The sequence below is a fragment of the Anaerocolumna sp. genome (genome assembly GCF_032079385.1).
Classification (GTDB): domain Bacteria; phylum Bacillota; class Clostridia; order Lachnospirales; family Lachnospiraceae; genus Anaerocolumna.
Window position 1 is genome coordinate 6,941 of record NZ_DAMAUC010000004.1, and the last position, 57,671, is coordinate 64,611.

Below are 57,671 nucleotides of genomic sequence, written 5' to 3' on the forward strand. Positions count from 1 at the left end.
CCTATTCTTATTAAGTAAGTAAGATAGAGAAAAGCTTAGTTATTCTTATTCAATAAATAGGTAAAGAAAAACTTACCTATTCTTATTAAGTAAGTAAGATAGAGAAAAGCTTAGTTATTCTTATTCAATATATAAGGTTAAGAAACCTACCTATTTTCATTCAATAAGTAAGATTAAGAAAAGCTCAATTATTCTTATTCAATATATAAATGACATAATAATAAATTATAAATATTAGAAAATCAAATATTTTTATATATTGCTAATGATAGAAAAATGTGATATAAGTAATAAGTATATTATAAATTGACAGGGAAATATTAATTAAGTATTTTAAATAAATATTAGTACTTTATATTGTCAGATGATACAGATTATAAGAACAGGTATGATATAAATTTATAGATTAAGTTAGGTGGTGAATGATTATGCACAGTTATTTAAGAGCAGTAGGATTTAGCGAATATACAGATAGAAGTGAGTTGGAACGATTATTTAGCATGATCATAGATCAGCCGACAGAAAAGAAATCTTTTCATATTCAGAATGGTAAGTATTTTACTGAAATATCAAAAGACTTTTGTAAAAATATGGGTATTACTTTAAGGGGTGAAGTTGACGCAGAGGGCAAGTTTTATATGGAACATTACTACCCATATTCAAAAAGTCATTATATAAGTACGAGAGAAGAAACATCCATTATTAAAAGAGTTGATACGGAAGCGTATACAGGAATGTGTGATGATGTAAGACTGGGTGTTTCTTTAATCTTTTATCTTCAAAATGTGATAGATTATTTAGGGGAAGGTAAAGGAAAAGAGAAAAAAGGTATGACATGGCCGATTAATTTGTCTGCATTATCTATATCCGGAAAGATATTGCTTCCTTTAGAGCATAATGAAAAGTTGACAAAAAGTAATACTGCAGACATCCAATATAGAAGACAACTGATAGCAGAGGCAAAAAAGGGTAATCAGGAAGCTATTGATAGTTTAACTATTGATGATATTGATATGTATGCCATGATTTCCCGAAGGGCAAAGTATGAAGATATTTATTCTATTGTGGAAAGTTCTTTTACGCCATTTGGCTCTGAATCTGACAATTATACTGTAATTGGTACTATTATGGATATGGATAAAAGTATAAACGAAGTAACGGGTGAAGAAATTATAGGTTTGCTGATTAATTGTAATGATGCGATTCTCCAGGTTACGATTAATCAAAAGGATTTATACGGGGAGCCTGCAATTGGAAGACGTTTTAAAGGTAACATATGGCTTCAGGGAAATATAGATTTTTCGACAAGCAGCCTGTGATTTTATCTGACTAGATCTAAGATATAAGAATATGAAAACAGATAAAAGTATATTATAATATAATATTTAAAAATTAGACAAAACATAGTATATGTCAGCCTTGACTTTAAAAAGGTTTCAACATATAATAAAAAAGGTGTTCATAATTGACATCTTGCATCTATAGCTCAGTAGGATAGAGCGACCGCCTCCTAAGCGGTAGGCCGCTGGTTCGAATCCAGTTAGGTGCATTATAAGATCAGGTTAAAATAGATGCACCCTGCTTTTAATAAGAAGCAGGGTGCATCTTCAATTTTATTTACGAAAATCATTGTTATGCCAACGTGATTATAAATGAAATCAGTAATACGATACCGGAATATCCCTTATTTCATAGATTTTTTGTAGTCTATCTACCGATTCCTGTTTCACCTCAGGTAAATCTGAAAACATATATTCCTGCATTACTCTGTAACCAAACTTGAGTACAATCATCTCCCAAATGTAGTTGTTTTCAGATGAAAAAAGGTCTAAATACTGTGAAATTCCTCTGTAATAGGCCGGAATTAGTCTGCGATAATATTCATGCAGGCAATCTGTTTCAGTGTCGTCGGCAATTAGTCTTGCAATGTCTTCTCCTAAATAGCCAAATCCCGCCTCGTCCCAGTCAATCAAGATAATTGCTCCGTCAGAAAAAAAGACATTCTCAATCCAAAAATCTCTATGACAGAAAACAATCGGTAGTTGCTTGATCTTTTAGAAAACCGCTTTTCTGTTATCATCCATGTGAATCAACATCTGCTTCAAATTTCCATTTGTTTTTAGTCTACTCAAACTTTGATTCCATTATTTTACATACTATAAAATTTTAACTTATTATTTTATATATAATTATCATATATTTCAAACATAACTAACTTTTAAATAAAATCATCTTAGAATTTTTAATTATTTCATTAAAAATCAATATAAGATGTATCAGAGGAATGCTTTCTTCGATTCCTCTTCTGATGATAAGCCTGCCTGCGTTTCCGGTAAGGAATCTCAACAAATATAATATATAATCCGGCACCCAGGACAACCATACCTACGAATACCCCTATAACGACGGATTTCATGCTTATATTTGATTTTCCTATTATATGTTTACCATTCTCCCCTGTATTGGGTTCTACTGTCTGTAAGGGCAAAATAGAAGATTTTAATAAGGTATCCGTAGCAACATTATTAAATATAATATTCGAAGTACCTGCAAACATTCCATTGTAAGTATAGGAAACAGTACCAATAATATGTTGCCCTTCTACTAATTTTGTTATGGGCTTAAATTCTATTTCTTTCTTTACATCTTTTAAAGAAGCATCATTGGGCAAAATAATATTGCTTTCCGGACTTATTTTTAATGCAGTTTTGGTTGTACTAAATACAGGGCTGTTATTGTTAAATAAGGAAATAGACTCCGTATCCACTGGATTTTCCATTTCCGCAATATTATATACGGAAAAATTATTAAAACCATAGTTTAATATATTGGAAGTATCCGAATATTCATCTTTAATACTATCACAGCTCATAATAACACTGATTAAAGTCATTCCGTTACGTTCTGCAAAGGTTACCAATGTATATTTAGCTTTAGAAGTATAACCTGTTTTGCCCCCAATAGCACCTTCGAATGGAATTGCTCCGTTAATAAATTTATGATGGTTTGCCAATGGTCTGGCTTTCTCCTGAATATTTGTAGGAGGTATGGTAAAGGTCCTTGTACTTGTAATCTTGCGAAAGGTAGGATTATTAATTGCAGCTCTTGCTATTAATGCCATATCATATGCACAAGTGTAGTGCTCCGGGTCGGGAAGACCATGGGGATTAATAAAATGTGAATTTGTTGCACCCAATTCTTTCGCTTTCTTATTCATAAGATCAGCAAAAGAATCCACATCTCCGGATATATGTTCTGCTACAGCGTAGGATACTTCATTTGCTGATTCTAACATAATACCATATAAACTTTCTTCCATAGTGAGCTTCTCACCAACATCAATACCGATGCGGCTGCTGTCTAAATCTACATCAAAGACAGATTCTTTTGAGAAAGTCACGGTTTCCCTTAAAGATGAATTTTCTAAAGCCAGTAAGGTTGTTAAAATCTTTGTGATGCTGGCAGGATAGTAAGCTTCCTGAACATTCTTTGAATATAAAATAGCTCCCGTAGAAGCCTCCATTACGATTGCAGCACTGGCATTTACTTCTGGTTGTTCTGCAGTTACGATTGCTTTTTTATCTATAGAATTACTGTAATTGATGGCAGTAGGATCTACCTCTGCCTTTGCAGTTATAACATTGCTAAATGTAAGGCATATCAAACTCATTAAGATTAAACACTTTTTCATGAAAACTCCTATCTGCGTGTCTTAGCACGTATCAAATCAAGATAACTCCTTTATATCTATCTCTATTCTATATGAACCTAAATTGTATAGTTAGTATGTCAAAATAATAATTATATTATAGATTATTTTAGGGTCTGTATCAAGAAAAATAAGAAAACATTTACTGAAATAATGAAAAAGTGTATGACAATATATTGCATATTACAGCATATTGCCATATTATAGCATAAAAATAGAAAAAAGCTCTATTGTATATAGAGTAAAATTCTAATATAGAATAAAATTTTGAACTCGATATATACAATAGAGCAAATCCATATAATTTAACCTGCAAGGCAGAGTATGATAAATCAAAAAACTTTTTATTTATAAATATGATTTTGAGCAAAATTCAACGAATAAAAATAGTAATTAATTCAGTGTTTCTGAAATTTAACCCTGTCTGCGCTTTATTACCTTTAACCTTGTAAATTCTTCACGTTCTTTTTCTTCTAAAGCATTTTGTATATTAACCGTAAGAGTACTATAATAAGGAATCGTAATATTTTTTAAAGCATTAGCACGTTTTTGGGTCTTTTTAATATTAGCAGCCAATCGGTAAGCTGAGTTTTCAATCATGGAAAGGCGAAGAGTCAATTCTTTTACCTTTTTAAATTGATTGGTTGCTTCATCAAGAGAAACTCTGGTATTAAAGAAAGAATAAGTTGGTTTACTGCCGGTACGATCGAATTCCACAAGAGGAATTTCCGTACCCATAATACTTCTTTGTTTAATCTGTATAGAGTCTTCTTCCGGTATCGTACTGCTTAAATCTTCTACGTTACGAATTCCCATTTCGATATTAGCTGTCTGCAAAGCTCTGTAGGCAGCGGTAAAGGTAGTATCAATTTCAGATTGAATATCTTTTGCCTGCTCAATTAATTCCATAAGTTCCCGGATTAATATATTACGCTTTTTATCCATCAAGTCATAACCTTGTTTTGCCAAGGCCAATGAATTCTTTGCTAAAATTAAGTTACCTTTGGTTGGAAACGTATTGGGATTCATAAATACCTCTTTTCTATAAGCTTCAAAGCATATGAATTCTTATTTAATTAAAAACATTTGCTATTCGTTAGTAACAGATGCTTTGTAATATTGATTCAATATCTTTGTATCTACACGATCCAGTTCTTCTCTTGGAAGAATGCCTAACAGCTCCCATCCTTTATCCAATGTTTCTATAATAGAGCGGTCTTCAGCCTGGCCTTGGGAAATGAATTCCTTTTCCATAGCAACACCAAAAGTTAAATATTTCTTATCAATGTCGGATAATTCATCTTCACCGATAACACTTGCTAATGCTCTGGCCTCACCCACTCTTGCATAAGAGGAAAATAGCTGATTGGCAAGGTCCTGATGGTCTTCACGAGTATATCCTTTACCGATACCATCCTTCATTAAACGGGAAAGGGACGGTAGAATGTTAATAGGGGGATATACACCTTTTTGGTATAAAGAACGCTCCAAAACAATTTGCCCTTCTGTAATATATCCGGTCAAGTCAGGAATTGGGTGTGTAATATCATCATTTGGCATTGTAAGAATTGGAATCTGAGTTACAGAACCATTTACGCCCTTTACAATACCGGCTCTTTCATACAAAGAAGCCAATTCACTATAAAGGTATCCAGGATAACCTTTTCTACTTGGAATTTCACCTTTGGAGGAGGAAACCTCACGCATGGCTTCTGCATAAGAAGTCATATCAGTTAAAATTACAAGGATATGCATGTTCTTTTCAAATGCCAGATATTCCGCAGCAGTTAATGCAACCTTTGGCGTTATCAGTCTTTCTACTACAGGATCGTTAGCTAAGTTCAGATACATAACAACATGGGAACTGACGCCGCTTTCTTCAAAGGTACGACGGAAGAAATCAGCAACATCATGTTTAATACCCATTGCAGCAAATACAATTGCAAATTCTTCTGTGCTGTTTTCTCCAAGGGAAGCCTGCTTTACAATCTGTGCAGCAAGCTGATCATGAGGAAGACCATTTCCGGAGAAGATGGGCAGCTTCTGACCTCGGATTAATGTAGTCAGGCAATCAATGGATGAAATACCTGTTTTAATATAATTACGGGGATATTCTCTGGAACAGGGGTTTAAAGGCTGACCGTTAACATCTCTTTTTTCCTCACCTATAATATTGCCCAAACCGTCAATTGGCTGGCCGATTCCGTTAAATACACGGCCTAAAATTTCTTCGGAAAGAGCTACTTCCATAGGGTGTCCCATTAACTTAGTATGGGTATTTAATAAAGACATATCATCCGTTCCCTGGAACACCTGAATTACTGCTTTATCTTCATATATTTCAATGATTCTTCCAATCTTTTTCTTATTACCTTCTACGGTTATTTCTACGATTTCATCGAAGGAGGCATCTCTAACACCCTCTAAAACGATTAGAGGGCCATTTATTTCACTAAGTCCTAAATATTCTATTGACATTGTATGGTCCCTCCTTATCCATTCTTCTCCATAACATTATGATAGAATGTATCAATCATTTTTTTATACTCATCAAATTTATAAAGTTCATCATTTGCCACATCGTATTTAATGGAAATAACCTTTTCATATATGTCTTCCGCTCTTAATACAGACATTGGCATATTCATATTAATTAATTGCTTTGATTTATCGTATAGATAAAGTATAGTTTCCATCATTTTTAATTGCTTTTCCAGCGGTACATAAGTATCGGATGGATGGTATGCATTCTGTTGGACAAAACCAAGACGAATAACTCTGGCTATTTCTAATACCAGTTTTTGATCATCAGGTAATACGTCACTGCCAATTAATTTAACGATTTCATTTAACTGGCTTTCCTGTGTTAATATATTCAGAATCTTGCTGCGGCACTCTATAAAATTATCACCTACATTAGTAAGGTACCAGGGAGCCAAGTCTTGTAAATAATCACTGTAACTGGTAAGCCATTGAATCGCTGGGAAATGTCTTGCATAAGCCAGGGACTTATCCAGTGCCCAGAAGCATCTTACAAATCGCTTTGTATTCTGTGTTACCGGTTCGGAGAAATCACCGCCCTGTGGTGATACAGCGCCAATGATAGAAACACTGCCATCTGTTCCATTCAGGTTTTGCATAAATCCGGCACGCTCATAAAAAGCGGATAATCTGGAGGCTAAGTATGCAGGGAAACCTTCCTCTGCAGGCATTTCTTCCAGACGTCCGGATAACTCACGAAGTGCTTCTGCCCAACGGGAGGTGGAGTCAGCCATAATGGCAACGTGATATCCCATATCACGATAGTATTCAGCCAAAGTAATACCTGTATATATACTTGCTTCACGAGCAGCAACAGGCATATTTGAGGTATTGGCAATTAAAGTGGTTCTATCCAGAAGAGGATTTCCGGACTTAGGATCCACTAATTTAGAGAAGTCTTCCAGAACCTCAGTCATTTCATTTCCACGTTCTCCGCAGCCTATATACACAATAATGTCTGCATCAGACCATTTTGCCAGCTGATGCTGTGTCATGGTTTTACCCGTACCAAAACCGCCGGGAATAGCAGCAGTACCGCCCTTAGCAATTGGGAAAAGGGTATCCAGGATACGTTGTCCTGTAATCAAAGGCCTGTCTGCTGAAAATCTTTTATTTACCGGTCTTGGTATACGAATTGGCCATTTTTGTGTTAAAGTTAAATCTTTTTCAACACCGTTGTTATCCTTTATCGTAACAATAGTATCTGTAATGGTGTATTTGCCATCAGGAGCGATCATTGTAACAATTCCGGATACATCAGGGGGAACCATGGATTTATGAGTAATTGCCGTAGTTTCTGGTACTTCTGCAATTATGGCTCCTCCATAGATTCTATCTCCTTCTTTTACAGTAATGTGAACGTCCCACATTTTAGAGGTATCCAAAGATTCCACACTAACACCTCTGGATATAAAAGCTCCTGACTGTTTGGAGATTTCTTTTAATGGTCTTTCAATACCATCGAATATATTACCAATAATACCGGGTGCCAAAGTAACGGATATGGCAGCTCCGGTTGATATTACTTCCTGTCCCGGTTTTAGACCCGTTGTTTCTTCGTAAACTTGAATAGTTGTTTTGGATTTGGTTAAGGCAATTACTTCACCAACTAAACGGTCTTTACCTACCAAAACCATTTCACCCATCTTAAATCCAAGGTTACCGGATAAATAAATAACTGGTCCATTTATACCGGATATTTTTCCTGTTATATTCATAATGGAGAAAACTCCCCTTTCTTAGCTTGAAATTCTAGCTATTAATAATTCTTAGAAGGAAAAAGAACTTTTCGCTTCTGAAAGTTTTGTTAAGAAGGAATTATCAATCAATATGTTTTTAGAATGAATAACCGCTCTTGTTCCGCCTATAAAGTCTCTGGTACTTACGGTAAGATTTACGCCGGTATTCCCTTCTAAAAGCTGTTTCTTTCCTTCATCGGAAGGATTTATATAAATAATAATTTCATCCTCCCTTGCAAATTCCTTTGCTTTAGAAATCTGAGCAATTAATAAATTAGAATACTCAGGTGTTTTCATGTATTCGCCTAATTTTAGGGCTACATCCTGAAAAAGCTTATCAGTTAATTCAGAAGATTTTTCATTTATTTTTCTTTTAATTTCTATTGCTTCACTTGATAGTGTACGATTTTTTTCACGCATTAAATTTTCAGATTCTGCCAGATAGGCAGCATCTGCTTTTTTCAAGGAATTTTGTTTATGTTCGTCATATATTTTCTGAAGAGATTCTTGATATTGGTGAACAATTTCAATGTTTTGGTTCGTTGCACTATCAATAACTGCTTTGGAGAATAATTCTAATTTTTCATCTAATGTCACGTTTAAATCTCCTCTCTTTTATAATTTAACTCCAATGGCTTCATTTACATAAGAGGTAATGAAATCCGGCTTGCGGCCTGTTCCATGTCTGTCGGGTATTTCCACAATCAAAGGAAGCTTACGATTCAATTTAACATCATTGATAATTTCGGGAAACTCAAGACTTAATTTTTCAGTAATGAGCAGTACACCAATTGTTTTATCGCTGATTGCTTTATCCAATTGCTCTTTTAAATGCTTCTTTGAATGTATAATAACCCCCTCTACACCTGCCAGGCGCATTCCGGTGTAGGTATCAACGTTATCGCTGATTAAATACATGCGCATAATAACCTCGATTCTGGCGCTTTTGCGCCTTTGGATAACTATTAACCTAAGATAGTAAAGGAAACGATTAATCCATAAAGTGCAATACCTTCTGCAAGAGCTACGAAGATAAGTGCTTTACCCATGATGCTGGAATCTTCGCTGATTGCACCTAGAGCAGCGGAAGCAGCAGAAGCAACGGCAATACCACCGCCGATACAGGATAAGCCGGTAGATAAAGCAGCAGCAATGTATTTCCAGCCGGAAGTAGCTGCTTCAGCAGTTGCTGTAACTTCAGCAGCTGAAATTTTACCGCTGAATAATAAGATATCAGCTAAGATTAATGTTCCAAAGAAGAAAAATGAGTTGCATGCTAAAGAAGCTTTAAAGCCGCCTTTTCTTTTTTTACTTAAAAGAAATGCTCCAAAAGGTATAATAATACTTAATATTAAAGTGATAACTAAAATGATTCTTGCTGTCATAATTTGAATCCTCCTTAAAATGAATAATTATTTATTTTTAAATGGTTTAAATTCTTTACCGGTTCCTTTGTAGAAACGGCTGAACATTTCGTAATATTCCAATCTTAGAACCTGAATTCCAACGATTAATCCTTCCATACCGGCTACGAATATGTTACCAAGAATAATGATAAAAATATTAGGGTGGGCAGTTTCTGCCTGTCCAAGCAACATTACAACTCCCATCATTGCCACATGGCTCATGGCAAATGCGCCAACACGAAGGAAGGAAATAGTATTGGTTACATAGCTTAGTAATATTTCTACCAGCTCAAATAATGATTCTACAAAGAACATGATTTTACTATCCGGTAAAATTTCGGATTTTTTTTGAATCAAGTGAGTTAAAGGCTCTTTGAAGAATATAAGCAATAATGGTATTACAAAGAAAATGACCAATATGATAGTTGCAGGTAAAGCTTTTCCGGTTGCGGTTAAAGCGATACAAGTAATGGCTGCAGCATAAAAAACAAGTCCGGCAACACCATTGGTGTCAAATAAAACTCTTTCTGTATCTTTTGCCTTTATACCATTTATGATATTTAAAATCATTGCAATTAGTATCAGAGCAACACCAAAGCCAACGGCTGTCAGCAATACTGTCATTACATTTTCCATTGGATTTAACCATAGATGGGGAATGACATCTTCAAAACCAAAGATACTTCCGTATAAAAATCCAAATACTGTGGAAAAAATACCTGCAGAAGCAATAATAGCAGCTAAATTGGACTTTTTAAATTTATAAATTAATGACCCGCCAAGGATTAAACAGATACCTTGCCCAACATCACCAAACATCATGCCAAATAATAAGGAATAGGTGATTGCCACAAAGAAAGTTGGGTCAATTTCGTTGTAAGCAGGAGTTCCATACATTTTTATAAACATTTCAAAAGGTTTGAATATCTTCAGGTTTTTAAGTTTTGTAGGAGGCTTAGTTGTTAAACTGGCATGATCGTCTTCTACAATACAATAGATATCCGTTTCTTTCTCCATATCAGCTAATAACTTCTTGGAGTTTGCTTCCGTTACCCAGCCGCATAAGATAAAATACAGGTTGCTTTCTTCTTTTTTCTTAGTACAGGCAGCCATTTTTCTTACATCAAAGTTATTAGAAAAAGTTATCAAGGTATCATAAGCAGATAAGAAGTCATCTCTGACAGTTTGTACTTGATCCTTTATCTGCATGCGCAGGGCATCAATTTGATCCGATACCTGCTTTTGCTTTTCTATAATGGTGTTATAAGCATCTTCCGGAGTTCCCTCATATTCATTTGGCAAGAACATCTTTTCAAAATGCAGGGAAGAAAAAATAGCATCCACCTTCGCCGAATCCCTTTCCGGAACAAAATATACGCCCCAGACATATTCTGCATCTCTGTCACATTCAATAAATAACGTAGTTAAATTATCATAAACGTGTTTGGAGAATTTATTGTAATATTCATAAGATATTCGCCCAAAACGGAATTTAATAAATTTAAACTGTAAAATTTTATTGATATCATAATTTAAGTGACGAAAAGGTTCAATGTGCTTAATTAACTCATATAGATGGCTTCTTTGAGCTTTTAATTCTTTCTTCTTGGTATTCAGCTCTTCCAATTGAGAAAGAACAGAATTAATATAAGACGAAGCCTCTTCTACAGACATGTCCTTTTTCTTATAAGGACCGGTGTTATCTAATTTTTTAACTATTTCCTCGGACCTATTTAATACTTCTTTATAGGGATTGATTTCTACAAATGGTTTTAAGTTCTTTACGGAACTTAGTTCGGTTAAAGCATTTTCAAGGTGTATTTCATATTTATTCAGATATACATTTACCACACGGTCGAATTCGTTTTTTGGACCGGTAATGCTTATAAACTTCATTTTTTCAATCACTGTTTACACCTCCAATTCATTTATTGTAATACATATCTTAGTGTGTCTTCCGGTTCCAGTTTGTATCTTATGCATTCAAGGGCTGTTGTAAGCCGTTTGATTTCTATTTGTTTTTTTAATAGATAGGCATAAATAGGAGCCATGGATGAAGAATAACGGTCGGCATTACTCTCAGCGATAGATAACATTATCTTTTGATAATAAATTTCCATAGTGCCATCCAGTAAGGTGGAACTGATTTTTTTATAATAAGTGGTATTTAACCGGGCTATAAATTCCTCTATGGAGGAAGCTTCTATTAATTTCATCAACTGTTCATTTTTCAACTTATAATGAATCGGTATTACATAAGAATATGAATCCGTTGAATGAATATTGAAAAATCGTTTAGAACGATAAAGCCACATAATATTAAGAATATCTATTTCTGAACCAAGCCTATGGGTTAAAACTTTTAAATTATCGTCTTTTAATTTCTTATCCTTTAGCTTCCACATTTTCTTAAAATAATAAATATCAAGCTGCATTTCATAATCAAAAGACGTAATATTATCTTTACCCTGTAAATGGTTAAACAAAGAATGATATTCCGTTCCCTTTAGATTGTTTACAAATTCCTCCATATTCTGAGAAGCAGCAAGTGTATTTAAATTAATTTTTGAATGATTTTCAAAAAATGAATGAAAAGTGGATAAGTCATAGGTATCATTATCCTTGTTGTAAACAAGCTGTATACATGTCTTTAGTACATTTATCTCATATCGAAAGAAAATTAAATCCAAAGCATTTCTCTGTTCCATATTTGCAAAACTATAAATACTGGAAAAATCCCGGTATAAAGCATTAATAAAGACGCCTTCTACCTGACCGCGGTGCAAAAGGTGTTCGTCCATATCATGAAATATGTCGCGATATCCCTCATGATTCTTTAAGTAAGTAATGAAATCAGAAATGGATTCCAGATTTGCTATTCTTTCGAAATCTGTTTTGGTTATAAGATTAGACTTCATAGCCTTAACCTTTGTAATTATTCCGCTATAGTTTAATAAACGATTCATAAGAACTCCTATCTACGTGCTTTGGCACGCTTACACAAAAATTCAAGTTGAAAAAACATTATTTTTTCAACTTAACTCTTTTATGACTGTATTAAACTTAAGAATATTTTATCAACAAGAGCATCATGATTATTCTGGTATTGAGATTCCATTTGTTCCAGCTGTTTATTACAATCATTTATTAGAGCTTGTTGTTCCTCTGCCAATTCTTTGTTGATTTGCGCTTGCAAAGCAGATATCTTTTCTGATTTATCTGCAGCTATTGAATTATCTAACTGTTTTGAGTCTTCTTCTAATTTCTTATGAAGATCAAGTTTTTCTTCATTGGCGCGCTTCATAATTTCATCGGCTTTTTCTTCTATTTCGGAAAGAAGATTAATCACTTTTTCCATTCCTTAACCTCCTACATTTTTTTACTCAGATTTCATCAAGTAATAAAATAATAATACTATGATTTTTCATTTTTGCTACTGTCAATATGGACAAAATTACTGGTTTTTTTTATGAAAATTGTGCAATATTCACATGGCTAAAAGAAAAATGAATAAAAATAACTAAAAAAAGTATTTGCATAAATGCAGCTAATTATTAAAAATTTAAAATTGACATAGAAAGTCATTCCATTATTTCATATGAATGGAATTTCACATTAATTTAAAAACAACTTGTCAATAAACTGGTCTGTGTTATAATGAAAAAGACTATACAATTTTTTCTTAACAGGAAGAGTACAGGAGAAAAGTTTTATGAGACTGCGTAATGTAAGAGGCTCCAGAGAAACCATTTCTTCCAATGAATATGTAATCCATGAACCGGAGAAATTAAAAGGCAGATGGAAAGAGTTCTTTGGAAATGATAATCCCATTCATATAGAAATAGGAATGGGAAAAGGTAAATTTATAACCCAATTGGCAATTGAGAATCCGAATATAAATTATATTGGTATTGAGAAATACTCCAGCGTATTAATTCGTGCCATTGAAAAAAGAAAAGAATCAGAAATTGATAATTTGTTTTTTATTCGATTTGAAGCGGAATATATTAATGATATATTTGAAGAAAACGAAATTGAAAGAGTGTATTTAAACTTTTCAGATCCCTGGCCAAAAGACAGGCATGCGAAGAGAAGACTTACTTCCAAGGAGTTTTTATCCAGATATAATAAATTATTAGTTCCCAATGGATATGTTATATTTAAAACAGATAACAAAGATTTATTTGATTTCTCCCTGGAACAGGTAGAACTTGCAGGTTGGAAGCTTCTGAATATGACCTACGATTTACACCATAGTGAATATGCAGAAGGCAATGTTATGACCGAATATGAAGAGAAGTTTTCTTCTATGGGAAATCCGATATGCAGATTGATTTCTTACCGGGAAAAGTAAAAACAGATAATCTAAAGTAATGGTACTATTCATATATGTAACTTAATAAATTATGATAAGAAATAGTATGAAATTAGGTGAATATCCCGCTGTATCTAATAAGGTATCAAATGGGAACCTCATATGAAAAGATCATTTAAATTAAAGATATCCAAAGCTTTAAGCTGTAATACTAACTTAAACAGGCAGGCAATTCGAATTAAGCGTTCATGGGATGAAGTAGAAGCAATTATATGCAGGAAAAAATGCCCCAAAAAATGTGATTCTCATAAACACAAATGGTAAAAAACGAAAATGCATAATCTAGAACAGATGTGGAAATATAAGTGTAAGCATCTGTATGTACAGAAGGAGGAAATAATATGAAATTTAAATTTACAGACGAAAATTTTGAAGCAGAAGTACTGAAATCAAATCAACTGGTGTTGGTAGATTTTTATGCTGATTGGTGCGGACCATGTAAAATGCTTGCACCTACTATTGAAGTAGTAGCAGAAGAGTATAAAGATGTAGTTAAAGTAGGTAAACTTAATGTTGATGAATCACCTAAGACCGCTGAAAAATATAGAGTTATGACTATACCTACCTTATTGTTTATAAAAAACGGTCAGGTACTTGATACGGTAGTTGGCGTTATACCTAAAGCACAAATCACGGAAAAACTAGAGAAATTAAAATAAATATAATTTAAGTACTCTTTACACTGTGAAGTTTAAGGATGTATCATCCTGAATTTAAAAGGTGAAGAATCTCAGAAGTGCTTAAATTTTCTGGGTTCTTCGCCTTTTATGTTTAATCGAATATATTGTAATATATTACTTGTACAAAAAAAGTTGAAAAAAGGACTTGCATTTTCTTTCAACATCGTATATAATAACTTTTGCGTTCAAAAAATATGCGCTTCTAGCTCAGTTGGTAGAGCACCTGACTCTTAATCAGGGTGTCCAGGGTTCGAGCCCCTGGAGGCGCATTGTAAAGTCCTTGTTTGGCAGACGTAGGAGCTGCTGGGTAAGGGCTTTTTTATTGCATTTATTCCAATGTTGAATAGAATATAATATATTTAAAAGGGAAAGGAGGATTTTATGCAAATAGAAGATATTGTATATAACAGAGCAAAAGAAAGACTGAAAAAATATAGCAGGACAGTAAAAAAGAGTATCAATGAAAAAATCATTTATGAATGTGCAGTCATTCAATATTTGATTAGACAAGACTACAGAGATGATACCAGACTTTATTCCATAAATCAAAGCTTATATGAGCAGGAAAGAGAAAAAATAAAGAAGCTTTATAAGAAGATAAATAAAAAGGAAGATAATTATGGAAAAACTGTAGAGGCTTGTAATGATGCCCTGGCTTATATTGAGATAGTTATGAAGCCGAGAGTAATTATGGAATATTAATAGAAGGCTAAGGCCTTTTTTTAATGCTCATTTTGAGACATAAAACAGTATATTTACAGTTATTGGTGCATGTGTTATATTATAAACAGGATTTCTAACTACAGATTCCAAATGATTTAAAAAGAGCAGGGAGGGGTTCTAAGTGAATATTGATATTTTTATTGGGAGTTATGCTGAAAAGGGAACGGATGGAATATATTGTTACACATTAGATACTGCAAGTCATCAATTAAAATTAATAGCGAAAACTAATTTGGTAGAGAATCCTTCTTACCTGACGAAGTCAGGGGATAATGGTTTTATATATTGTGTAAGTGAAACCAATGAATTTGAAGGATCAGAAGGCGGTGGAGTTGCTGTATTAAACTATGAAAAAGAACAATTTACCCTCGTAGATATAGCTGCAACAAAAGGCTCTGCACCTTGCCATGTTCTTTTAGATGATAATAAGAATAATTTATATGTTTCGAATTATTCCGGTGGAAGTATAGCAATGTACCATATAGAAGATCAGGGAAAGCTGCAAATGTGTGATTATGTGTTACATTATGGCTGTGGCCCAAATAAAGATAGACAAGAAGCTCCTCATGTTCATTTTTGTGGATTTATTGATGGAAAGGTATGCGCTGCCGATTTAGGAATAGATGCTATTAAGTGTTATGATGTTAATGCGAATGATAATAAATTAGTTCATGTACAAGACATTGAAATTTACAAAGGTACTGGTGTAAGACATTTTATCGTTAGTAATAAAAATAGAGATTTGATTTTTGCTGTTTGTGAGCTTACTTCTGAAATAATAGTAATCAAACAAAATGGTGAAAACTTTGAAGTTATTCAAAGGACATCTACATTACCAGAGCAATCTACAGAAAGCTACGCTGCAGCCATTAAACAATCACGGAATGGTAAGTATATACTTGCATCAAATAGAGGTCATGATAGTATCGCTCTTTATGAGTTAATGGGCGAAAAACTGAAGTTAATAAAAATTATTGATAGCAAAGGAAAATACCCCAGAGACTTTTTGATTTTAAAAGATCATGTAATCGTTGCAAATCAGGATTCTGATAATATAGCGGTATTTACATTTGATGAAAATACTGGTGCATTAGATTTTACCGGACAAATTGAAGAGTGTAAAAAACCAGTTTGTGTAATTAGCTAATCGCTAATAAATTATAGAAGATTTTTTATTTTGCAAGTATGAGAGCAGGCTTAGTAACGGCTTTTGTCCGCATTATCTATTTTGCAGATAGGAGAATTACTTGCACATTTGCAAGAGGCATTGCTTTTACTAATTTTAAGGTGCAGAAATTATAAAATTAACATATATTTAACATAAACATAATTAAAGTTTAATTTTAAAAGAGTATGCTAACTAAGTATGTAGAATATAATAAAATAATCTACGCAACTCTCTAGCAGTTATGTTGTGTAATACAATAGCAGTAAAAAATATATTTAATAAGGAAGGGAGGAGAATTTTATGCAGCTAGAAGATATTATATATAATAGAGCAAAAGAAAGACTGAAAAACTATAGCAGAACAATAAAAAAGAATATCAATGAAAAAGTTATTTATGAATGTGCCATCATTCAATATCTTATTAGACAGGACTACAGAGATGATACCAGACTTTATTCCATAAATCAAAATTTATATGAAGAAGAAAGGGAGAAAGTAATAAAGCTTCATAATAAAATCAACAAAAATGAAGATCATTATGAGAAAGCCGTAGAAGCCTGCAAAGATGCTCTGGCTTACATGGAAATTGTTATGAAGCCAAGGGTAAATATAGAATATTAATGGAAGGCGAAGGCCTTTTTTTTATACGCATTTTAAGGTATAATATTAGTAATTAAATGGCTACAATAAGGATATTGATGGAGAAAAAGGAGATAGATTATGAAGCTGAAAGATAAACGAATCGTTATTACAGGAGCTTCTGCTGGAATAGGTTTAGCGCTATCTAAACGTCTGATCAAATCCGGAGCCAGAGTTGCCTGCGTAGCCAGGAACAAAAAAGCCATGGAAAAACAATTTGGTAACAGGGCGGTTATTATTTCCTGTGATATATCTGATCCGGTTCAATTAGATGCTATGTTTAAAAAGGCGGAGAATCTTCTTGGGGGCATTGATATATTTATAGCCAATGCCGGCTTTGCTTATTATGGTACAATTGGAAAGCCAGACTGGGAGAAGGATAAGAAGATATTTCTAACTAATGTAGTATCTCCTATATACAGCCTTCAAAGACTTTCGGAAGGGAGAAAAACTCCTCTTATTTTTATGGTCACTATCTCCGGGTTGGGGAAAATGGTCCTCCCTGGATTTGCATTATATAATTCCACTAAATTTGCTTTAGATGGATTTGTTCGTACTTATCGAATGGAAAAACCTAAGAATATTAAGATCATACCGGTGTATCCTGTTTCAACGGTTACAAAGTTTTTTAATAAAGCGGGGGGTAAGGATACTCCCGTACCATATCCAAGGCAAAGCACAGAGTTTGTGGCATGGTGTATGGAGTCAGGGCTTAAAACCGGTGTCAGAAGTGTTTATACTTCTGTAATCTTTTTATTAAGATGCATGATATCCAGGGTATTTCCCATTGATTTATTTGCACAGGGATTTGAAAGGATTAGGTTAAAGCGTTGGAGATGTAAACAGGACCTGGTAATGAAAGGGCACTAAAGAGCCGGAATTGAGGGTAAAATGATAGATTTAACTAAACTGATAGAGGGTAAAAACTTAACGGAAGCAGAAGAAAAAGTCCTTCGCTATATTATCGATCATATTGATGATGTAACTAAAATGGGTGTCCGGACAATTGCTAAGAATAATTATACATCCACTTCTACTATTATGCGGTTAACAAAGAAGTTAGGTTATGCCGGTTTTATTGATATGTATTACCGGCTGCTGCCTCTTGTAAAAAGTGCAGATTCCGGTGAAAATGAGAACTCGGATTTTATTAATAACTTTTTTAGCAATTCTTTGTTGCAGAATTCTAATTACCCACAATTAAAAGAGTTTGCAAAAATTCTTTATCAGGAGAGCGATAAATTTATCTTTATTTATGCTACAGGATTTTCTGCCATTGTGGCTGAATATATTTATAAAAAATTATTAGTATTGGGTAAGAAATGTATTTTAGCCAGTGGTATGGATTCCGTAGGTGTATTTGAGAACAACTTGGATTATATAGGATGTTTATTGGTTGTATCAAGGTCGGGAGAGACAAAACAGGTACTGGATAAAGTAAAAACGGCAAAAGAAAACAATATATTTACCATATCATTTACCAATGACAGAGAGAGCAGCATTAATAAATTAGCAGATATCAAACTTAAAATCGAAGACAGTAATAAATTAGATGACCGGAATATGATGCCCAATACTTTTTTCCCAAGTCTTCTTATGATAGTTGAAGTCCTTGTTTATGAATATCATAAAATATTATTGGAAGAAACAAAGAACAATATACAATGAAACGTGTATCCATTTAGGATAACACGTTTTTTTTAAGCCTCAATCCGTATACAGGTAATTACTCACTTGTTATAATGCAGATAACCACTTTAGGAGATACCTTAAATTAAAAGGAGGAAGAAATTTCATGAAAGAAAAAGTAATGGGTGGGTTACAAAAATTTTCAAAGGGTATGTTTATACCGGTATTAATTTTACCGATAGCAGGTATTTTAATTGCCCTGGGTAATGTGTTAACCAATGCAAAGTTGTTAGAAGCAGTACCCTTCTTAAATAATCCGGTTACAACCGGTTTTGGAAAGATATTATCCGGTTCTTTAGTAGCTATTTTAACTAACTTAGGTATTATCTTCTGCGTTGGACTGGCCGTTGGATTAGCGGATAAGAAAAAATCAGAAGCAGGTTTTACAGCTTTATTGGCATTCTTAGTATTTATTAATGCTATGAATAAATTTATGGATTTAAGAGGTATGTTAGTGGCTGCAGATGCCCTTAGGGGATCCGGTCAGGCCATGGTGTTAGGTGTGCAAATACTTGATATGGGTGTATTCCTTGGAATCATACTGGGAATTGTAACAGCCAAGGTCCATAACAAATTCTGTGAAACAGAGTTTAACAATGCATTTCAGATTTATGGCGGATCAAGATTTGTATTTATTATCTTAATTCCTGTAGTTATTATTTTATCTATTGTACTTACCTTTGTATGGCCCTTTGTTCAAAGCGGTATATCTGGTTTGGGAGGCTATATACAGCATTCCGGTAACTTTGGAATATTCCTATACGGCGCATTAGAACGATTATTAATCCCAACCGGTCTGCATCACTTGGTTTATACACCATTCCTTTACAGCCCTCTTGGCGGTGTTGCAGAAGTAGGAGGACAGATTTTAGAAGGTTCCAGAAATATATACTTTGCTGAAATGGCAGATGCCACAGTAAAGGTGCTATCTCCATCTGTAGTTTGGGATGCAAGAGGTTTATCTAAGATGTTCGGTTTAGTTGGTGCATGTTTGGCAATGTATCATACTGCAAGACCGGAAAATAAAACAAAAGTAAAAGCAATCTTAATTCCTGCAGCATTTACTGCTTTTATAGCAGGTGTTACAGAACCAATCGAATTCTCCTTCATGTTTGTAGCTCCGGTATTATTTGTAATGCATGCAGTACTTACCGGTGTTGGTATGGTAGCATTTAATGTATTAGGAAGCAGAGCGATCGGACCAAATGGATTTATCGATTTCGTGCTATATAATTTACCTTTAGGTATTGAAAAAACACGTTGGCCAATCTATATTGCAATCGGTATTGCAGAATTTTTCATTTATTATTTTGTATTTAAATTTGCAATTAAGAAATTCAACTTCAAAACTATCGGCAGAGAAGATGAAGGTAAGGAAATGAAACTTTACTCCAAGAAAGAATATAAGGAAAAAGTCGCCGGAAATAATGCAGTTGATTCTGCAAAAACTCCAGTTTCTAATATAGGTGCAGTAGTTGTTGAAGCACTGGGTGGTGCAGAAAACATTGTGAAAGTAGATAACTGTTATACAAGATTAAGACTTATATTAAAGAATACAGATTTGGTGAAAGAAGATGTTTTAAAAAATGAAACAGAGGCCAATGCGGTTGTAATAAAAGGCGAAAATGTACAAGTAGTTTATGGTTTGAAAGTAAATGGAGTTAGAAAAGCAGTAGACAGTGAACTTGGCATAACCGGTGAAAAAGAATAACAAGACCGGAGTAACAAAGTTTATAGTGACAGCTGCCGGTTTTAGGCAGTCCCCATTGATAGAAAGGTAGATGATTTTATGCATAAATTTATATTAACAATTGCAGGCGGTGGAAGTACTTATACTCCGGGAATTGTAAAAAGCTTATTAGCGAAAAAAGAGGAATTTCCTTTAGCAGAACTTAGATTATATGATAATGACGGTGACAGACAAGATAAAGTTGCAATTATTGTAAAGGAAGTCGTTAAAGAATTTGCACCGGAAGTAAAAGTTCTTACAACTACAGATCCGGAAACAGCATTTACAGATGCAGAGTTTATCTTTGCCCAAATGAGGGTTGGTAAGAATATAATGAGGGAACTGGATGAAAAGATACCTCTAAAATATGGTGTGGTAGGCCAGGAGACATGCGGACCAGGTGGTTTAGCTTATGGACTTAGAACCATATATCCAATGGCTGAATTAATTGACCTTGTTGAAAAATATGCAAGTCCGAAACATTGGATCGTTAATTACTCAAATCCTGCAGCAGTGGTTGCAGAAGCAATGAAAAAGTTAAGACCAAATGCACGTATTATTAATATATGTGATATGCCGGTGGCCACCATAAGAAATATGGCAGCAGTAATCGGGGAAGACAGAAACAAGCTGGTAGTTGATTATTTTGGATTAAATCATTTTGGATGGTTTACAAAAATCACGGTAGATGGTGTTGACCGTACCGATGAGATCAGACAGCATGCAATCAAACATGGTTTACTTGTTGAGGATATGACTAAGGTAGATGCACAGCATTCCGATCCTTCCTGGATTAAGAACTGGAAGAATATTCAGTATATGATGGAAATGTTCCCGGATTATATTCCAAATCCTTATTTACAGTACTATTTGCTGGGAGATTCTGTTGTAGAGCATACAAATGTAGAGCATACAAGAGCAAATGAAGTAATGGAAGGAAGAGAAAAGAGAATTTTTGATGCGGTAGAAGAGTATAATAAGACTGGCGAAGTGGACTTATCTTCTTTCTATACCGGAGTTCACGGTCAATTTATTGTTGACGTTGCCATGTCACTTGCTTATAATTTAAGGAAACGATTTTTAGTTATGGTTGAGAATAAAGGAGCAGTTATGAACCTGCCTGAGGATGCTATGGTAGAAATACCGGCATATATAACATCTGACGGACCTGAGCCAGTTAGAGTAGGTAAAATACCAGCCTTCCATAAAGCGTTAATTGAACAGCAGTATGCTGTTGAAAAGCTTATTGTAGAAGCAGCAGTGGAACATTCCTATGAAAAGGCACTTATGGCTCTCACACTTAGTAAGACGGTACCTTCTGCTTTTAAGGCAAAAGAGATTTTAGATGAACTGATTAAAGCAAATAAAGATTATTGGCCGGAACTTAATTAATTGTAATATAAACTGTATCTTTTATACATGCTTCTATAATGAAAATCTAATATGAATATGGAAAGGGCATTTATAATGGGATTTATGAAATTATTTCAGAATAAACCAAAGGAGAAAGTTGTTTTTTCTCCATTAAATGGACAAGTTATTCCTTTGTCTAATGTAAAAGATCCGGTATTTGCAGATGGAATATTAGGTAAAGGAGCAGCAATAGTTCCTTCGGAAGGAAGATTGGTATCACCTGTTAGCGGAACTATCCTTAATATCTTCCCAACATTGCATGCTATTGGTATACAAAGTGATGATGGGCTTGAAATCTTAATCCATCTGGGTTTTGATACGGTAGAATTAGAAGGAAAATATTTTAAGTCAAATATATCCGAAGGTGATAAAGTTTCCGTTGGAGACCTGCTAATTGAATTTCAAATAGAAGAAATCAAAAATGCAGGATATGATATAACGACTCCTATTGTTGTAACTAATTCTGACCAATATGAAACAATTGAAGCTATACCCGAACAAAATATAAAAGCAGGAGAAAAACTAATTATAATAAAATAATTTCAGATTATTTTATAGGTATATTTCCATAAGCTTAAATATTTGAAGAAATTAATAATTGGGGTTGTTGTAATTAAAGCAAAATCAGGGTTCTTGGACAATGAGTGTTTTAGTTTACAACAGCCCTTTTGTAAATATGAATAGGTAATTTTATATCCCAATGTATGAGCCGTTTCTGTAAATTATAATTATGTATAGTAAGAGACCTGAAAAGGGAAAGGAATAGATATGATAAAAACAGAAGAATTAACAAGTCAGAAATTAAGAAAGATAGCACCAGAACTAGACCCCTTAAGAAGGGGCATGGGCTGGTCAGTGGAAGATTTAAGCAAACCTCAGATTATGATAGAGAGTACCTTTGGTGACAGCCATCCGGGCAGTGCCCATTTATTAAAGTTAGTAGAAGAGGCAGCCCAGGGAGTGCGTGAGATGAATGCAAAGCCTGCCAGATACTTTACTACGGATATTTGTGATGGAATGGCTCAGGGCCATGATGGTATTAATTACTCCTTAGCCTCCAGAGATATGATTGCAAATATGATTGAAATTCACGGAAATGCAACTCCTTTTGACGGTGGCATATTTGTTGCAAGCTGTGATAAAGGAGTTCCGTCCCATCTAATGGCAGTTGGCAGATTAAATATACCTTCCATTATGATTACGGGAGGTGTTATGGATGCGGGACCTGATTTACTTACTTTAGAGCAAATCGGAGCTTACAGTGCTATGTATCAGCGAGGCGAGATTACCGAAGATCAGCTTCAGTATTACAAACTCCATGCCTGCCCTTCCTGTGGCGCCTGTTCCTTTATGGGAACTGCTTCTACCATGCAGGTTATGGCAGAAGCTCTTGGACTTATGCTGCCGGGAAGTGGCTTAATGCCTGCTATGTGTGAGGATTTACTTACTTTTGCAAAAGAAACCGGAAAGCAGGCAGTGAACTTGGCTAAAATGGGATTAAAACCAAGAGATATTGTTACAATAAAGTCATTTGAGAACGCTATTATGGTACACGCTGCCATATCCGGTTCCACCAATTGTCTTCTTCATATACCTGCCATAGCCCAGGAATTTGGACTGGAATTAGACAATGATACTTTTGACCGGTTACACAGAGGAGCTCATTACCTTCTGGATATCAGACCTACAGGAAAGTGGCCTGCACAATATTTTTATTATGCAGGGGGAGTTCCGGCAGTAATGGAAGAAATTAAGAGTAAATTACATTTGGATGTTATGACCGTAACCGGTAAAACTTTAGGTGAAAATCTGGAGGAACTAAAGAGTAACGGATATTATGAGAAATGCTATGAGTATTTAGAAAAGGCAGGACGAAAAAGGGAAGATATTATACGTCCTTATGATAATCCAATTGGAAATAAAGGTACCATAGCCATATTAAAAGGTAATTTAGCACCGGAGGGTTCTGTTGTAAAACACTCCGCAGTACCAAAAGAGATGCATAAAGCTATCTTAAAAGCCAGACCTTTTGAATGCGAAGAAGATGCTATTGCCGCTGTTTTAGAGAAAAGAATCAATCCCGGAGACGCAGTTATTATAAGAAATGAAGGCCCTAAAGGAAGCGGTATGCCGGAAATGTTCTATACCACGGAAGCCATATCTTCTGATCCGGAATTAGCAAGCACCATAGCCTTAATAACCGATGGACGTTTCTCCGGTGCCTCCAAAGGACCGGCGATTGGACATGTATCACCGGAAGCAGCAGAAGGAGGGCCTATTGCTTTTGTAGAAGAAGAGGATTTAATTGAAATTGATATAGAAAATAGGATATTACAAATCGTAGGTATAAAGGGAAAACGATGCCAGAAGGAAGAAATTGGTAAAATATTAGAGCTAAGAAAACAAAATTGGGTTCCTAAAAAAGAAAAATATGAATCCGGTGTATTGAATATATTTGCTAAACATGCAGTTTCACCTATGAAAGGCGGCTACATGAAGTAAGATACATTAAGTCTTCATTAAAATGGGATATGAAATTTGCTTTATCCTATTTTAATGGAGGCTTTTTTCTTTATCTAAACTTGTATGATACAGGAAGAAATGAATAAAATGATTGAATAAACAATACTTATTGGTTAAAATAGAAACAATCCATGAAAGGCGGTGCACATATGAATTTATATGATAAATTAATTGAATACAGTAGGGATGATTACTATCCTATGCACATGCCGGGGCATAAAAGAAATGCCGCTTTCTCCATGACAAATCCATATTCCATTGATATAACAGAGATAGAGGGATTTGATAATCTTCATCATGCAGAAGGAATCTTATTGGAAGGAATGGAACAGGCTGCAAAGTTATATAATTCAAAACATACCAACTATTTAATTGGGGGAAGTACGGCAGGTTTACTTACAGCTATTGGAGCAGCTGCTAATAAGGGAGACAAAGTAATGGTAGCACGTAACTGCCATAAAGCAGTCTACCATGGTATCTATTTAAATGAACTGCATCCCGTTTATATTTATCCCCAAGCAGACACCCATTTTAATATAAATGGTGGAATTTCTCCTGAAAAAATAGAAGAATTGTTGATAAAGCATAAGGATATTAAACTTATTATTCTTACGTCCCCTACTTATGAAGGGGTAATATCGGACATACCCTCTATCAGCAGAATAGCACACAAGCATAAGGTACCCTTACTTGTGGACGAAGCCCATGGAGCCCATTTAGGCTTTCATACCGGATTCCCCGATAATTCTATTCAGGCAGGAGCAGATATAGTAATACACAGCCTTCATAAAACACTTCCAGCCTTTACTCAAACCGGTCTTATTCATGTTAATAGTGATTTGGTAGATTACGAAAAGATAAAAAAGTATCTGGGCATCTATCAGACAAGCAGTCCTTCTTATCTTTTAATGGCTAGTATTGACAGATGTATTACTCTGTTACTGGATAAGAGAAAAGAATTATTTGATCGGTATTATAATCTGCTTCAGAACTTCTATGACCATATGAAGGCATTAAAGAATTTAAAGATACTGTTTCCGGATAATATAAAAAACTATGGATTTTATAAATTTGATCCGTCAAAAATTACGATTTCCGTTAAAAATACCGATATATCCGGTATCAAGTTATATGATATGCTTTTAAAGGAATATAAAATACAAATGGAAATGGTTACAAAGGATTATGTACTGGGAATGACCAGTATATGTGATACCACGGAAGGACTTCACAGGCTTTCGGAAGCATTACTGGATATAGACAAAAAACTGGAAAGTATATCAGCGATCCCAGGAAAGCATTTGACAGATAAAACAGAGGTTCCGGAATGGGTAATGTCATCCTGGAAGGCAGATAACTGTTTACAGGAAAGTATTCCTTTAACATTAAGTGAAGGAAGAATATCAGGGGATTATGTATATCTTTACCCCCCGGGAATACCCCTCCTTGTACCGGGTGAGAGAATAAGCAAGTCTCTTTTGGAAGATATTTATTCTTATCAAAGGGAAGGATTGCATTTGCAGGGATTACAAGATGAAAAAGGACAATATATTAAAGTTATCCTATAGATTGATTAAACTTGAGAAAAGACAGAAAGGAACCAATTCATGTCTAAGATATTTGTAGTAATGGGAAAAAGTGCAACAGGAAAAGATACCATATTTAAAGCATTAAAAGAGAATAAACAACTTGATCTAAAATCATTTGTTACGTATACGACAAGGCCAATACGTGAAGGAGAGACAGAGGGGATAGAATATTTCTTTGTCAGCCGTGAAAGATTACAGCAATTACAGGAAAGTAACAAAGTAATTGAACACAGAGCCTATAAAACAGTACACGGTATATGGGATTATTTCACCGTTGATGACGGACAAATTGATTTAAGCATCTCAAATTACGTTCTCATTGGAACCTTGGAATCTTTTGAACAGATTAGAAGTTATTATGGAGAAAAGGCTGTTATTCCTCTTTATATACAGGTAGAAGACAGCATAAGGTTAGAGAGAGCGCTTCAGAGGGAAAAGCAGCAGAAAAGCCCCAAATACGCTGAATTATGCAGAAGATATCTGGCAGATGAAGCAGACTTCTCAGAAGAGAACCTTAAAAAACTGGGCATTAACAAAAGATATGAGAATCATGATTTTGACCAATGTTTATGGGAGATTATCCAGGATGTGGAAAAGCATCTCTCCATAAATGAAAATGGGTGTTAAATTCTGCTAGAAATTATATCTGTTTATTGTTAAAATATTATGATATAATAAAAACGTAATGAGGAAAATACAAGCTTGCTTGGATTTTCTGAGTGGAGTGCCAAGATCATGAACATTTTTTTCGTTCATGATATAATAAAAACGTAATGAAGAAGGTGCAAGCTCGCTTGCATATTCTGAGTGGAGTGCCAAGATCATGAACGGTTTTTCGTTCATGATATAATAAAAACGTAATGAGGAAAATACAAGATAAGATTAATTAAGGCGGTGAGTATATGGATATTAAGGTAAATCAAGCACAGGCAATTCAAAACGTTGTTCAAAAGGCTCCAGTACCGGAAGCGGATGGAACTTTTAAGTTTACCCTAATTAGCAATATACAGGAACAGGAATTACAGGCAAGGCTGAACCTTTTGATGGAGGATATTGTTCAGCATGGAAAGCAGTTGGGCAAACGTATGGATATTCGGGACATGAAGCGGTATCGCCAGTTAATTCACGATTTTATGAATGAAATTGTGAACCGTTCCCATAAGTTTTCCAGGGAGAACTTTCTTGACCGAAGAGGAAGGCACCGTGTATATGGAATCATTCGTTTAATTGACCAAAACTTGGATGAATTGGCCGGGGAGTTAATAAAGGAAGAAAAGGATCATTTAGCGATTCTTAGCCGAATTGATGAAATACGGGGACTTTTGTTGGACATACTTGCGTAGTGAAAGCGGGGGATTTCATGTTGGATTTTAATCATATTGTTGGTCATGAACAAATTATAGAACATTTAAAAACTGCAATCGGAACCGGTAAGGTATCCCATGCCTATTTATTTGCAGGTGAAGATGGTTCCGGTAAGAATATGCTTGCAAATGCTTTTGCCATGGCTTTACAATGTGAGCAGATAAAACAAGGTAATATAGAGGATGTAACTCAGGTAACATCCTGCGGCATCTGTAAATCTTGTATTCAGGCAGCTTCTGATAGTCATCCGGATATTATACGTATTACACATGAAAAAGCCAGTATAGGAATTGATGATATTCGAATTCAGTTAAATAACGATATTCAGATAAAACCTTATAGCAGCCCCTATAAAATATATATTATTGATGAAGCAGAGAAATTAACGGAGCAAGCTCAGAATGCCCTGCTGAAAACAATAGAAGAACCGCCCCAATATGGTATCATATTGCTATTAACCAATAATCTTAATTCACTGCTTCCAACTATTTTATCCAGATGTGTTACATTGCATCTGAAACCAATAGATAGTGAACTTATAGTAGATTATTTGATGGAACATTATCAGATTCCTGACTATCAGGCGGAACTTAGTACCATTTTTGCCCAAGGTAACTTAGGCAAAGCAATACAATATTCTTCTTCAGAAGAATTTGCGGAAATGAAGAAAGATGTGCTCCATCTCTTGAAATACATAGATGATATGGAGCTTTATGAAATAATAGATGGTTTAAAGAAAATTTCAGAAAATAAAGTACGGGTTTTTGATTATATTGATTTAATGATTTTATGGTACCGGGATGTACTATTATTTAAGGTAACCAATGATCCGAATCTATTAATATATAAAAGTGAATTCCAGGACATATCAAAACAAGCGAATAAGCGCAGTTATGAGGGTATTGAGAAGATTATAGCAGCTATGGAAAAAGCGAAGGTCAGACTGAATGCAAATGTGAATTTTGATTTAACGATGGAACTTATGCTGCTTACCATAAAGGAGAATGGAAATGATTAATGTAATCGGTGTTAGATTTAGACGGGCAGGTAAGATATACTTTTTTGATCCTGCCGGATATGAAATAAAACAAGGGGATAGAGTAATTGTAGAAACAGCAAGGGGAGTAGAATATGGCTATGTTGTACTTGGACCAAGGGATGTGGAGGAAGATAAAATTATCCAGCCTCTAAAACCGGTTATACGTTCTGCAACCCCGGAAGACGATGAAATTGAAACTAAGAATAAAATAAAAGAAAAAGAAGCTTTTGATATTTGCCTTGAAAAGATTAAGAAGCATGGATTAGAAATGAAATTAATCGATTCGGAGTATACTTTTGACAACAATAAAGTATTATTCTATTTCACAGCAGATGGAAGAATCGACTTTAGAGAACTGGTAAAGGATTTGGCATCTGTATTTAAAACACGTATTGAATTACGCCAAATTGGAGTAAGGGATGAAACAAAAATCGTGGGAGGCATTGGAATCTGCGGAAGACCATTATGCTGTCATACCCATTTGGCTGATTTTGCTCCGGTATCTATTAAGATGGCAAAAGAACAGAATCTCTCCCTGAATCCAACAAAGATATCAGGAGTATGCGGAAGACTAATGTGCTGCCTGAAAAACGAAGAGGAAGCCTATGAAGAATTAAACAGTAAACTTCCGAATCCAGGTGATATGGTAACAACTGTGGATGGCTTAAAGGGCGAAGTACAAAGCGTCAGTGTTTTAAAACAAATTGTTAAAGTTGTAGTAACCTTGGAAAATGATGAAAAAGAAGCCAGAGATTATAAAGTGGAAGAGCTTAAATTTAAACCTAAGAGAAAGAAAGAAAAAATCACCATTGATGAGGAATTAAGAGCTTTAGAATTACTGGAACAAAAAGAATCAAAATCTAAGCTGGATGATGAATGATTATCTATAAAGGACGGCAAGGAAATGGATAGGAATCGTATCTTACTCCCGGATGAAAGAATAGATGATTTGCATAGAAACAATTATCAGATTATACAAAATAGTAAGAAGTTCTGTTTTGGAATGGATGCAGTACTTTTATCCGGATTTGCAAAAGTAAAAAAAGAGGAATTGGCTTTAGATTTAGGGACGGGTACCGGTATTATACCCATCCTTTTAGAAGCTAAAACAGAAGGAAAACATTTTGCCGGACTGGAGATTCAGGAAGAAAGTGCTAACATGGCAAAAAGAAGTGTTGCACTTAATAATCTGGATGAGAAAATCGATATTGTGGTTGGTGATATTAAGGAGGCCTCCAAAATTTTTGGTGCAGCCTCCTTTCATGTAGTTACCAGTAATCCTCCCTATATGACAGATCATCATGGGCTGACTAACCCGGATCTTCCCAAGGCAATTGCCAGACATGAGATTTTATGCAGTCTTGAGGATGTGGTAAGAGAAGCTGCAAAAGTGCTGAAACCAAACGGAAGATTCTATATGGTCCACAGACCTTTTCGTCTGGTAGAAATTCTGAATAAATTAACCCAGTATCATTTGGAACCCAAACGGTTAAAAATGGTACATCCCTTTTTGGATAAAGAGCCTAATATGGTATTAATTGAGTGCTTGAAGGGCGGGAAATCAAGACTTACCGTAGAATCACCATTAGTTGTTTATAAGGAACAAAATGTGTATACCGATGAAATTTATGATATTTACGGATACTAAATTAATAATTAATGTTAAAGAAAAAACTATAAGGTTCTATTCCTAGAACCTTATATATAGAAATTGCAAGGAAAGGGGAGCTTTATATGCCGGGAACATTATATTTATGTGCTACTCCAATTGGTAATTTGGAAGACATTACCTTTCGTGTCATTCGTACCTTAAAGGAAGTTGATTTGATTGCAGCAGAGGATACGAGACACAGTATTAAGCTTCTGAATCATTTTGAAATTAAAACACCCATGACCAGCTATCATGAATTTAATAAAAAGGAAAAGGGACCCCAGTTAATTGAACAATTATTGCAAGGGGTTTCGATTGCCTTAATTACCGATGCAGGGACTCCTGGTATATCGGATCCGGGGGAGGACTTGGTTAGGCTTAGTCTTGAAGCAGGAATTGAAGTAACATCACTTCCAGGCCCTGCAGCCTGTGTAACTGCTTTAACGTTATCTGGTCTGCCAACAAGGAGGTTTGCTTTCGAAGCTTTTTTACCCTCTGATAAAAAGGAAAGACAACAGGTTTTAAAGGAATTACAAAAGGAAACCAGAACCATTATACTTTATGAAGCTCCTCATAGACTATTAAAGACTTTAAAAGAGCTATATGAAGCCTTAGGAGACGAAAAGATTACCATAGTAAAAGAAATTACAAAGAGATATGAGAATGTAATGCCTACTACTATTTTAGAAGCAATCAGACATTATGGTGAGGAAGAGGCAAAAGGTGAATTTGTATTGGTGATAGAGGGAAAACCAAGGGAAGAAATGCTAAAAGAAGAACAAGCGCAATGGTCTTCTATGTCCTTAGAGGAACACATGAATCTGTATTTAGAGCAGGGAATGGATAAAAAAGAGGCAATGAAAGCAGTGTCTTTAGATAGAGGGGTTCCCAAAAGAGAAATATACCAGCAATTACTTCAACAGTCAGAATAATGTTCATATCTTATTCAAACCTTACTAAAATATCCTGGAAAAGAGCCATACATTCAAGGCTGTAGATACACTTTACTTTTCTGGGAGAATTTTGCAAGGCCCGGATAGAGATAAGTACATGAAACAGAAAAAGGGTTTCCCAAGTTACCTTGGGAAACCCTTTTAATAAGTACTACTCAATGATTCCAGCTAACTTAGCAAGTTCAACAATAGATTCCTTGGAAATCTTCTTTCCGTGGAAATCATAAAGATTGTCTTTAGAACCGCTAAATATGTCGGTAGGTTCATATTTTTGTAGAACGATTCTATCTTCGTCGACAAAAATTTCAAGTGGATCTCTTTCACCTACACCTAGAGTTCTTCTTAGTTCGATAGGAAGTGTGATTCTTCCTAACTCATCTAATCTTCTTACAATTCCTGTGCTTTTCATATGCGTACCTCCTATAATACTCTATATAAAATATCACAATCAAAAACTAAAGTCAATAAATTATTTATAATTATTGGAAATATTTTAGAATATTTTTGATATTAATGTAAAATTATAAAATATATCTAAAATTTGTTATCTAAAATTATGAATATTGTACTATTTTTATCCAAAAGGAATATAGTGGATAATAAGAAAACAAGTAGGATAGCAGGCTTATGTTAAATTATTTATGGGGATTTATGATTGTAATTGGTATTGTTGTGGGCGTACTGACAGGAACCATTGGTGAAGTCAGTACCGGAACCCTGAATTCAGCAAAAGAGGCCGTTACATTATGCATTACCATGTTAGGTTTTATGTCCTTGTGGACCGGAATTATGCAGGTCGCCAAAAGTGCAGGAATCACAGAAGCATTTACAAAGGCTTTAAGACCTCTCATCCGATTACTATTTCCCGATTTGCCAAAAGACCACATTGTGAATGAATATATTGCATCTAATTTCATTGCCAATATCTTAGGGTTAGGCTGGGCTGCAACACCGATGGGACTTAAAGCTATGGCAGAACTTAAAAAATTAAATAATAACAGCGAAATTGCCAGTTGTGATATGTGCACCTTTCTTATCATCAATATATCTTCTCTTCAATTAATACCAGTGAATATAATAGCTTACCGAAGCCAATACGGTTCCGTTAATCCAACAGAAATTCTTGGAGCAGCCTTAGTAGCAACAGCAATATCTACTGTAGCAGGGATTCTATTCTCTGTTGTTGCTAGAAAACTATGGAAGACCCGTTAACTACATTATAAACTATTTATGTAAAAAAGGATAGAGAAATCTTTGCAAAATGTAAAAATTTATGGATTATTTTATGAAAAACACTTATTTTTATGTTGGAGGAGGATATATGAGATTTTTGTTGTACATATCGGATTACATGATACCTTTTGTTATATTCTATATAGTGGGTTTTGGATTGCTAATGAAGGTTCCGGTATTCAGTGAGTTCACCAAAGGGGCGGAGGACGGATTTAAAGTGGTACTTAATATATTACCCACTTTAATTGGTTTAATGGTTGCAATTGGAATCTTAAGGTCATCAGGAACTTTAAATCTTCTATCTACCTTACTAAAACCCCTTACCCAGATTCTACACTTTCCTTCTGAACTAGTACCCCTGGTTACCGTAAAGCTATTTTCTTCCTCTGCGGCAACCAGTTTAGTTTTGGATATATTCAAAGAATATGGACCGGATTCATATTTGGGCCGGCTTACCTCCATTATCATGAGCTGTACGGAAACAGTTTTTTACACCATGAGTATTTATTTTATGACAGCCGGAGTAAAGAAAACCAGATATACCTTAGTAGGTGCCCTTTTTGCCACCTTTGTGGGGATTATAGCAAGCACCGTTATAACCAATATATTATTCTAAAACATCTCCTAAAATAAATCATTCTGAACTTAAGAAGGAATCTCATAAGTATACGCATACATATGAGATTCCTTCCTGGGTTCAGAATGACATTATTTCAGTGCTTATTTTACTAATTTAATTCTATAATTAATTTCTTTAATGCATCCAGTGCTTCTTCTGGTAATTTATCAAAACCACCTTTTGCTTCGTCTCTGGATTCCACAAATTTAACTCTGTCTTCTAATCTGGCCTTCAGTTGTGCTTTATATTCCTCATCATTTAGATCAGGAACAAAGCCTTCCCACTCCATAATTTCCATTTGTGAAAAAGGTCCCCATGGTTTAAAAGTTGCTTTACCTTCTACGATAGTTTCCAGTATACCCAGAGTATCGGATGGTTTTACCTTCTTGCCCATGAATTCACCTGTATTGATTATGTAACAGTCAACGTTTCTTTCGCCAACTAATTTTTTGAATTTTTCATAGTCATTTACCAATGGATAAGTTCTAAATGGATTGGCATAAGGTTCTACTACTAACATATTAGGGTCTACACCGGGGGCAAGTCTTTCTGCGGAAGATCTCTTAGTTGCTAAAGTTGCGCCCATAACAGAAGCAAGCTCTGCACCGTTTAATTTCACGATAGGAGGAAGTGTTGGATCCTTCATAATCCAGAAAATTGCATTAACCGGTTCGTCGATCTTATCTACACGGTTTGGTGACCACAATTTGGACTTAATGGCCCTGCCGTTACCGTTACGAATATCTTCTGTTACAAGAACTACTTTGCCATCCTCGTCTAAGGTTGCAGAACAATTCTGTGCAGTTAATAAATATTTATTATCTTCACAATTAGTTGGATAATCTTGTGTTTTATCAAAATAAGTAGGTTCCAGGGCAATGGATGAACTGGTTTCTGTATTAATGATAAATGCATCATCATGAAGAACGGTTACATCATACTTTCCGCCATGTTTTGCATGGGTAATAGTAGATTTACCAGAACCGGATAAACCAAATACAGAAGCTACATAAGATTTACCTCCGGACAGGTTATATCTCTTTTGTCCGCCATGGCAGGAAGCATATCCGTTACGGTTGGCAATTGCCCAGGCAATAGTAAGAGTACCTTTCTTATGTTCACCAAAATATCTCATACCCAGAAGTGCGGCACAGTTAGTGCCGGTGTTAAAATAGGTCAGACCTAGGGGATGTTCAGGATGTTTCCACTGTGGATTGGAGAAAATATATATATCAGTTTCTTTGGCTATTGGTTTGGATTCTTTGTACATTCTTACGTATTCATCGGACATATACTGGAAGTTGAGCATCCATGAATATAGTATATTTTCTTCGCCTTCAGGAATTAATAGGTGTGCTTTTACCATGAACTCAGGATCTAAACCGATAAAAACTTCTGCATGATACATAATAGAATATCTGGCATCATATACCGCATTCATAAGTTTTAAGTCTAAATCATTACAATCCACACCAGGCTCCCCAGCAATTCTTCTAGCAGCGGCACAACGGCCTGTTACAGAACCATCATTAAATAAAAGAACCTTTGCATCTTTTTCAAGTCCAAATTCCTCGCCTCTAAATACAGGCATATCGGTAACTATTGTGCCAGGAGAGTTTTTTGCAAGCTCATATGCTTCTCTCAATGTATTTACTTTAATTACATTGTTTCCATAGAACGCCGCCTCAATAATAGAACGTGTTTTAGAAAAACCTGGTTTTCCAGCGCCAATTTCATCGCGTTTAAAATAAGCTTTTGTAGACATTACCATATCCTCCTATATTATAAAATGTATATATATTTTCTATCAATACATAAAAAATAAATGATTTGTGAAAATATTTCATGTATTTGATATAAAAAATATACCAATTATAAGTATAGAATCCTATTTGGCAAATGTCAATAAATCTAATAAAAAATTAATAAATTTTAGTTAAAAATTTAACAATTTTACGATTTGAAAATAAAAACTTATTAATTTGTTTGGTTAAGGGGATATAAAAATAGAAAAACCACACTCTGTTAATAGACATAGTTTCATGTCTGACTTACAAGGCATGGTTTTATTATTATCAAGTTATTTTTGTTCTTCTATCCATGTATTTAAGCGGTCGCCAATTATATCAAACTGTGCAGGACCTAGGTTTAGCAAAAACTCGTGAAAGTCTTTTAAAACGAATTTATCACCCAATGCTTTTTCAGCAGTTTTTCGTAATTCCAGAAATTCTAAGTATCCAATACCATACTGGGGATAAAGAGCAGGTTCTTCAATCATAGTTTGGTATAAAAGCTTAACTGTTGTAGAGTTGTTGATTCCAAAGGATTTTAAATAACTTGCAGTTTCTGCAAGAGTCCAGCCTTCATAATGGATACCTATATCCAAACGGCAGTAGAGAGACATATTAGCTGCCATACTTGCTTCTAAAAACTCCGCTACATTTTTATCAAAACCGGCTAAGTAATAAGAATAGTATTCCACATAAGTTGCCCATCCCTCAACATAGCCACCAAAGTTTAATAAACTTCGAATAGGTGCAGGCTCCAGATTTCTAAAGAATACGGATTGGTATAAGTGGCCGGGGTAACCTTCATGTGCTATTGTGGTAAAGATTTGTGATAAATCATAGGAGGGATTATTATTAATATAAATTACATTATCTTTATAATTGTCAATAGGGGGTATTAAGTACATTGCAGGACTTAAGTGCTCCCGTAAGGATTCGTGGACATATTTAATGGAACAGCCTACTGCAGGAGATGCCGGAAAGTCTTTCTTAATCTCTTTTTTTAAGTAATCGATGATTTCAGAAGGATCCGTTAACGGATATTCTAAAGACATAACCTTGTCTGCCATGGAAGGATCTTTCATCATAAGGGAGGTAAGTTTTAGCATATTACCACTGATGTTTTCATCCAGCATTTTCTTAAGCTCCGGCACGGACTTAGAGGAGCCGGTATTTGTTTTCATTAAATATTCATAGAATTCTCTGCCATGTTCATAATTACAAAGGCCTCCATCATTGGTTCCGGTGCCCTTTAATTGGGTTAAAGCAAATATTAAGTTCTCATAAGCAGGGATTATATAATTTTTAACCGCTTTCTCATTTGTTTCTGTATATGAGGCAATTTCCGTTTTCGTTAATCCCTTATAGCTTTTTATCTTATCATTAAAAACATCTATTAAGTAATTGTTCTCTTTATCTGCAATAAACGCTTCACATTGTTCAATAATACTATCTGCAACTTCATCACTCATAAAAAGTCCTGATGCGGATTTTTCTTTTTCAAATTCAATGATTTCGTCAAAATAATCCTGTACCTTTGGAAGTAATGCAAGATAGGTTTCTATATCACCTTTCTCGTAGAAGGTATACTCTGCCAGAAGAACAGGAAGTTGAGCCTGAATTCCTGTAGTAGGTCCCAGAATTTCATTATATAGAATTAAGTCACCCATTTCTTTCTCTAAACCTAAATCCATTTTTAAAATATCATAGGTCAGTTTTTGAGAGTCTGACAAAGAATTATAGTCATACTCTTCTAATCTTGCTAAGTAGTTTTCAGAGGAGACTAACATATCTTTTAAGTAATTTACAGAATAATGCCCCAGAGAGACTTTAGGATCCGTAATTCCGTAATTCTCCGGGTGTGCCAAAGAATAATTTAAAGTAAGTGTATCTTTTTGTACTTCCGTTTGAAATATTTCATCTAAGAATTTGTCAAATTCCTTTCCATCTTTCTTTTTACCTTCAAGTTGGGAACAACCTATTAGAAAGGTGATAAGAAGAAGTAAAAGAAGGGAAAATATAAGATGCTTTTTTCTTTGTTTCATTATATGTACCAAGCCTTTCTGAGAGAATTCAATTTAGAAAACTCCCATTTCTTTTAAAATAATTTCATAAGTAAATTGTCTCATATACAAAAGTATATTAGTTGCTATTATCTGTCAATAAAAATACCAATTTTTAAGAAATACTTAAGTTTTTGACTTACTATTAAATTATGTCAGGAGAGTTTATCTCATTCATAGATGTATGGAATAAAAAAGAATAGATAGAATGAAAAGGTCAATTTTAACAATGAATACAGAAAAAATACAATATAATTTAATTAAAATACAGATATTAAAGGAAATATTTGCAGTTAGTGTTTAAAAATTAAGAAAAGAAAGTGGCAATTTTAAAAAAATATAGCAAAAGTATATATATTTATAGCTTTTCCATATGAATGTTGATATAATGATACCAGTTTAAATTTAGAGGGTTAAATCAATCGTATTAGGTTAAAGGAAAATGGTGCAGAAATGAATTATATATATGAGAGTCTTAAAAAATACCCAATTATATCAGCAATAAAGAATGAGGAGGGATTAAAAGCTTGTTTGAATTCAAAATGTGAAGTAGTTTTTATCCTTCATGGTAATATATGTACCATTGAAGGAATTGTAGATACCGTAAAATCCGCCAAAAAGATTGCAATTGTTCACGTAGACCTTATTGAAGGTTTATCCAATTCCGATATAGCCGTTCAATTTATTGCAAGCAATACCTTGGCAGATGGAATCATAAGTACTAAATCTAATATGCTTAAATCCGCCAAAGAAAGAGGCTTAATGACAATTCAAAGGGTTTTTATGATTGACTCCATAGCCTATAAGAACTTTCATGTTCACGTTAATAAAAGTCAGATTGACTTTGTCGAAATTCTTCCCGGTGTAATGCCCAAAATATTAAAAAATTTAACGAAAGCTTCTAATATTCCGGTTATAGCAGGAGGGTTAATCAGCGATGAGGAAGATATTCAATTGTCCCTTGAATCGGGTGCCATAGCTGTATCAACCACTGATACAGATTTATGGAATTATGGGAAAAATTTAATACATACCAATAAATAACGATTAAAGACCAAAAGCGTATTTGATAAAAGAAAATAATGTCTCTGACGCTGATACATTAGAGGGAATGATAAGGTAGTAGGGAGTATCCCCTTTGTAATCTACATTTTTCATAAAACGGGATTGGGATAAATCAAGGGCATAAGCCTTTTTAACCAAATCGGTTCCTTCTACATAGTGCAAATGTCCATTTATACTTTTTAACAAGTTATTGGGAAAAAAGACCTCAAGATCCATAAGAGGGATATGGGTACTATAGTGCTGTACCAGTTCAGGAGTGGTTACAATAAAATCCAGTTCTTTAGCTGCAATATAGCCAGATATTTTACCTTGGCTTGCAACCACATACTCGGAATCCGAATCCAGCTCTACATATAGAGAATCATCGAAAACAACCCGCTGCTTCGGACCAAGGGTTAAGTATTTGCCGAAGTCTTCCTCAATGACCTTGGCATCAAACAGATTATTATCATCATTGGAAAAAAAGCCTTGCAAAACAATTTCTCTGGAACGTTGGTGTAAGGCATCAGCAATATAGAATATAACTAAGGCGGCAAGAATTAGAAGAAATAAATAACTTTTATAATAGTCCCATATATATCCTATTTTTTGTCTTAGGTTCATTTGTTTTAATTTACCGGATTCATTGGAAAAATGAACGGTACATTTCTTCTTATCCATATGCTTTTCTCCTTTGTTAGTATAGCTATATTTTAGCATAGTGTATTTTGGTATGCAATGTAAGAAAGAAAAATACAAAGAAAGGTGTCGCTTCCTTAACGGAGTGTAGGTTGTTCATTAGCGATGGGAGGTTTTGAGATGCTTAAAAATTTATTTAATCCTGAAAATTCTTTCTGGGAATTTATGACCAATATGACCAACATATTATTTGTTGGATTAATATGGCTTATATGCTGCATTCCTATTATAACCATAGGAGCTTCCACAACTGCCTTATATGATTATACTTTAAAAATGGCAGATAATAGAGAGGGTTATGTGTTAAAATCTTTTTTCAAAACATTTAAGAATAATTTTGTTAAATCTACTCTGCTTTGGATTTTTATGTTACTGGGAGCCGGCTTCTTAGTAATAGATGGATACATATGTTTGCGAATGGGTACCCAAACTGGTAAATTTCTTTTCTTTGCAATTGCAGCCATTGGTATTATGTATTTTATAATCTGTGTTTATCTTTTTCCGGTATTGGCCTATTTTCAAATGAATGTAAAAGAAGTGGTTAAGAATGCATGTATTATGGGAGTAGGAAATCTGCCAATCACGATTTTAATTATTATAATATTGGCAATCGGAGGATTGATAATCTATACTGCTCCATATTTTATATTTGCACTTGTCAGTTTTGCTGCTTATGTAAGTTCATTCTGCTATTTAAGTGTATTTAGAAAATTTGTTAATGCAGTTGAGACAGATGTAAAATAATGCTTCGGTAAGAAAAAGGGAAAAAGATAAAATAGTTGTAAGAAATTAACGATAAATAGTTTAATATATTAAATATATTGTATAAATTTTAAACAAATTCTTGGTGATTTAGTATATTTATTTAAAATTGCACATAAAGGTCAAATAAAACTTGCATTGTTATAGATATAGTGTTATAATGTGCATAAAATTATAAGAGATAATAGTTGCGATAGAGAATGAGAGAAGAAGCAGCTGTTTGCTTTAGGAGGGAAGACTATGTCTATCTGCTCCTGAGAGACAAGCTTGTTTGTTCTTTTTTTTGTGCCCATTATTGCTTATAAAAAGCCAATATGTGAATCAGTAATCTGATCAAGATATATGTATGTAGCTGGTATCTTTATTGCTGGTTAATAATATATGATAAGGCGATATGCAAATGAATTATGAATGGAGATAAAGAAAAGAGTATAAGTTTAATATAGGAGGTGAAGAATGAAAGTTTTATACTCACACTTCCATTATCATGATTTTTATTCTTAGTACTTTGTTGCAGGTCTGTTTTGGAAGCTGCAGACGGCACATGAAGATTCACGCTTATCATATATAATTATAAATTATAGGAGTGACCATTTTATTAAAATTGAAAGGGGAAGGTTTATGAAAAAGAGATTATTAGCGGTAATTCTAGTTTTAACAGTTTGCATTACTATGTTGGCGGGGTGTGGAAAGAAGAAGTCAGAAGAAACGGGCAACAAAGCGGAAACACAAACCGAAACCGGCAAAGAAAAAAAAGAGCCTGTAGACACATCAAAATATGAAGTAAAAGAACCTATTACGATTAAATGGTGGCATGCATTGGAAGAACAATATTCCCATGTAGTTGAAAAAGTAGTAAATGACTTTAATAGTTCCCAGGATTTAATTACAGTAGAAGCCGAATATATTGGAAGTTATTCCGATGTTAATGAGGCATTAGTTGCAGCACATGCAGCAGGAACCGGGCTTCCTGGAGTTGTTGTGGCTAACACTCCATATGTTGCGGAATATGGCGCAAGCGGTTTAACCGAAGACTTAACTCCATATATTGAAGCAGCAGGCATGGATATGAACGACTTTGGTTTGGGATTGATAAATGCTACTTCTTATGAAGGAAAACAAGTATCCGTTCCATTCTTAATTTCTACACAGGTTATGTACTATAACGTAGACATGGCAAAGGAATTAGGGGTAACTATACCTGCTAAAATAGACGATATGGATGAGTTCTTAAAATCAGTATCAAAAATTAACGCAGATGGAACTACAGATGTTTATGGTACTATTATTCCTGGATGGGATCAATGGTATTTTGAAACCTTCTATTTAAACAAAGGTGTTAACATTGTAAATGAAGATGGAGTTACCACAGATTTAGATGGTGATGCAGCAGTTGAAGTTGCTAATAAAATTAAAGACTGGTGCGATAATGGATATGCATATTGGGCAACCGGTCAAGATGCATCCTCTATCATGCGCCAAAACTTTATAGATAAGAAAGCATTCTCTGTTTTACATACCAGTTCTTTATATAACACTTATGTTGACAAATGTGATTTTGAAGTTGGCATGGCATGGTACCCAGGTGACAAGACGAATAATTCTGAAGTAGGCGGCTGTGTATTATTAGTACCTTCAAAGAATGATCAGGCTGTTAAAAATGCCTCCTTTAAATTCTTAGAATACCTTGTAAGTGAAGAAGTTAACATGACATGGGCTACAGATACCGGATATATGCCTACAAGAAAATCTGTTCTTGAAACAGAAGAAGCTCAGAAATTCTTAGCTGAAAAACCTGCATTCCAGGCTATCTTTGATAACCTTGACTTAATTAATCCAAGAATTCAGCATAAAGCTTGGAGCCAGTTAGCAGATATTTGGAAGAGTTATATGGCCGAAACAATTATTGAAAAGAAGGATGTTAAAGAACAAATGGGATATATGGCTGAAGAAATTAATGAAGTACTGGCAGATCAATAATGACCAAGTAAACCAAGACAGAAGAACTTAATGAAAAGGAACTCCTCTGGCAAGGCATACACCCAAAGGAGTTCCTTTTTCAAATTAATTCAATAAAGGGGGCGTAAATATGGATGCAGATGTAAGAAAGCAAAAGCCTGAAAGAAAAAAGAATCGTACCTACGCTATTTCATCAGTTAAAGATTTTACTTGTGTTTTGCCGGCATTGATACTTTTGGCGATCTTTACATATTATCCTATTGTAGAAGTAATTCGCATAAGTTTTACAGACTGGAATTTAATTAATGATAGTTATCAATATGTTGGTTTTAAGAATTGGGAATGGTTATTTTCCGGTTCCGGTACAAAGTATTTGTTAAATTCATTAAAAATTACTGCTCTTTATTCCTTAGGGGAAATAGTGATTACTTTAGGTGGTGGATTACTTTTTGCATTATTATTTAACCAAATAACGAAAACATTCTCCGTGCTGCGAGCAGTGGTATTTATGCCCAGATATGTTGCCATGTCTTCAGCAGCAGTTGTGTTCATATGGATTCTTAATACAGATAGTGGTATATTAAATTACTTCCTCGGAACCATAGGAATTGATAAAGTTGATTGGTTAGGAAATAAAAATACAGCGTTAATATCGGTACTTATTTTAACCGGATGGAGAGCTATCGGATATGGTATGATGATCTATCTTTCTGCAATGCTTAGTATTTCCAAGGATTATTATGAGGCAGCAGCTTTAGATGGTGCCAACAGCTTCAAAAGATTCTGGAAAATTACAATTCCAATGCTTTCACCTACTACATTATTCTTACTTGTTACAACATTTATATCCTCAATGAAAGTGTTCCAATCCGTAGATATTTTAACAGGTGGTGGACCATACAGATCTACTGAAGTTATTGTATATATGATATATAAATATGCAATGCAGGATTTCAGAATGGATCGTGCTTCTGTAGTTGCAGTATTTTTCTTCTTTATTTTACTTGTTGTAACTGCATTAACCATGAAAATATCGAAAAAGAGTGTAACCTATGACTCTTAATGTGATGACCGGAGATTAGAAAAGGAAAGGGGATAAAAATGAGTACGATGAATAATTTGGACTACCGCAGTAACAATGCGGCTATTGCCAGAAAAAAGGCAGCTAAAGTATTGCAATATGTAGTTGCAATCATTATTACAATTATAGTAGCATTTCCAATTTATTGGATGTTAATTTCATCTGTAAAATCCCAGGATGAAATATTATTAAGTATTCCTACCTTATGGCCGAGAGAATGGCATTTTGAAAACTATGTAAATGTATTCAATAAGGCGAACTTTGGTAAATACTATATTAATACTATTATTATGACAGCAGGAATATTAATATCAGAAATTTTAACAGGTATACTTGGAGCCTATGGCTTTTCTATTGGAAAGTTTAAAGGTCAAAATTTCTTATTCCTGATTGTATTAGGTGCTTTAATGATTCCTATACAGGTAACATTTATACCAATTTATATTATGTTCGCAAAATGGGGACTCACTAATACCTTTTTAGGTTTAATATTGCCTAATACGGTTTCGCCCTACTATATTTTTATGCTGCGCCAGACCTTCTTATCCGTGGACAGCAGCTATATTGAAGCTGCAAGAGTAGATGGAATGGGCAGAATTGGTGTCATATTTAAGATATTAGTTCCTATGTGTAAGTCCACTATCGTTACTTTAACTTTAGTTACTTTTACTACTGGCTGGAACAGTTATTTCTGGCCAAAGATTATTGCAAAAGATCAGCCCCGTGTTCTTACTGTAGGTTTGGCTCATCTTAAGAATACCTTTGCAGGCCAGGCTACCATGAACAACCATGAAATAATGGCTGGTGCAGTTATGGCAGTGTTACCGGTTATCATATTATTCTTTATATTCCAAAAATATATGTTAACTGGATATTCTAAGGCGGCAATGAAATAATAGATATCTATAAGGAGAGTGGAATGAAAAGAAGAATATTAAAAGCATTCTTTCCATTGTTATTTGTGTTGGCTATATGTATTAGCTTAACAGCATGTAAAAGTAACTCCAAATCAAATGATTCGAAAGATGCTAGCACAATGGAGCAGGAGGCAGGGGAAGGCAGTGAGGAGCAAATTGACCGTCGTAGTGAAATTATCGACCGGTCAAAGGATGAAGGGAAATTTACTATATATTTTCTTGATTTACCTGCTATAGAGAGTGCAGAGGATAAATCGGGAGATTCCTCACTTTTAATTTCTCCAGATGGAAAGGTGATGCTTATTGATGCAGGTCTACCTGAATGTGCGCCCCGCATTATTAATTTCTTAGAAGAACTGGGTATTGAAAAGATTGATTATTTCGTTGCTTCCCATCCTCATATTGACCACATTGGAGGTTTTTTCGGCATAGCGGATAAGTTTGAGATCGGTAAGGTTTATCGTAATAAAGTGGAGTATACTACCAATACATATAAAAAGTTTGCAAATGAACTTGAGAAAAGGAATATTCCGGTGGAATATTTGGAAGAGGGAAACGAACTAACCTTTGGATCCGAAATTCAAATTAAAATATATAATCCGCCGGCGGAAATTGAATATCCCAAGGATTATCCTAATAACAGTACACAATTCATAAATGATAGTTCTATTGTTATGAAATTCATATATGGAGAGTCAACGGCTTTATTTGCTGGAGATATTTATATTACCAAGGAGCGTGATATGGTAAAGACTTATGGAGATGAGTTACAGTCGGACGTAATAAAAGCCAACCATCATGGAGTAGATACCTCCAATTCTAACCGTTGGATTAAAAACATTCAGGCCAAAATAGTTGTTGCCATGAATGACAAAATAGATGGTATGTCTGTTTATAATAATTTTGTAAAAGCAGAAACTGCTTACTATCACACAGAGTTAAACGGTAATGTTAAGGTAGTAATGGACAATCAAAAGAATTATACTGTTATTAATCAGTATGATAACTGGAATAACGTACCTCAAGAAGAAACTACCAATTAGTGATTTACAAATATTAGTTTTTCTAATAAAATAGGACTAAATATTAAAATAGCATAAGAAGAGAGGTAACAATTAATGAAAGTAATAGCACATAGAGGTTTTTGCGGAGAGTACCCTGAAAATACAATGATTTCTTTTAAAAAGGCAGTGGAAGCCGGCTGTGATGAATTGGAATTGGATGTTCAATTAACAAAGGATAATGTTTTAGTTATTATTCATGATGAAACCATTGACCGGGTTACCGATGGAACCGGTAATGTTAAAGATTATACCTTTGAAGAACTTCGTAAGTTTAATGTTATGGCAACCTTTGGTGATAAACATGGTTTTAATCCCATACCTAGTTTTGAAGAATATGTAAGCTGGGTAAAAGATAAGGATGTAACAACTAATATTGAGCTAAAAACAGGTCACTATTATTACAAGGAATTGGAAGAAAAAGTAGTTGATATGATTTTGAAATATGGTATAGAGAATAAAGTAATGTTTTCCTCCTTTAATCATCTATCCCTAATTAGATGTAAAGAATTGGTTCCTAATATTGAATGTGGAGTTTTAGTTAATAAAAGAGGTATTGGTAACCCTGGGTATTATGTAAGCAAATATAATTTTGAATGCTATCATCCTGATATAGAAGGCTTGGACGATGATATAATAGAAGATTGCAGAGCTCATAATGTTAAATTAAACGTATGGACTGTAAATGATGAAGCAAGTCTTAAGAAACTATATGACTGGGGCTGTAATGGAGCTATTACTGACTATCCCGGTCTTTGCAAAGAATGGCTTAAATCTCAAGAAGGTAAATAAAAATTAAGTCTTAGATTAAATAAGCACTTTAATTTAAGTAACTTTAATTGCAACTTACCTTTGATTGTAAGAAATCTTCGATTACAACAAAACTATATTGTAAATAAACTTTGCTGTAACAAACTTTATTTTAACAAATCTTTAATTGCAACAAATCCTGGATTTGTAGAGAATTTAAGCGGGAGGCTTTATGGGAAACAAGAAATCAATGAATGATATAAAATTATTTGTATTAGATATGGATGGTACTTTTTATTTGGGTGATAGGATTTATGAGGGATCTTTAGACTTCCTAAATAATGTAAAAGAAACCGGAAGAGAATTTATCTTTTTTACAAACAATTCTTCGAAAGCTCCAAGAGATTATATAGAAAAGCTGAAAAAGATGAACTGTTATATTGAGAAAAAAGATATATTAACATCTGGTGATGTAACCATTGAGTATCTTAAATCGTATTATAATGGTGCAAGCGTTTATTTATTAGGAACCAAAGAACTGGAAAAAAGTTTTAAAGATGCAGAAATTTCATTAGTAACGACTAATCCGGATATTGTTGTGGTTGGATTTGACATGACTATAACATATGAAAAATTGGAAAGGGCATGTACATATATTCGGAATGGTGCTAAATTTATTGCAACTCACGTGGATATAAACTGTCCCACAGAAGAAGGATTTATTCCGGACTGTGGAGCTATCTGTGCAGCAATTGAATTGTCCACAGGAGTTAAACCTGAATTTATGGGTAAGCCTACAGATAAAACAGTTGCAATGATAACGAAACTTACTGGTTATCAGGCGGAAGAAATTGCGTTTGTTGGAGACCGTTTATACACGGATGTGGCTACAGGGGTCAATAACGGAAGTACCGGGATCTTAGTTTTAACAGGAGAAACCAAGCTTGAAGATGTAGATAAGTCGGAGATAAAACCTGATTTTATTTTTAATTCCATCAAAGATATTGGAGATTCTCTCTAGAAATGAAATTTCTGCAAATATAACGATTAACGAAGTCTTATATTTGGAGGGTATTAAAATTTGGATGAAATAAGTTTTGACAATATTTATAATATATTACATGAAGTAAATGTCATTTCAATTTCAGTTAGAATCTTACTTGCCATGCTTATGGGAGGCGTATTAGGCTTCGAAAGAGGAATTAAGAATCGCCCTGCAGGTTTTCGTACCTATATGCTGGTTTGTATCGGTTCAACTTTAGTAATGATAACAAATCAATATATGTGCCAGACCTTCACCGGCTACGATATTGACCCAGCAAGACTTGGAGCGCAGGTAGTCAGCGGCATTGGTTTCTTAGGTGCAGGTACTATTATTGTAACCAGCAGGAACCAAATAAAAGGTTTAACGACAGCAGCAGGACTTTGGGTAGCTGCTTGTCTGGGTCTTGCCATTGGAACTGGTTTTTATTCCGGAGCAATTATTGGAGGAATAGCAATTGTAATAGCCATGATATTTCTTCATAAGGTGGATCAGAAAATCAGAACCGGCGGAAAGGTTATTGATATTTATATTGAGTTTGATAATATCGGTCATATATCGTCCTTTATGAACTATTTAAAGGAAAATGATTTAGACGTTCAGGATATGTTAATGAATAAAGGCGAAATACCGGGGATGGATAGTATTGCACTGGTAATTTCTCTAAAATCTCAAAAGAAAATGCATCATGCTTATGTTATACAGCTTCTTAGTCATGCGCAAGGGATACAGTATATAGAAGAAATATAGTGAATTAATTACGTACGCTTTGCCCAGAGAAGGTTATGGAAAAACTTTGAGAGTAGGGAATAGAGATTTCTTAGTTCCATTGGAAAATCTCTATTCCCTACTCTCAAAGTTTAATTTACGTTTTTTTAGGGCAAAGCTGTGTATTGAATATAAAAATATTTGATAGTAAAATAGATGTATAACTTCTACTATGGTTAATAACAGGGAGTTTCTACTTGTGAAAGGGGTAAAGAATAACGGAAACACTATAGAGGGAGGTGCTTTATATGCGTTTATTTCACGTAAGTGAAGAAGATAATATACGGATTTTTAAACCTAGAATACCGGATAGAGATGATTTGGATAAAACAGTCGGGCTGGTTTGGGCTATTGATGAAGAAAGACTGCCTAATTTTTTGACACCAAGAGATTGTCCCAGAGTTACTTATCATGTAGGAAAAAATACTTCCGAAATGGATAAGAAGAAATTCTTTTCTTCTGAAACACTATCACATGCGGTTATTATTGAGAGTAAGTGGTTTGAAACAATGAGAACAACCACGTTGTACTTGTACGAATTTGATACGGATGATTTTGAACTTCAAGATAATGTTGCAGGATACTATGTTGCAAAGACAGCTCAAGTTCCAAAGGCAAAACATGAGTTGAATGATTTGTTATTAGAATTAATGAAAAGAAATGTTGAAATAAGAATCGTTGATAACTTATGGGATATTGCTGATAAAGTTAAAAAGTCAACACTCAATTGGTCTTTATGTAGAATGGCGTATGCCCAATCAAGATGATGTTATCTTAAATGTTCTTGGAGGGGTAATAGGGTTAGGTTTATATAAGATACTATGGATAATTTTTAAAGATAAGAATAAAGTTAGGAATATTATTGCAATATGTGCACCAATATGTGGAATATTAAGCTTTGCTATTTTGCTATTCATTAAAAGATAAATTCTAATCTAAATTATCAAGAGAATGGGATGCTATAACTACACACAGCATCCCATTCTCTTGATGGTTTAGACAACCTCTATAAACCAGAGGGAAGGTTAATTCACTGATTTTTACATATTCCTGGAAGCAATTACATTGATTCCGGTGTCTAGAATATTTTCTATGATTACATCTCCAACTTTAACAGGCGCTTCCACAACAACCTTGTTAATTGCGTCCATAGCTTCGAATATCTTTTCTTTTGGAATGGCTGTTTCGGTTCGGACGGGTAAACGGGGAAGAAAGCCGTTTTTAATAATTACCGTTGAAGTAAGTACGCGGGTAGGTTCCGTTAATTCTCTTATGGCATAGGAGGTACCCCTTTTACATTGATTTCCTTCTACCAGCCAACCGCCGTTTTCTGTCTTAGTTACTTCCAGATGGCAGCCCATAGGGCAATTAATACAGATTAATTTATGCTTTTCCATTATGCTTCCTCCTTTACTTCAATGGTTAAGTATTCAAAGGATTTACCGGTTAAACTGCTTACTGGAAGAGTCAAATGTTCCATTTCTCCCGGTGCAAGATTGCGCTTCTTAATTTCTTTAATTATTTCATCGTCCCCTTTAATGACTAATTTTACATTTTTATATACCTTACGAACTCTTAAGAACAGGTCTAAGTTTTTCTCAACATTCTCTATCCGGACTGTTTGAGGTACTATGTAAGATACACCATTTTGTGGTTTAGTTTTAAAGGTTTGACCTTGATTTACTAGTTTATTCTGAATATAGTTTGCTGCTCCCCGTCCGGCTCTGCGGCTTTCTTCCGTAACAAAGTCCACCAGGTCGTGTACGTGAACTACGTTGCCACAGGCAAAGATTCCATTTCTTGAAGTTTCCATGGATTCGTTTACAAATGGTCCGTTGGTATGAGGATCCAGTTGTGCTCCGGCTTGTGCGGTTAATTCATTCTCCGGTATTAATCCTACAGAAAGAAGTAAGGTATCACAATCGTAGTCAATTTCTGTACCCGGTATTGGCTTTCTGTTTTCATCTACTTCCGCAATGGTAACTCCTTCTACACGTTTGTTTCCTTTGATATCAATAACAGTATGGCTTAAATACAATGGAATATCAAAATCATCCAAACATTGTACAATGTTTCGGGTTAAGCCGCCGGAATAAGGAAGTACTTCAACTACGGCCAATACTTTAGCTCCTTCCAGGGTCATTCTTCTTGCCATGATAAGACCGATATCTCCGGAACCTAAGATTACCACCCGTTTGCCTACCATGTAGCCTTCCATATTAATAAACCGTTGCGCAGTACCTGCGGTAAATACTCCGGAAGGCCTTGTCCCCGGAATATTTATGGCACCTGCGGTACGTTCCCTGCAGCCCATGGATAGTATAACTGCCTTCGCCTGAATGGTAATGTAACCATTCTGCTGATTAATTGCATGAATTACTTTGTCATCCGTTACATCAAGAACCATAGTATCTAATTTATATTCAATGTTCATAGACATTAATTCTTCAATAAATCTTCCGGCATATTCCGGGCCGGATAATTCTTCATTAAATACATGTAATCCAAAACCGTTATGTATACATTGCTGTAAGATACCCCCAAGTTCCCGGTCTCTTTCTATTACAAGGATTTTCTCCACACCATTTTTTCTGGCTTCGATGGCGGCAGCCAAACCGGCCGGTCCTCCGCCAATTACCACAAGATCATAATTTTCCATGTCTACCTCGATTCTGGCACTGAGTGCCTTTTCTTTACACTTTCAAACAGGATGCTCTTTTTGGGCATCTTAAATATATCAAGAAATTCTTAAAATTACTCTTCGTTCTTTGTTTTCCCAGTCAGTATATAAGCTTCAGTGCTGTCATAAGGAACCTCTTTCTCGTCAATTCCTAATTCTCTTGCCAGTATCTCAACTACACGGGGACCGCAAAAGCCGCCCTGACAACGTCCTGCTCCCGGTCTTACTCTCTTTTTAACAGCTTTTACAGAGGCAGCACCTGCTTTTCGATGAATGCAATCAATAATCTCTGCTTCTGTTATGGTTTCACAGCGGCATATTACCTTTCCGTAAAGAGGATTTTCTTTAATCAGTGCTTTCTTTTCTTCTTCCGGTAATTCATTAAAACGGACTACTTTTCTTCTTTTTGGATTAAAATCCTTCTTCGGAGTTAATCCGCCTGCTATTTTGTCTATTAATTCCACCACATACTGGGTTGCTGCGGGTATGGAGGAAAGTCCGGGGGACTCAAAACCTGCCACGTTAATAAAGCCCTTGGCGCCTCTGGCTTCCTCAATAATGAAGTCATCCAAATTACTGTTTGCTCTTAATCCTGCAAAGGACCGAATCACTTTGTTAAAAGGTATGGCAGTGGAAGACAATAAGCTGGTTTCTTTTACATATTCCAAACATTTTGCTTCGGTAGCTACGGAGTCTTTGTCCTCTACGAATTCAGAGTCAGGACCCACCAAATAGTTACCATGTACGGTAGGTGCAATTAAGATGCCTTTCCCTTTTTCTGTGGGACATTGGAAGATTACATGATTTACGAGGTCAATGCCTTTATCTAATACATAATAGTTTCCTTTTTTGGGACGAATATTAAAATAAGGTTCAGCAACCATATTGTTAATAATATCCGTATGTATACCCGCACAGTTTATTACATATTTTGCAGTAAAATTGCCTTTATCTGTTATTAATGTGTAGCTGCCTTCGTCTTTCTTAATATCTGTAACGGTAGTTTCAAGTTTGAGTTCTGCACTGTTTTCTATTGCATTTTCTGCCAATGCGATGGCAAGCTCCCAAGGAGATATAATTCCTGCTGTAGGGGCATATAGAGCAGAATAAACGGTATCATTTAAGTTGGGCTCCATTTCAAGTACTTCATCATGATTTAATATTTTCATATCAGGAACCTTATTCTTAAGACCGTTTTCATATAATCCTTGAATGGTTTTATGGTCTGTTTCGTTAAAGCCAATTACCAGGGAACCAATTCTTTTAAAAGGTACATCTAAATCTTCGCAGATCTCATCATACATTGCATTACCTGGTGCATTAAATTTGCCTTTTAATAGTTTGGCTTTTGCATCATAGCCAGCATGTATGATTGCACTATTTGCTGCTGTGGTTTCGTTTCCTACATCATTCTCCCGGTCTACTATTAGAATTTTTAACTGATACTTAGATAATTCTCTCCCAATAAAGGTACCAGCTACTCCAGCACCAATAATTGCAACATCATACATCTTGTTACCTCCTCGTTGTCATAAGAACGTAAAAAAGCCACACAAAATCATGCTACTTAGTAGCATACTTTGTGTGGCATCTCTTAGTCTCTTGCCATATTTATTATTTCCTGTATTATAACATTATTTTTGGGATAAGTAAAGTAATATTATAAAATCTATAACCTAATTTTATATTTGACAAGCACCAAAATAGGATGTAAGATAGATAGGCATTTGTAATAAATTACATAAATATTTTCACTTACCACGGTTCTTTTTTGGCAAAATCCAAGAAGATCAGACCGCTTGGCAAGATATTTAGAGATACCAGTGTATATAAGGCATTTCACCATTATGGAGGTGCCCGCTGATGCATGGAGTATTTCACACAAATATTACTACCAGGAGGAAATATAATGATTCAAGTGGAACACATTAGCAAGACCTTTCAGGTCGCAAGGCGTAATGCCGGTTTTGCAGAGGCTTTTAAGGCCCTGTTCAACAAACAGTATGAATACGTAAAAGCACTGGACGACCTGTCATTTACTATTAATGATGGTGAAATGGTCGGATATATAGGACCTAACGGTGCAGGTAAAAGCAGTACAATTAAAATCTTAAGCGGAATTCTTACACCTGACAGCGGAACCTGCCTGATAAACGGAAGAACCCCGTGGAAAAATCGGGTAGCCCATGTACAGGATATCGGTGTTGTTTTCGGACAACGTACTCAGCTCTGGTGGGACGTCCCGGTAATTGATTCTTTTGAATTACTTCGGGATATTTATAAGATTCCGAGTCTCAAGTATAAGGATAAATTAGAGGAACTAATTACCCTTTTAAATCTGGAGAAAATCATCAAAACCCCAACGAGACAACTGTCCTTAGGACAGAGAATGCGCTGTGAAATTGCAGCTTCTTTATTACATGACCCCAAAATATTATTTCTTGACGAACCAACCATTGGACTGGATGCAGTATCTAAAATTGCGGTGCGCAACTTTATACTGGATATGAATAACCGGCACAAGACCACGGTTATTTTAACCACCCATGATATGCAGGATATTGAGGCACTGACCAAAAGGATTATTCTGATTGGAAAAGGAAAAATTCTATTAGACGGCAGTCTTCAGGATATGAAAAAAAGGTTTGCAGGACACAAAAAATTAATATTGGAATATGAAGGACCGAACTTAGAGCTATGTAATGGTATGGTTTTAGTACCGGATGAAACAGGTGTTGCTTCTAAGAAAGAAACGGAGAAGGTTTATAAGCCGGGAATATATGATTCAGTAAAAAAACATAGTATTATTGATATCGATACGGAAAAAATACAGGTTTCAGAAGCAATTGGGAAATTATCAGCTCAGGTAGATATAAAGGACATTTCCATATCAGAAGCCTCTATTGATGAAGTTGTTGTTAAACTTTATAAAGAGTATGAAATATAGGAGGTATGGGTGTGAAAAAATATCTCTCTTTCTTTCGTTTGCGTTTTGTAAATGGACTTCAATACAGAGCGGCAGCCTTAGCGGGTATTGCCACCCAGTTTACCTGGGGGATGCTTGAGCTATTGCTGTTTAAAGCCTTTTATGAAGAAGGCAGCAGTGAATTCCCAATGGCCTTTTCCGCACTCGTTTCCTACATTTGGCTGCAGCAGGCGTTATTGGCTTTATTTATGACCTGGTTTTTAGAAAATGAAATATTTGATACCATTAAGAATGGCAATATTGCATATGAGCTGTGTAGGCCTATTGATTTGTATAATATGTGGTTTACAAGAAGCATAGCCAACCGGTTATCCAAAGCAGTATTAAGAAGTATGCCTATTCTGATAATTGCAATTATTATACCGGAACCTTACCGGCTCCATTTGCCAAAAGATATCCTTTCAGCCATATGGTTTCTTATTACGTTGATTTTGGGCTGTCTGGTGGTAGTTGCATTCTGCATGTTAGTCTATATCAGTACGTTTTTTACAATATCCCCTATGGGAGTCCGAATGGTAGCCATTTCTGTAGTGGAATTCTTTTCAGGTTCGGTAGTTCCGCTGCCTTTCCTTCCAGATAATATTAGGATGGTTGTGGAGCTCCTTCCCTTTGCCTCCATGCAAAATGTCCCTTTGCGTATATACAGCGGTGATATAGCCAGTATAGATATATACAAAAAAGCTGCTTTACAGCTATTTTGGCTCGTGATGTTGGTGGCTATGGGTAAATTGCTGACAAAAAAAGCTGCTAAAAAAGTGGTGGTTCAGGGAGGGTAAAGGTATGAAACTATATTTACGTTATTTTACAATACATCTAAAAAGCGTAATGCAATATAAGACCTCCTTTTTATTAACAGCTATAGGACAATTTTTAGTTTCCTTTAACGTATTTTTAGGAGTCTATTTTATGCTTCAAAGATTTTATAGAGTCAAAGGCTTTACTTTTAGTGAGATTCTCCTTTGTTTTTCAATTCTGTTAATGGGATATACCTTAGCGGAATGCTTTGCAAGAGGTTTTGATACATTCTCCTCTACCATCAGTAACGGTGATTTTGACCGGATTATGGTAAGGCCCAGTAATGTAATGCTGCAGGTCCTTGGAAGCAAAATTGAATTTACCAGAGTGGGAAGGATGCTTCAGGCAATTGTCATGTTTATATATGGCATTCACAACAGCCAGGTAGACTGGAATTTTAATAAAATTATAACGGTAATATTTATGATTATCGGCGGAGCGGTTTTATTTACAGGAATTTTTATTATATATGCAGCATTTTGCTTTTTTACTATAGAAGGCTTGGAGTTTATGAATATATTCATAGACGGTGCCAGGGAATTCGGCAAATATCCGGTGAATATTTATGGAAAAAGAATACTTCAAATTACTACTTTTATTGTGCCTTATGCACTGATTCAGTATTACCCTTTATTATATATATTAGATAAGGACGGAAAGGACTGGTACATGTTTCTGCCACTTCTTGCGATTTTATTTATAATACCCTGCTATTGCTTCTGGAAGATGGGTATAAGACATTATAAATCCATAGGGTCATGATAATCGATTATAATTGTAAAAGGATAAAATGCGAAGTAGCTTATTATTTATATTAATGGACCTAAGTAGTATTATAGATATATTTGTTATATAATAACAATATATTAAATCTGAAGTGAATGAACAAATAGATGTTTTAATTTCTTTCTGACTCTAAAAACACCAACGGTTGACAAATTAAAAACCGCGTGCTATGCTAAAATATATTAAAAATGGGTAGAATAGCATAAATACTGTTCTACCAGTCGTTTTTTATAACTTTATATTTTAAATGCTGGGAAAAGAAGAGAAGCATGGAATTATGTACAGAGAGTCCCCCATAGCTGAGAAGGGGTCATGAGGATATGTGGAAGATGGTCTTGGAGCTGCCCACTGAGAGAAATGATTCTTTAGGCTGGGACGGGAGCACCCGTTATAGTGATTAGTTGTAACAGGCGTAAGCTGGAAGCAATGACAGAGGGTTTGGGAGACCAGACTGAATTAAAGTGGTACCACGGGATAATCTCTCGTCTTTAAATTATTTAAAGGCGGGAGTTTTTTTATGTATGATTTATTTAGAGAAAGAAATACTCACTTATAGGAGGAGATTTGAATGAGTAAAAAACCATATTACATTACAACAGCCATTGCATATACATCCGGAAAGCCTCATATCGGTAATACCTATGAAGCTGTGTTAGCAGACAGTATAGCAAGATTTAAAAGACAACAAGGATATGAAGTATTCTTCCAGACCGGTACGGATGAACACGGACAGAAAATTGAGAATAAAGCAGCAGATGCAAAGGTTACACCGAAGGAATTCGTTGATAAAATATCCGGACAGATTCAGTCCATATGGGATCTAATGAACACCTCTTACGATAAGTTTATCCGTACTACCGATGACTATCATGAAAAACAGGTACAGAAGATATTTAAGAAGTTATATGAGCAAGGTGATATTTATAAAGGTTGTTATGAAGGAATGTACTGTACTCCTTGTGAATCCTTCTTTACAGCTTCACAGCTGGTAGACGGAAAATGTCCTGACTGCGGCAGAGAAGTGCAGCCTGCAAAAGAGGAAGCCTATTTCTTAAAACTTAGCAAATATACAGATCGTTTAATTGAACACATTAATACTCATCCTGAATTTATTCAGCCGGAGTCCAGAAAGAATGAGATGATGAATAATTTCCTTCTTCCGGGATTACAGGATCTTTGTGTATCCAGAACCTCTTTTAAATGGGGTATACCTGTGGATTTTGACAACAAACATGTGGTGTATGTGTGGATAGATGCTCTAAGTAATTACATTACCGGACTTGGATATGATGTTGACGGTAATAACGGCGACTTATATAATAAATTCTGGCCTGCTGATTTACATTTAATTGGAAAAGATATTCTGCGTTTCCATACCATTTACTGGCCAATTATGTTAATGGCACTGGATTTACCACTACCCAAGCAAATATTTGGCCATCCCTGGTTATTACAAGGGGAAGGCAAGATGAGCAAATCCAAAGGAAATGTTCTATATGCCGATGAATTGGTGGACTTCTTTGGAGTAGATGCAGTCCGCTATTTTGTATTACACGAAATGCCTTTTGACAACGATGGTGTAATAACATGGGAGTTAATGGTGGAAAGAATGAATTCCGAACTTGCTAACACATTAGGAAATTTGGTTAACAGAACTATTTCCATGTCCAATAAATACTTTGGAGGTGTTGTTGAGCATACAGGTGTAAGAGAAGAAGTAGATAAGGAATTAATGGATTTAGTTCTGGAAACTCCTAGGAAAGTAGCGGCTAAAATGGAGCAGCTTAGAGTGGCAGACGCTATTTCTGAAATATTTACGTTATTTAAGCGATGTAATAAATATATTGACGAAACAATGCCTTGGGTATTGGCAAAAGAAGAATCTACGAAACCTCGCCTTGCAACCGTATTATATAATCTGGTGGAAAGTATCTGTATTGGTGCAAGTTTATTAAAATCCTTTATGCCGGAAACTTCAGCTAAAATTTTAACTCAGTTAAATACAAGAGTAAGAACCGTTGATGAATTAAAAGAATTTGGTTTATATGCCAATGGAACGAAAGTGACTGATAAACCGGAAATCCTTTTTGCACGTTTGGATGTAAAAGAAGTTTTAGAAAAAGTGGAAGCCAAAAAAGCAGAAAAGGCAAAGCAATCAGGAGAAGCAGCAGATAGTGCAGCAGGTGCAAATAATGTGGACTCAAAAGAAGGAACTGTTATTGACATTCCAAGTAAAGAAGAAATTACCTATGATGACTTTGCAAAACTACAATTTCAGGTAGGTGAAATCATTGCCTGTGAAGCTGTTCCTAAGTCCAAAAAACTACTTTGCTCTCAGGTTAAAATTGGTTCTCAGGTTAAACAAATCGTATCCGGTATCAAAGCTTATTATTCACCGGAAGAGATGGTTGGAAAGAAAGTAATGGTGGTAGTTAACTTAAAGCCAGCTAAATTAGCAGGAATTTTATCGGAAGGAATGCTGTTATGTGCAGAAGACGAAAATGGTAATCTGTCCATGATGGTACCGGAAAAAGATATGCCTGCAGGAGCTGAGATTTGCTAAAGCAGTATCTTGATTTGCATTTCGAAGGCTATTGAAGGCATGGAGGATTACTATGATATTTGAAACACATGCTCATTATGATGATGAAGCATTTGAACAGGATAGAGAAGATGTACTAAAGAGTTTACAGCAAAGCGGAATCAGCTTTGTTGTAAACGTATCTGCCAGTTTAGAATCCGTAAAAACTACTTTGGATTTAACCAGACAGTATCCTTTTGTCTATGGTTCTGTAGGAGTGCATCCTGATGAAACCAAGGATTTAAATGAAGAAAACTTTGCATGGTTAAAGGAAATGACAAAAGAGCCTAAGGTAGTTGCAATAGGAGAAATTGGCTTAGATTATTATTGGGATGCCACGGACCGGGAAGTTCAAAAAATGTGGTTCGACAGACAAATGGAACTGGCTAAGGAAATAAACCTTCCTGCTATTATTCATAGCAGGGAGGCAGCAAAAGATACCCTTGATATGATTACTGCTTCCGATTTAAAGAAAGTGGGAGGTATTATACATTGTTTCTCCTATGGAAAAGACATCGCAAAAAGTTATCTGAATATGGGATTTTATTTGGGAATCGGCGGTGTGGTAACCTTTAAGAATGGTAAAAAATTAAAAGAAGTAGTGGAATATGCACCCATTGAACAATTGGTATTAGAGACAGACAGCCCCTATCTGGCACCGGAACCTAACAGAGGGAAGAGAAATACCTCCCTGAATTTAATCCATGTGGCGAAAGAAATTGCCAAATTAAAAAATATGGATTATGAAGAAGTAATTGCTGTTACGGAAGAGAATGCAAAGAAACTGTATAAACTTTAAAGCAATTATTATAGATTCTTGCTTTCGATAAAAATACTAATTTAGATAAGTATAGCAACAGCATAAATAATAACACATAATAAAAAAGAAAGAAGTTAGGTTGAAAAATGAAATTCTTTCAACCGGAGATTTGTGCATAGCACAAAGTCTCCAGACTTTGAAAGGAGCAAGTTTATAGTAATGGCTAAACTAGGGAATCCCAAAGAAACCATTGAAGTTTTAAATAAATACCAGTTTGTTTTCCAAAAGAAGTTTGGACAAAACTTTCTGATTGATACCCATGTACTGGACAAAATCATCAAATCAGCAGAGATTACAAAAGAGGATA

General features: G+C 34.9%; 56 protein-coding genes, 2 tRNA genes and 1 other annotated feature (1 of these 59 cut by a window edge). Of the genes, 40 read left to right on the plus strand and 18 right to left on the minus strand.

The window, feature by feature from the left end; genetic code table 11:
* Window positions 1-428: 428 nt before the first annotated feature.
* Together RT261_RS04585 and RT261_RS04590 are read left to right on the plus strand one after the other, a co-directional pair.
* The gene (locus tag RT261_RS04585; protein WP_313129953.1) at window positions 429-1,319 is read left to right on the plus strand and encodes a DUF3881 family protein; all 891 of its coding nucleotides are present in this window, start codon (window positions 429-431) and stop codon (window positions 1,317-1,319) included.
* A 156-nt stretch (window positions 1,320-1,475) separates the two neighbouring features.
* Window positions 1,476-1,549, plus strand: a tRNA-Arg gene (locus tag RT261_RS04590).
* A 109-nt stretch (window positions 1,550-1,658) separates the two neighbouring features.
* On the opposite strand, the gene RT261_RS04595 is transcribed toward RT261_RS04590, so the two are convergent.
* From RT261_RS04595 to RT261_RS04645, 11 genes are all read right to left on the minus strand, one after another.
* Window positions 1,659-2,051: a phosphotransferase gene (locus RT261_RS04595; protein ID WP_313130483.1), complete on the minus strand. Its 393-nt coding sequence runs from the start codon at window positions 2,049-2,051 to the stop codon at window positions 1,659-1,661.
* A 203-nt stretch (window positions 2,052-2,254) separates the two neighbouring features.
* On the minus strand, window positions 2,255-3,691 hold the full coding sequence (locus RT261_RS04600) for a D-alanyl-D-alanine carboxypeptidase family protein (RefSeq protein WP_313129955.1): 1,437 nt from the start codon (window positions 3,689-3,691) through the stop codon (window positions 2,255-2,257).
* A gap of 432 nt (window positions 3,692-4,123) precedes the next feature.
* On the minus strand, window positions 4,124-4,738 hold the full coding sequence (locus tag RT261_RS04605; protein ID WP_313129958.1) for a V-type ATP synthase subunit D: 615 nt from the start codon (window positions 4,736-4,738) through the stop codon (window positions 4,124-4,126).
* A 60-nt stretch (window positions 4,739-4,798) separates the two neighbouring features.
* Window positions 4,799-6,187: a V-type ATP synthase subunit B gene (locus RT261_RS04610; protein ID WP_313129961.1), complete on the minus strand. Its 1,389-nt coding sequence runs from the start codon at window positions 6,185-6,187 to the stop codon at window positions 4,799-4,801.
* Window positions 6,188-6,201: 14 nt separating this feature from the next.
* Window positions 6,202-7,968 carry a V-type ATP synthase subunit A gene (locus RT261_RS04615; protein WP_313129963.1) on the minus strand — a complete coding sequence of 589 codons (1,767 nt, stop codon included), beginning with the start codon at window positions 7,966-7,968 and terminating at the stop codon, window positions 6,202-6,204.
* 51 nt (window positions 7,969-8,019) lie between these two features.
* Window positions 8,020-8,586, minus strand: a complete 567-nt coding sequence (locus RT261_RS04620; RefSeq protein ID WP_313129966.1) for a V-type ATP synthase subunit E — start codon at window positions 8,584-8,586, stop codon at window positions 8,020-8,022.
* A gap of 18 nt (window positions 8,587-8,604) precedes the next feature.
* Window positions 8,605-8,913, minus strand: coding sequence for a V-type ATP synthase subunit F (locus RT261_RS04625; protein WP_313129969.1), 309 nt, complete (start codon window positions 8,911-8,913; stop codon window positions 8,605-8,607).
* Between the two features lie 41 nt (window positions 8,914-8,954).
* Window positions 8,955-9,374, minus strand: coding sequence for an ATP synthase subunit C (locus tag RT261_RS04630; protein ID WP_091687823.1), 420 nt, complete (start codon window positions 9,372-9,374; stop codon window positions 8,955-8,957).
* A 27-nt stretch (window positions 9,375-9,401) separates the two neighbouring features.
* A complete protein-coding gene (locus tag RT261_RS04635; RefSeq protein WP_313129974.1) occupies window positions 9,402-11,303 on the minus strand; it encodes a V-type ATP synthase subunit I in 1,902 nt (633 codons plus the stop codon).
* 20 nt (window positions 11,304-11,323) lie between these two features.
* Window positions 11,324-12,361, minus strand: coding sequence for a V0D/AC39 family V-type ATPase subunit (locus RT261_RS04640; RefSeq protein WP_313129977.1), 1,038 nt, complete (start codon window positions 12,359-12,361; stop codon window positions 11,324-11,326).
* Between the two features lie 80 nt (window positions 12,362-12,441).
* Complete coding sequence (locus tag RT261_RS04645) at window positions 12,442-12,753, minus strand: hypothetical protein (protein WP_313129979.1); 312 nt, start codon at window positions 12,751-12,753, stop codon at window positions 12,442-12,444.
* A gap of 354 nt (window positions 12,754-13,107) precedes the next feature.
* On the opposite strand from RT261_RS04645, the gene trmB reads away from it, so the two are divergent.
* The 20 genes from trmB (at window position 13,108) to rsmI (ending at window position 30,910) form a co-directional block, all read left to right on the plus strand.
* Window positions 13,108-13,749: a tRNA (guanosine(46)-N7)-methyltransferase TrmB gene (gene trmB / locus RT261_RS04650; protein WP_313129982.1), complete on the plus strand. Its 642-nt coding sequence runs from the start codon at window positions 13,108-13,110 to the stop codon at window positions 13,747-13,749.
* A 123-nt stretch (window positions 13,750-13,872) separates the two neighbouring features.
* Window positions 13,873-14,034 carry a hypothetical protein gene (locus RT261_RS04655; protein ID WP_313129984.1) on the plus strand — a complete coding sequence of 54 codons (162 nt, stop codon included), beginning with the start codon at window positions 13,873-13,875 and terminating at the stop codon, window positions 14,032-14,034.
* A 77-nt stretch (window positions 14,035-14,111) separates the two neighbouring features.
* Window positions 14,112-14,429, plus strand: a complete 318-nt coding sequence (gene trxA, locus RT261_RS04660) for a thioredoxin (protein WP_313129987.1) — start codon at window positions 14,112-14,114, stop codon at window positions 14,427-14,429.
* A 217-nt stretch (window positions 14,430-14,646) separates the two neighbouring features.
* Window positions 14,647-14,719, plus strand: a tRNA-Lys gene (locus RT261_RS04665).
* A gap of 112 nt (window positions 14,720-14,831) precedes the next feature.
* Window positions 14,832-15,152, plus strand: coding sequence for a hypothetical protein (locus tag RT261_RS04670; protein ID WP_313129989.1), 321 nt, complete (start codon window positions 14,832-14,834; stop codon window positions 15,150-15,152).
* Between the two features lie 142 nt (window positions 15,153-15,294).
* A complete protein-coding gene (locus RT261_RS04675; RefSeq protein ID WP_313129992.1) occupies window positions 15,295-16,320 on the plus strand; it encodes a lactonase family protein in 1,026 nt (341 codons plus the stop codon).
* A gap of 321 nt (window positions 16,321-16,641) precedes the next feature.
* A complete protein-coding gene (locus RT261_RS04680; RefSeq protein WP_313129995.1) occupies window positions 16,642-16,962 on the plus strand; it encodes a hypothetical protein in 321 nt (106 codons plus the stop codon).
* Window positions 16,963-17,061: 99 nt separating this feature from the next.
* Entirely contained in the window at window positions 17,062-17,850 is a 789-nt protein-coding gene (locus tag RT261_RS04685; protein WP_313129997.1) for an SDR family NAD(P)-dependent oxidoreductase, read from the plus strand.
* A 21-nt stretch (window positions 17,851-17,871) separates the two neighbouring features.
* Window positions 17,872-18,648, plus strand: coding sequence for a MurR/RpiR family transcriptional regulator (locus RT261_RS04690; protein WP_331665407.1), 777 nt, complete (start codon window positions 17,872-17,874; stop codon window positions 18,646-18,648).
* 127 nt (window positions 18,649-18,775) lie between these two features.
* Window positions 18,776-20,380: a PTS transporter subunit EIIC gene (locus tag RT261_RS04695; RefSeq protein WP_313130000.1), complete on the plus strand. Its 1,605-nt coding sequence runs from the start codon at window positions 18,776-18,778 to the stop codon at window positions 20,378-20,380.
* Window positions 20,381-20,458: 78 nt separating this feature from the next.
* Window positions 20,459-21,790, plus strand: a complete 1,332-nt coding sequence (locus RT261_RS04700) for a 6-phospho-alpha-glucosidase (RefSeq protein ID WP_313130002.1) — start codon at window positions 20,459-20,461, stop codon at window positions 21,788-21,790.
* An 84-nt stretch (window positions 21,791-21,874) separates the two neighbouring features.
* Window positions 21,875-22,351 (plus strand): PTS sugar transporter subunit IIA, encoded by a 477-nt coding sequence (locus RT261_RS04705; RefSeq protein WP_313130004.1) that lies wholly within the window; start codon window positions 21,875-21,877, stop codon window positions 22,349-22,351.
* Between the two features lie 228 nt (window positions 22,352-22,579).
* Complete coding sequence (gene ilvD / locus RT261_RS04710; RefSeq protein ID WP_313130007.1) at window positions 22,580-24,313, plus strand: dihydroxy-acid dehydratase; 1,734 nt, start codon at window positions 22,580-22,582, stop codon at window positions 24,311-24,313.
* Between the two features lie 170 nt (window positions 24,314-24,483).
* Entirely contained in the window at window positions 24,484-25,902 is a 1,419-nt protein-coding gene (locus RT261_RS04715; protein WP_313130009.1) for an aminotransferase class I/II-fold pyridoxal phosphate-dependent enzyme, read from the plus strand.
* Window positions 25,903-25,941: 39 nt separating this feature from the next.
* Complete coding sequence (locus RT261_RS04720; RefSeq protein WP_313130012.1) at window positions 25,942-26,550, plus strand: guanylate kinase; 609 nt, start codon at window positions 25,942-25,944, stop codon at window positions 26,548-26,550.
* A 275-nt stretch (window positions 26,551-26,825) separates the two neighbouring features.
* Window positions 26,826-27,266, plus strand: coding sequence for a YaaR family protein (locus RT261_RS04725; protein ID WP_313130014.1), 441 nt, complete (start codon window positions 26,826-26,828; stop codon window positions 27,264-27,266).
* A 17-nt stretch (window positions 27,267-27,283) separates the two neighbouring features.
* Complete coding sequence (holB, locus tag RT261_RS04730; protein WP_313130016.1) at window positions 27,284-28,306, plus strand: DNA polymerase III subunit delta'; 1,023 nt, start codon at window positions 27,284-27,286, stop codon at window positions 28,304-28,306.
* Window positions 28,299-29,207, plus strand: coding sequence for a PSP1 domain-containing protein (locus RT261_RS04735; protein ID WP_313130019.1), 909 nt, complete (start codon window positions 28,299-28,301; stop codon window positions 29,205-29,207). The genes holB and RT261_RS04735 overlap by 8 nt, the downstream gene beginning before the upstream one ends.
* A gap of 24 nt (window positions 29,208-29,231) precedes the next feature.
* Window positions 29,232-29,975 carry a tRNA1(Val) (adenine(37)-N6)-methyltransferase gene (locus tag RT261_RS04740; protein ID WP_313130022.1) on the plus strand — a complete coding sequence of 248 codons (744 nt, stop codon included), beginning with the start codon at window positions 29,232-29,234 and terminating at the stop codon, window positions 29,973-29,975.
* Window positions 29,976-30,061: 86 nt separating this feature from the next.
* Window positions 30,062-30,910, plus strand: coding sequence for a 16S rRNA (cytidine(1402)-2'-O)-methyltransferase (gene rsmI, locus RT261_RS04745; protein ID WP_313130024.1), 849 nt, complete (start codon window positions 30,062-30,064; stop codon window positions 30,908-30,910).
* Window positions 30,911-31,082: 172 nt separating this feature from the next.
* Here rsmI and RT261_RS04750 read toward each other — a convergent pair whose 3' ends face one another.
* Window positions 31,083-31,340 (minus strand): AbrB/MazE/SpoVT family DNA-binding domain-containing protein, encoded by a 258-nt coding sequence (locus tag RT261_RS04750; protein ID WP_091688219.1) that lies wholly within the window; start codon window positions 31,338-31,340, stop codon window positions 31,083-31,085.
* A gap of 218 nt (window positions 31,341-31,558) precedes the next feature.
* Here RT261_RS04750 and RT261_RS04755 point away from each other — a divergent pair, with 218 nt between their 5' ends.
* The gene (locus RT261_RS04755) at window positions 31,559-32,143 is read left to right on the plus strand and encodes a nucleoside recognition protein (RefSeq protein WP_313130031.1); all 585 of its coding nucleotides are present in this window, start codon (window positions 31,559-31,561) and stop codon (window positions 32,141-32,143) included.
* 109 nt (window positions 32,144-32,252) lie between these two features.
* Window positions 32,253-32,780 (plus strand): spore maturation protein, encoded by a 528-nt coding sequence (locus RT261_RS04760; protein ID WP_313130032.1) that lies wholly within the window; start codon window positions 32,253-32,255, stop codon window positions 32,778-32,780.
* A gap of 112 nt (window positions 32,781-32,892) precedes the next feature.
* Here RT261_RS04760 and RT261_RS04765 read toward each other — a convergent pair whose 3' ends face one another.
* Together RT261_RS04765 and RT261_RS04770 are read right to left on the minus strand one after the other, a co-directional pair.
* The gene (locus RT261_RS04765; RefSeq protein ID WP_313130034.1) at window positions 32,893-34,548 is read right to left on the minus strand and encodes a phosphoenolpyruvate carboxykinase (ATP); all 1,656 of its coding nucleotides are present in this window, start codon (window positions 34,546-34,548) and stop codon (window positions 32,893-32,895) included.
* Window positions 34,549-34,863: 315 nt separating this feature from the next.
* Window positions 34,864-36,615 (minus strand): DUF885 domain-containing protein, encoded by a 1,752-nt coding sequence (locus tag RT261_RS04770; RefSeq protein ID WP_313130036.1) that lies wholly within the window; start codon window positions 36,613-36,615, stop codon window positions 34,864-34,866.
* A 471-nt stretch (window positions 36,616-37,086) separates the two neighbouring features.
* On the opposite strand from RT261_RS04770, the gene RT261_RS04775 reads away from it, so the two are divergent.
* Complete coding sequence (locus RT261_RS04775) at window positions 37,087-37,677, plus strand: glycerol-3-phosphate responsive antiterminator (RefSeq protein ID WP_313130039.1); 591 nt, start codon at window positions 37,087-37,089, stop codon at window positions 37,675-37,677.
* A gap of 3 nt (window positions 37,678-37,680) precedes the next feature.
* Here the strand turns inward: RT261_RS04775 and RT261_RS04780 are convergent, their stop codons facing one another.
* Window positions 37,681-38,358, minus strand: coding sequence for a hypothetical protein (locus RT261_RS04780; protein WP_313130042.1), 678 nt, complete (start codon window positions 38,356-38,358; stop codon window positions 37,681-37,683).
* 138 nt (window positions 38,359-38,496) lie between these two features.
* Here RT261_RS04780 and RT261_RS04785 point away from each other — a divergent pair, with 138 nt between their 5' ends.
* The 9 genes from RT261_RS04785 (at window position 38,497) to RT261_RS04825 (ending at window position 47,483) form a co-directional block, all read left to right on the plus strand.
* Window positions 38,497-39,120, plus strand: coding sequence for a YesL family protein (locus RT261_RS04785; protein ID WP_313130044.1), 624 nt, complete (start codon window positions 38,497-38,499; stop codon window positions 39,118-39,120).
* A gap of 639 nt (window positions 39,121-39,759) precedes the next feature.
* The gene (locus RT261_RS04790) at window positions 39,760-41,118 is read left to right on the plus strand and encodes an ABC transporter substrate-binding protein (protein WP_313130047.1); all 1,359 of its coding nucleotides are present in this window, start codon (window positions 39,760-39,762) and stop codon (window positions 41,116-41,118) included.
* Window positions 41,119-41,227: 109 nt separating this feature from the next.
* Window positions 41,228-42,160, plus strand: a complete 933-nt coding sequence (locus RT261_RS04795) for a carbohydrate ABC transporter permease (protein WP_313130049.1) — start codon at window positions 41,228-41,230, stop codon at window positions 42,158-42,160.
* Between the two features lie 38 nt (window positions 42,161-42,198).
* A complete protein-coding gene (locus tag RT261_RS04800) occupies window positions 42,199-43,074 on the plus strand; it encodes a carbohydrate ABC transporter permease (protein ID WP_313130052.1) in 876 nt (291 codons plus the stop codon).
* A gap of 23 nt (window positions 43,075-43,097) precedes the next feature.
* Complete coding sequence (locus RT261_RS04805) at window positions 43,098-44,138, plus strand: ComEC/Rec2 family competence protein (protein WP_313130055.1); 1,041 nt, start codon at window positions 43,098-43,100, stop codon at window positions 44,136-44,138.
* Between the two features lie 75 nt (window positions 44,139-44,213).
* Window positions 44,214-44,948, plus strand: coding sequence for a glycerophosphodiester phosphodiesterase (locus RT261_RS04810; protein ID WP_313130057.1), 735 nt, complete (start codon window positions 44,214-44,216; stop codon window positions 44,946-44,948).
* 190 nt (window positions 44,949-45,138) lie between these two features.
* A complete protein-coding gene (locus RT261_RS04815) occupies window positions 45,139-45,927 on the plus strand; it encodes an HAD-IIA family hydrolase (RefSeq protein ID WP_313130059.1) in 789 nt (262 codons plus the stop codon).
* 60 nt (window positions 45,928-45,987) lie between these two features.
* Window positions 45,988-46,698: an MgtC/SapB family protein gene (locus tag RT261_RS04820; protein ID WP_313130062.1), complete on the plus strand. Its 711-nt coding sequence runs from the start codon at window positions 45,988-45,990 to the stop codon at window positions 46,696-46,698.
* A gap of 266 nt (window positions 46,699-46,964) precedes the next feature.
* Window positions 46,965-47,483: a DUF6886 family protein gene (locus tag RT261_RS04825; RefSeq protein WP_313130064.1), complete on the plus strand. Its 519-nt coding sequence runs from the start codon at window positions 46,965-46,967 to the stop codon at window positions 47,481-47,483.
* A gap of 273 nt (window positions 47,484-47,756) precedes the next feature.
* Here the strand turns inward: RT261_RS04825 and RT261_RS04830 are convergent, their stop codons facing one another.
* From RT261_RS04830 to RT261_RS04840, 3 genes are all read right to left on the minus strand, one after another.
* On the minus strand, window positions 47,757-48,113 hold the full coding sequence (locus RT261_RS04830) for a DUF1667 domain-containing protein (RefSeq protein ID WP_313130067.1): 357 nt from the start codon (window positions 48,111-48,113) through the stop codon (window positions 47,757-47,759).
* A complete protein-coding gene (locus tag RT261_RS04835; protein WP_313130069.1) occupies window positions 48,113-49,375 on the minus strand; it encodes an NAD(P)/FAD-dependent oxidoreductase in 1,263 nt (420 codons plus the stop codon). The genes RT261_RS04830 and RT261_RS04835 overlap by 1 nt, the downstream gene beginning before the upstream one ends.
* Before the next feature lie 95 nt (window positions 49,376-49,470).
* On the minus strand, window positions 49,471-50,907 hold the full coding sequence (locus RT261_RS04840; protein WP_313130071.1) for an NAD(P)/FAD-dependent oxidoreductase: 1,437 nt from the start codon (window positions 50,905-50,907) through the stop codon (window positions 49,471-49,473).
* Between the two features lie 398 nt (window positions 50,908-51,305).
* On the opposite strand from RT261_RS04840, the gene RT261_RS04845 reads away from it, so the two are divergent.
* The 6 genes from RT261_RS04845 to rsmA all read left to right on the plus strand — a co-directional run.
* On the plus strand, window positions 51,306-52,343 hold the full coding sequence (locus RT261_RS04845) for an ABC transporter ATP-binding protein (protein WP_313130073.1): 1,038 nt from the start codon (window positions 51,306-51,308) through the stop codon (window positions 52,341-52,343).
* A gap of 5 nt (window positions 52,344-52,348) precedes the next feature.
* On the plus strand, window positions 52,349-53,158 hold the full coding sequence (locus RT261_RS04850) for an ABC transporter permease (RefSeq protein ID WP_334308244.1): 810 nt from the start codon (window positions 52,349-52,351) through the stop codon (window positions 53,156-53,158).
* Between the two features lie 4 nt (window positions 53,159-53,162).
* Window positions 53,163-53,939: an ABC transporter permease gene (locus tag RT261_RS04855; protein ID WP_313130078.1), complete on the plus strand. Its 777-nt coding sequence runs from the start codon at window positions 53,163-53,165 to the stop codon at window positions 53,937-53,939.
* Window positions 53,940-54,206: 267 nt separating this feature from the next.
* Window positions 54,207-54,456 (plus strand) — a binding site (T-box leader).
* 75 nt (window positions 54,457-54,531) lie between these two features.
* Window positions 54,532-56,526: a methionine--tRNA ligase gene (gene metG / locus RT261_RS04860; protein WP_313130080.1), complete on the plus strand. Its 1,995-nt coding sequence runs from the start codon at window positions 54,532-54,534 to the stop codon at window positions 56,524-56,526.
* A 52-nt stretch (window positions 56,527-56,578) separates the two neighbouring features.
* On the plus strand, window positions 56,579-57,343 hold the full coding sequence (locus tag RT261_RS04865; RefSeq protein WP_313130083.1) for a TatD family hydrolase: 765 nt from the start codon (window positions 56,579-56,581) through the stop codon (window positions 57,341-57,343).
* Between the two features lie 180 nt (window positions 57,344-57,523).
* Window positions 57,524-57,671: the start of a 16S rRNA (adenine(1518)-N(6)/adenine(1519)-N(6))-dimethyltransferase RsmA gene (rsmA, locus tag RT261_RS04870; RefSeq protein WP_313130085.1), read on the plus strand. 728 nt of this gene lie beyond the right edge of the window; the window shows 148 of its 876 coding nt (coding positions 1-148); it begins with the start codon at window positions 57,524-57,526; its stop codon lies beyond the right edge, outside the window.

Excerpts from the sequence above, each read along its gene's own strand:
- RT261_RS04835 (WP_313130069.1), bottom strand. The coding sequence starts at position 49,375 with ATGGAAAATTATGATCTTGTGGTAATTGGCGGAGGACCGGCCGGTTTG.
- RT261_RS04695 (WP_313130000.1), top strand. The coding sequence starts at position 18,776 with ATGAAAGAAAAAGTAATGGGTGGGTTACAAAAATTTTCAAAGGGTATG.
- RT261_RS04855 (WP_313130078.1), top strand. The coding sequence starts at position 53,163 with ATGAAACTATATTTACGTTATTTTACAATACATCTAAAAAGCGTAATG.
- RT261_RS04785 (WP_313130044.1), top strand. The coding sequence starts at position 38,497 with ATGCTTAAAAATTTATTTAATCCTGAAAATTCTTTCTGGGAATTTATG.
- RT261_RS04790 (WP_313130047.1), top strand. The coding sequence starts at position 39,760 with ATGAAAAAGAGATTATTAGCGGTAATTCTAGTTTTAACAGTTTGCATT.
- RT261_RS04705 (WP_313130004.1), top strand. The coding sequence starts at position 21,875 with ATGAAATTATTTCAGAATAAACCAAAGGAGAAAGTTGTTTTTTCTCCA.
- RT261_RS04815 (WP_313130059.1), top strand. The coding sequence starts at position 45,139 with ATGGGAAACAAGAAATCAATGAATGATATAAAATTATTTGTATTAGAT.
- RT261_RS04795 (WP_313130049.1), top strand. The coding sequence starts at position 41,228 with ATGGATGCAGATGTAAGAAAGCAAAAGCCTGAAAGAAAAAAGAATCGT.
- RT261_RS04625 (WP_313129969.1), bottom strand. The coding sequence starts at position 8,913 with ATGCGCATGTATTTAATCAGCGATAACGTTGATACCTACACCGGAATG.
- RT261_RS04810 (WP_313130057.1), top strand. The coding sequence starts at position 44,214 with ATGAAAGTAATAGCACATAGAGGTTTTTGCGGAGAGTACCCTGAAAAT.
- RT261_RS04760 (WP_313130032.1), top strand. The coding sequence starts at position 32,253 with ATGAGATTTTTGTTGTACATATCGGATTACATGATACCTTTTGTTATA.
- RT261_RS04720 (WP_313130012.1), top strand. The coding sequence starts at position 25,942 with ATGTCTAAGATATTTGTAGTAATGGGAAAAAGTGCAACAGGAAAAGAT.
- RT261_RS04655 (WP_313129984.1), top strand. The coding sequence starts at position 13,873 with ATGAAAAGATCATTTAAATTAAAGATATCCAAAGCTTTAAGCTGTAAT.
- RT261_RS04800 (WP_313130052.1), top strand. The coding sequence starts at position 42,199 with ATGAGTACGATGAATAATTTGGACTACCGCAGTAACAATGCGGCTATT.
- RT261_RS04690 (WP_331665407.1), top strand. The coding sequence starts at position 17,872 with ATGATAGATTTAACTAAACTGATAGAGGGTAAAAACTTAACGGAAGCA.
- metG (WP_313130080.1), top strand. The coding sequence starts at position 54,532 with ATGAGTAAAAAACCATATTACATTACAACAGCCATTGCATATACATCC.
- RT261_RS04640 (WP_313129977.1), bottom strand. The coding sequence starts at position 12,361 with ATGAATCGTTTATTAAACTATAGCGGAATAATTACAAAGGTTAAGGCT.
- RT261_RS04775 (WP_313130039.1), top strand. The coding sequence starts at position 37,087 with ATGAATTATATATATGAGAGTCTTAAAAAATACCCAATTATATCAGCA.
- RT261_RS04670 (WP_313129989.1), top strand. The coding sequence starts at position 14,832 with ATGCAAATAGAAGATATTGTATATAACAGAGCAAAAGAAAGACTGAAA.
- RT261_RS04780 (WP_313130042.1), bottom strand. The coding sequence starts at position 38,358 with ATGGATAAGAAGAAATGTACCGTTCATTTTTCCAATGAATCCGGTAAA.
- RT261_RS04750 (WP_091688219.1), bottom strand. The coding sequence starts at position 31,340 with ATGAAAAGCACAGGAATTGTAAGAAGATTAGATGAGTTAGGAAGAATC.
- RT261_RS04740 (WP_313130022.1), top strand. The coding sequence starts at position 29,232 with ATGGATAGGAATCGTATCTTACTCCCGGATGAAAGAATAGATGATTTG.
- RT261_RS04735 (WP_313130019.1), top strand. The coding sequence starts at position 28,299 with ATGATTAATGTAATCGGTGTTAGATTTAGACGGGCAGGTAAGATATAC.
- RT261_RS04755 (WP_313130031.1), top strand. The coding sequence starts at position 31,559 with ATGTTAAATTATTTATGGGGATTTATGATTGTAATTGGTATTGTTGTG.
- RT261_RS04645 (WP_313129979.1), bottom strand. The coding sequence starts at position 12,753 with ATGGAAAAAGTGATTAATCTTCTTTCCGAAATAGAAGAAAAAGCCGAT.
- RT261_RS04610 (WP_313129961.1), bottom strand. The coding sequence starts at position 6,187 with ATGTCAATAGAATATTTAGGACTTAGTGAAATAAATGGCCCTCTAATC.
- RT261_RS04770 (WP_313130036.1), bottom strand. The coding sequence starts at position 36,615 with ATGAAACAAAGAAAAAAGCATCTTATATTTTCCCTTCTTTTACTTCTT.
- RT261_RS04605 (WP_313129958.1), bottom strand. The coding sequence starts at position 4,738 with ATGAATCCCAATACGTTTCCAACCAAAGGTAACTTAATTTTAGCAAAG.
- ilvD (WP_313130007.1), top strand. The coding sequence starts at position 22,580 with ATGATAAAAACAGAAGAATTAACAAGTCAGAAATTAAGAAAGATAGCA.
- RT261_RS04850 (WP_334308244.1), top strand. The coding sequence starts at position 52,349 with ATGGGTGTGAAAAAATATCTCTCTTTCTTTCGTTTGCGTTTTGTAAAT.
- rsmI (WP_313130024.1), top strand. The coding sequence starts at position 30,062 with ATGCCGGGAACATTATATTTATGTGCTACTCCAATTGGTAATTTGGAA.
- trxA (WP_313129987.1), top strand. The coding sequence starts at position 14,112 with ATGAAATTTAAATTTACAGACGAAAATTTTGAAGCAGAAGTACTGAAA.
- RT261_RS04585 (WP_313129953.1), top strand. The coding sequence starts at position 429 with ATGCACAGTTATTTAAGAGCAGTAGGATTTAGCGAATATACAGATAGA.
- RT261_RS04725 (WP_313130014.1), top strand. The coding sequence starts at position 26,826 with ATGGATATTAAGGTAAATCAAGCACAGGCAATTCAAAACGTTGTTCAA.
- RT261_RS04805 (WP_313130055.1), top strand. The coding sequence starts at position 43,098 with ATGAAAAGAAGAATATTAAAAGCATTCTTTCCATTGTTATTTGTGTTG.
- RT261_RS04825 (WP_313130064.1), top strand. The coding sequence starts at position 46,965 with ATGCGTTTATTTCACGTAAGTGAAGAAGATAATATACGGATTTTTAAA.
- RT261_RS04715 (WP_313130009.1), top strand. The coding sequence starts at position 24,484 with ATGAATTTATATGATAAATTAATTGAATACAGTAGGGATGATTACTAT.
- RT261_RS04845 (WP_313130073.1), top strand. The coding sequence starts at position 51,306 with ATGATTCAAGTGGAACACATTAGCAAGACCTTTCAGGTCGCAAGGCGT.
- RT261_RS04765 (WP_313130034.1), bottom strand. The coding sequence starts at position 34,548 with ATGTCTACAAAAGCTTATTTTAAACGCGATGAAATTGGCGCTGGAAAA.
- RT261_RS04600 (WP_313129955.1), bottom strand. The coding sequence starts at position 3,691 with ATGAAAAAGTGTTTAATCTTAATGAGTTTGATATGCCTTACATTTAGC.
- RT261_RS04865 (WP_313130083.1), top strand. The coding sequence starts at position 56,579 with ATGATATTTGAAACACATGCTCATTATGATGATGAAGCATTTGAACAG.
- holB (WP_313130016.1), top strand. The coding sequence starts at position 27,284 with ATGTTGGATTTTAATCATATTGTTGGTCATGAACAAATTATAGAACAT.
- RT261_RS04840 (WP_313130071.1), bottom strand. The coding sequence starts at position 50,907 with ATGTATGATGTTGCAATTATTGGTGCTGGAGTAGCTGGTACCTTTATT.
- RT261_RS04630 (WP_091687823.1), bottom strand. The coding sequence starts at position 9,374 with ATGACAGCAAGAATCATTTTAGTTATCACTTTAATATTAAGTATTATT.
- RT261_RS04685 (WP_313129997.1), top strand. The coding sequence starts at position 17,062 with ATGAAGCTGAAAGATAAACGAATCGTTATTACAGGAGCTTCTGCTGGA.
- RT261_RS04830 (WP_313130067.1), bottom strand. The coding sequence starts at position 48,113 with ATGGAAAAGCATAAATTAATCTGTATTAATTGCCCTATGGGCTGCCAT.
- RT261_RS04615 (WP_313129963.1), bottom strand. The coding sequence starts at position 7,968 with ATGAATATAACAGGAAAAATATCCGGTATAAATGGACCAGTTATTTAT.
- RT261_RS04680 (WP_313129995.1), top strand. The coding sequence starts at position 16,642 with ATGCAGCTAGAAGATATTATATATAATAGAGCAAAAGAAAGACTGAAA.
- trmB (WP_313129982.1), top strand. The coding sequence starts at position 13,108 with ATGAGACTGCGTAATGTAAGAGGCTCCAGAGAAACCATTTCTTCCAAT.
- RT261_RS04700 (WP_313130002.1), top strand. The coding sequence starts at position 20,459 with ATGCATAAATTTATATTAACAATTGCAGGCGGTGGAAGTACTTATACT.